The 57671-nt window shown below is 67.2% G+C and carries 44 protein-coding genes, 3 tRNA genes and 2 pseudogenes; 34 read left to right on the top strand and 15 right to left on the bottom strand.

Annotation, left to right across the window (positions count from 1 at the left end):
• Nucleotides 1–396: 396 nt before the first annotated feature.
• From A9X00_RS24465 to A9X00_RS24450, 4 genes are all read left to right on the top strand, one after another.
• Nucleotides 397–1620, top strand: coding sequence for a PE family protein (locus tag A9X00_RS24465; protein WP_067159372.1), 1224 nt, complete (start codon nucleotides 397–399; stop codon nucleotides 1618–1620).
• Nucleotides 1621–2107: 487 nt separating this feature from the next.
• Complete coding sequence (locus A9X00_RS24460) at nucleotides 2108–3250, top strand: PPE family protein (RefSeq protein ID WP_082975494.1); 1143 nt, start codon at nucleotides 2108–2110, stop codon at nucleotides 3248–3250.
• A gap of 60 nt (nucleotides 3251–3310) precedes the next feature.
• Entirely contained in the window at nucleotides 3311–3607 is a 297-nt protein-coding gene (locus A9X00_RS24455) for a WXG100 family type VII secretion target (RefSeq protein WP_156772272.1), read from the top strand.
• A gap of 34 nt (nucleotides 3608–3641) precedes the next feature.
• Nucleotides 3642–3926, top strand: a complete 285-nt coding sequence (locus A9X00_RS24450; RefSeq protein ID WP_067012750.1) for a WXG100 family type VII secretion target — start codon at nucleotides 3642–3644, stop codon at nucleotides 3924–3926.
• 1447 nt (nucleotides 3927–5373) lie between these two features.
• On the opposite strand, the gene A9X00_RS30215 is transcribed toward A9X00_RS24450, so the two are convergent.
• Both A9X00_RS30215 and A9X00_RS24440 read right to left on the bottom strand, forming a co-directional pair.
• Nucleotides 5374–5844: an RICIN domain-containing protein gene (locus A9X00_RS30215; RefSeq protein ID WP_082975487.1), complete on the bottom strand. Its 471-nt coding sequence runs from the start codon at nucleotides 5842–5844 to the stop codon at nucleotides 5374–5376.
• Nucleotides 5845–6074: 230 nt separating this feature from the next.
• Nucleotides 6075–6719 (bottom strand): FCD domain-containing protein, encoded by a 645-nt coding sequence (locus A9X00_RS24440; RefSeq protein ID WP_067159363.1) that lies wholly within the window; start codon nucleotides 6717–6719, stop codon nucleotides 6075–6077.
• Between the two features lie 926 nt (nucleotides 6720–7645).
• Here A9X00_RS24440 and A9X00_RS24430 point away from each other — a divergent pair.
• The 3 genes from A9X00_RS24430 to A9X00_RS24420 all read left to right on the top strand — a co-directional run bounded on the left by A9X00_RS24430 (nucleotide 7646) and on the right by A9X00_RS24420 (nucleotide 13936).
• Nucleotides 7646–9481, top strand: coding sequence for a hypothetical protein (locus tag A9X00_RS24430; RefSeq protein WP_067159356.1), 1836 nt, complete (start codon nucleotides 7646–7648; stop codon nucleotides 9479–9481).
• Nucleotides 9482–9526: 45 nt separating this feature from the next.
• A complete protein-coding gene (bla, locus tag A9X00_RS24425) occupies nucleotides 9527–10480 on the top strand; it encodes a class A beta-lactamase (RefSeq protein WP_197515257.1) in 954 nt (317 codons plus the stop codon).
• A 192-nt stretch (nucleotides 10481–10672) separates the two neighbouring features.
• Entirely contained in the window at nucleotides 10673–13936 is a 3264-nt protein-coding gene (locus A9X00_RS24420) for a LuxR C-terminal-related transcriptional regulator (RefSeq protein ID WP_067159413.1), read from the top strand.
• A 14-nt stretch (nucleotides 13937–13950) separates the two neighbouring features.
• Here A9X00_RS24420 and A9X00_RS24415 read toward each other — a convergent pair whose 3' ends face one another.
• Nucleotides 13951–14754: a DUF4383 domain-containing protein gene (locus tag A9X00_RS24415; RefSeq protein ID WP_082975483.1), complete on the bottom strand. Its 804-nt coding sequence runs from the start codon at nucleotides 14752–14754 to the stop codon at nucleotides 13951–13953.
• Between the two features lie 161 nt (nucleotides 14755–14915).
• On the opposite strand from A9X00_RS24415, the gene A9X00_RS24410 reads away from it, so the two are divergent.
• Complete coding sequence (locus A9X00_RS24410) at nucleotides 14916–15146, top strand: deoxyribodipyrimidine photolyase (protein WP_067159347.1); 231 nt, start codon at nucleotides 14916–14918, stop codon at nucleotides 15144–15146.
• On the opposite strand, the gene A9X00_RS31490 is transcribed toward A9X00_RS24410, so the two are convergent.
• Nucleotides 15147–15290 carry a hypothetical protein gene (locus A9X00_RS31490; RefSeq protein ID WP_197515256.1) on the bottom strand — a complete coding sequence of 48 codons (144 nt, stop codon included), beginning with the start codon at nucleotides 15288–15290 and terminating at the stop codon, nucleotides 15147–15149.
• A 282-nt stretch (nucleotides 15291–15572) separates the two neighbouring features.
• Here A9X00_RS31490 and A9X00_RS24405 point away from each other — a divergent pair, with 282 nt between their 5' ends.
• Nucleotides 15573–16355 (top strand): cutinase family protein, encoded by a 783-nt coding sequence (locus A9X00_RS24405; RefSeq protein ID WP_082975482.1) that lies wholly within the window; start codon nucleotides 15573–15575, stop codon nucleotides 16353–16355.
• 38 nt (nucleotides 16356–16393) lie between these two features.
• Here the strand turns inward: A9X00_RS24405 and A9X00_RS24400 are convergent, their stop codons facing one another.
• Entirely contained in the window at nucleotides 16394–16735 is a 342-nt protein-coding gene (locus tag A9X00_RS24400) for a hemophore-related protein (protein ID WP_067159344.1), read from the bottom strand.
• Nucleotides 16736–17161: 426 nt separating this feature from the next.
• Between A9X00_RS24400 and A9X00_RS32600 the strand changes: the two are divergent.
• Nucleotides 17162–18479, top strand: a pseudogene (locus tag A9X00_RS32600) (PE family protein); the annotation flags it as partial.
• A 158-nt stretch (nucleotides 18480–18637) separates the two neighbouring features.
• On the opposite strand, the gene A9X00_RS24385 reads toward A9X00_RS32600, so the two are convergent.
• Nucleotides 18638–18714, bottom strand: a tRNA-Arg gene (locus tag A9X00_RS24385).
• Nucleotides 18715–18898: 184 nt separating this feature from the next.
• On the opposite strand from A9X00_RS24385, the gene A9X00_RS24380 reads away from it, so the two are divergent.
• The 6 genes from A9X00_RS24380 to A9X00_RS24355 all read left to right on the top strand — a co-directional run bounded on the left by A9X00_RS24380 (nucleotide 18899) and on the right by A9X00_RS24355 (nucleotide 28780).
• Complete coding sequence (locus A9X00_RS24380) at nucleotides 18899–20146, top strand: alpha/beta hydrolase (protein WP_067159335.1); 1248 nt, start codon at nucleotides 18899–18901, stop codon at nucleotides 20144–20146.
• A 109-nt stretch (nucleotides 20147–20255) separates the two neighbouring features.
• Nucleotides 20256–21725, top strand: coding sequence for a wax ester/triacylglycerol synthase family O-acyltransferase (locus A9X00_RS24375; protein WP_067159333.1), 1470 nt, complete (start codon nucleotides 20256–20258; stop codon nucleotides 21723–21725).
• Nucleotides 21726–21781: 56 nt separating this feature from the next.
• Nucleotides 21782–23482 (top strand): HAD-IB family hydrolase/lysophospholipid acyltransferase family protein, encoded by a 1701-nt coding sequence (locus A9X00_RS24370; protein WP_156772273.1) that lies wholly within the window; start codon nucleotides 21782–21784, stop codon nucleotides 23480–23482.
• Nucleotides 23479–25833 carry a glycerol-3-phosphate 1-O-acyltransferase gene (locus tag A9X00_RS24365; protein ID WP_067159328.1) on the top strand — a complete coding sequence of 785 codons (2355 nt, stop codon included), beginning with the start codon at nucleotides 23479–23481 and terminating at the stop codon, nucleotides 25831–25833. Before A9X00_RS24370 ends, A9X00_RS24365 begins: the two co-directional genes overlap by 4 nt.
• 27 nt (nucleotides 25834–25860) lie before the next feature.
• Complete coding sequence (locus A9X00_RS24360) at nucleotides 25861–27894, top strand: cytochrome c oxidase assembly protein (protein WP_067159325.1); 2034 nt, start codon at nucleotides 25861–25863, stop codon at nucleotides 27892–27894.
• A 103-nt stretch (nucleotides 27895–27997) separates the two neighbouring features.
• Nucleotides 27998–28780, top strand: a complete 783-nt coding sequence (locus A9X00_RS24355) for a PhzF family phenazine biosynthesis protein (RefSeq protein ID WP_067159322.1) — start codon at nucleotides 27998–28000, stop codon at nucleotides 28778–28780.
• 117 nt (nucleotides 28781–28897) lie between these two features.
• Here A9X00_RS24355 and A9X00_RS24350 read toward each other — a convergent pair whose 3' ends face one another.
• Nucleotides 28898–30154: a type II toxin-antitoxin system HipA family toxin gene (locus tag A9X00_RS24350; protein WP_067159318.1), complete on the bottom strand. Its 1257-nt coding sequence runs from the start codon at nucleotides 30152–30154 to the stop codon at nucleotides 28898–28900.
• Complete coding sequence (locus tag A9X00_RS24345) at nucleotides 30144–30395, bottom strand: helix-turn-helix transcriptional regulator (RefSeq protein ID WP_067159314.1); 252 nt, start codon at nucleotides 30393–30395, stop codon at nucleotides 30144–30146. The genes A9X00_RS24350 and A9X00_RS24345 overlap by 11 nt, the downstream gene beginning before the upstream one ends.
• Nucleotides 30396–30726: 331 nt before the next feature.
• On the opposite strand from A9X00_RS24345, the gene A9X00_RS24340 reads away from it, so the two are divergent.
• The 5 genes from A9X00_RS24340 to A9X00_RS24320 all read left to right on the top strand — a co-directional run bounded on the left by A9X00_RS24340 (nucleotide 30727) and on the right by A9X00_RS24320 (nucleotide 38993).
• Nucleotides 30727–31209, top strand: a complete 483-nt coding sequence (locus A9X00_RS24340; RefSeq protein ID WP_067159312.1) for a single-stranded DNA-binding protein — start codon at nucleotides 30727–30729, stop codon at nucleotides 31207–31209.
• Nucleotides 31210–31289: 80 nt separating this feature from the next.
• Nucleotides 31290–32966, top strand: a complete 1677-nt coding sequence (gene ettA, locus A9X00_RS24335; RefSeq protein WP_067159311.1) for an energy-dependent translational throttle protein EttA — start codon at nucleotides 31290–31292, stop codon at nucleotides 32964–32966.
• A gap of 74 nt (nucleotides 32967–33040) precedes the next feature.
• On the top strand, nucleotides 33041–37909 hold the full coding sequence (locus A9X00_RS24330) for an NAD-glutamate dehydrogenase (RefSeq protein ID WP_067159308.1): 4869 nt from the start codon (nucleotides 33041–33043) through the stop codon (nucleotides 37907–37909).
• Nucleotides 37906–38322, top strand: a complete 417-nt coding sequence (locus tag A9X00_RS24325; RefSeq protein WP_067159305.1) for a thioesterase family protein — start codon at nucleotides 37906–37908, stop codon at nucleotides 38320–38322. The genes A9X00_RS24330 and A9X00_RS24325 overlap by 4 nt, the downstream gene beginning before the upstream one ends.
• A complete protein-coding gene (locus tag A9X00_RS24320; protein WP_067159407.1) occupies nucleotides 38319–38993 on the top strand; it encodes a hypothetical protein in 675 nt (224 codons plus the stop codon). Before A9X00_RS24325 ends, A9X00_RS24320 begins: the two co-directional genes overlap by 4 nt.
• A 17-nt stretch (nucleotides 38994–39010) precedes the next feature.
• Here the strand turns inward: A9X00_RS24320 and A9X00_RS24315 are convergent, their stop codons facing one another.
• From A9X00_RS24315 to A9X00_RS24305, 3 genes are all read right to left on the bottom strand, one after another.
• The gene (locus tag A9X00_RS24315; protein WP_067159302.1) at nucleotides 39011–39307 is read right to left on the bottom strand and encodes a hypothetical protein; all 297 of its coding nucleotides are present in this window, start codon (nucleotides 39305–39307) and stop codon (nucleotides 39011–39013) included.
• Between the two features lie 89 nt (nucleotides 39308–39396).
• Nucleotides 39397–40965, bottom strand: coding sequence for a glycoside hydrolase family 13 protein (locus A9X00_RS24310; protein ID WP_067159299.1), 1569 nt, complete (start codon nucleotides 40963–40965; stop codon nucleotides 39397–39399).
• A gap of 24 nt (nucleotides 40966–40989) precedes the next feature.
• Complete coding sequence (locus A9X00_RS24305; RefSeq protein WP_067159296.1) at nucleotides 40990–41379, bottom strand: globin; 390 nt, start codon at nucleotides 41377–41379, stop codon at nucleotides 40990–40992.
• Between the two features lie 142 nt (nucleotides 41380–41521).
• Between A9X00_RS24305 and A9X00_RS24300 the strand changes: the two genes are divergently transcribed.
• The 3 genes from A9X00_RS24300 (at nucleotide 41522) to A9X00_RS24290 (ending at nucleotide 42933) form a co-directional block, all read left to right on the top strand.
• The gene (locus A9X00_RS24300) at nucleotides 41522–42187 is read left to right on the top strand and encodes an HNH endonuclease (RefSeq protein ID WP_067159293.1); all 666 of its coding nucleotides are present in this window, start codon (nucleotides 41522–41524) and stop codon (nucleotides 42185–42187) included.
• A 76-nt stretch (nucleotides 42188–42263) separates the two neighbouring features.
• The gene (locus A9X00_RS24295; protein WP_067159290.1) at nucleotides 42264–42479 is read left to right on the top strand and encodes a hypothetical protein; all 216 of its coding nucleotides are present in this window, start codon (nucleotides 42264–42266) and stop codon (nucleotides 42477–42479) included.
• Nucleotides 42466–42933, top strand: coding sequence for a DUF5130 domain-containing protein (locus tag A9X00_RS24290; protein WP_067159287.1), 468 nt, complete (start codon nucleotides 42466–42468; stop codon nucleotides 42931–42933). The genes A9X00_RS24295 and A9X00_RS24290 overlap by 14 nt, the downstream gene beginning before the upstream one ends.
• Before the next feature lie 88 nt (nucleotides 42934–43021).
• Here the strand turns inward: A9X00_RS24290 and pepN are convergent, their stop codons facing one another.
• Nucleotides 43022–45598 (bottom strand): aminopeptidase N, encoded by a 2577-nt coding sequence (gene pepN / locus A9X00_RS24285; RefSeq protein ID WP_067159283.1) that lies wholly within the window; start codon nucleotides 45596–45598, stop codon nucleotides 43022–43024.
• A gap of 128 nt (nucleotides 45599–45726) precedes the next feature.
• Between pepN and A9X00_RS24280 the strand changes: the two genes are divergently transcribed.
• The 3 genes from A9X00_RS24280 to A9X00_RS24270 are packed head-to-tail and all read left to right on the top strand — an operon-like array spanning nucleotide 45727 to nucleotide 47685.
• Nucleotides 45727–46350: an Rv2466c family mycothiol-dependent reductase gene (locus A9X00_RS24280; RefSeq protein ID WP_067159280.1), complete on the top strand. Its 624-nt coding sequence runs from the start codon at nucleotides 45727–45729 to the stop codon at nucleotides 46348–46350.
• 46 nt (nucleotides 46351–46396) lie between these two features.
• Nucleotides 46397–46876, top strand: a complete 480-nt coding sequence (locus A9X00_RS24275; protein ID WP_067159404.1) for a ribose-5-phosphate isomerase — start codon at nucleotides 46397–46399, stop codon at nucleotides 46874–46876.
• A 2-nt stretch (nucleotides 46877–46878) separates the two neighbouring features.
• The gene (locus A9X00_RS24270; RefSeq protein WP_067159278.1) at nucleotides 46879–47685 is read left to right on the top strand and encodes an Fpg/Nei family DNA glycosylase; all 807 of its coding nucleotides are present in this window, start codon (nucleotides 46879–46881) and stop codon (nucleotides 47683–47685) included.
• Nucleotides 47686–48102: 417 nt separating this feature from the next.
• Here A9X00_RS24270 and A9X00_RS24265 read toward each other — a convergent pair whose 3' ends face one another.
• Both A9X00_RS24265 and A9X00_RS24260 read right to left on the bottom strand, forming a co-directional pair.
• A complete protein-coding gene (locus tag A9X00_RS24265; protein WP_067159275.1) occupies nucleotides 48103–49296 on the bottom strand; it encodes a serine hydrolase domain-containing protein in 1194 nt (397 codons plus the stop codon).
• A gap of 31 nt (nucleotides 49297–49327) precedes the next feature.
• A tRNA-Gly gene (locus tag A9X00_RS24260) sits at nucleotides 49328–49398 on the bottom strand.
• Nucleotides 49399–49555: 157 nt separating this feature from the next.
• Here A9X00_RS24260 and A9X00_RS24255 point away from each other — a divergent pair.
• The 4 genes from A9X00_RS24255 (at nucleotide 49556) to clpP2 (ending at nucleotide 52418) form a co-directional block, all read left to right on the top strand.
• Nucleotides 49556–49632 (top strand) — tRNA-Pro (locus A9X00_RS24255).
• Between the two features lie 38 nt (nucleotides 49633–49670).
• On the top strand, nucleotides 49671–51068 hold the full coding sequence (tig, locus tag A9X00_RS24250) for a trigger factor (RefSeq protein ID WP_067159272.1): 1398 nt from the start codon (nucleotides 49671–49673) through the stop codon (nucleotides 51066–51068).
• A gap of 127 nt (nucleotides 51069–51195) precedes the next feature.
• Complete coding sequence (clpP1, locus tag A9X00_RS24245) at nucleotides 51196–51786, top strand: ATP-dependent CLP protease proteolytic subunit ClpP1 (RefSeq protein ID WP_067159269.1); 591 nt, start codon at nucleotides 51196–51198, stop codon at nucleotides 51784–51786.
• Complete coding sequence (gene clpP2, locus A9X00_RS24240) at nucleotides 51783–52418, top strand: ATP-dependent CLP protease proteolytic subunit ClpP2 (protein ID WP_067007947.1); 636 nt, start codon at nucleotides 51783–51785, stop codon at nucleotides 52416–52418. Before clpP1 ends, clpP2 begins: the two co-directional genes overlap by 4 nt.
• 57 nt (nucleotides 52419–52475) lie before the next feature.
• On the opposite strand, the gene mmuM is transcribed toward clpP2, so the two are convergent.
• Nucleotides 52476–53372 carry a homocysteine S-methyltransferase gene (gene mmuM, locus A9X00_RS24235; protein WP_067159266.1) on the bottom strand — a complete coding sequence of 299 codons (897 nt, stop codon included), beginning with the start codon at nucleotides 53370–53372 and terminating at the stop codon, nucleotides 52476–52478.
• A 256-nt stretch (nucleotides 53373–53628) separates the two neighbouring features.
• Here mmuM and clpX point away from each other — a divergent pair, with 256 nt between their 5' ends.
• The 3 genes and pseudogenes from clpX to A9X00_RS24220 all read left to right on the top strand — a co-directional run.
• Complete coding sequence (clpX, locus tag A9X00_RS24230) at nucleotides 53629–54909, top strand: ATP-dependent Clp protease ATP-binding subunit ClpX (RefSeq protein WP_067159263.1); 1281 nt, start codon at nucleotides 53629–53631, stop codon at nucleotides 54907–54909.
• A gap of 44 nt (nucleotides 54910–54953) precedes the next feature.
• Complete coding sequence (locus tag A9X00_RS24225) at nucleotides 54954–56183, top strand: MFS transporter (protein WP_067159401.1); 1230 nt, start codon at nucleotides 54954–54956, stop codon at nucleotides 56181–56183.
• 231 nt (nucleotides 56184–56414) lie between these two features.
• Nucleotides 56415–57605 (top strand): annotated as a pseudogene (locus tag A9X00_RS24220) (2-oxoacid:acceptor oxidoreductase family protein); the annotation flags it as partial.
• Between the last annotated feature and the right edge of the window lie 66 nt (nucleotides 57606–57671).

Below are 57671 nucleotides of genomic sequence, written 5' to 3'. Positions count from 1 at the left end.
CGAGACAATCGCGCTAACTTCACAGCCCTGACCTCCTAGTATATATGATCGTTGTTATCATATATGATCGACTGGAGCTTCGGCAAACAGTTGCAGTTGTATACACTACCTTCAGTCATATATGCTCCAGGGAGACATATGCGACACGGCACTGGTTGATCCGTCGACGGGGACGATCGGCCATGCCAACATCAGGCGGACGGGGGTCGGTGTGCGGCAGCGGCGTTGCCGGCGGAATTGATTTTCCCAGTACGGGATCGGCGGCGTCGTCGACGGCGATGGCGGTAATGGCGCGCTAATCCCACCGCTTCAAATAGCTGCCTCGTAGTGGCAGCGCTGATGCCCCACTTGTTGGCGCAACTGCTGCGCAGTTGCCTTACATCGAAGGAAATAGGCATGTCGATTATCAATGTCGCCCCGGAGTGTGTGCTGACCGCAGCCGGGGACCTATCGCGTATTGGTTCGGCGATCGAAGGGGCCAGCGCGACGGCCGCGTCCACGATCACCGCAGTGGTCCCGCCCGCCGCCGACGAGGTGTCGGCCCAATTAGCGACCATGTTCACCGCGCACGCTCAGTCCTACCAGGCGGCCAGCGCCCAAGCGGTCGCCTATCACCAGGAATTCGCGGGCACTTTTGCCGCTGCGGGGGCCCGGTATGCCCTGACCGAAATCGTGAACTCGTCACCTCTGCAGAAGGTCGAGCATTCGCTGCTCGGTGGCGCCAAGGGATTCATCGGCCATGGTGTTCTCGGCCACACCGCCGGTTCGGCGCTCGCCGATGCGGGCCACGGCCCTCTTGGCGGCCTGCGATCGACAGTGCTCACCCCCGGCAACGCGCTGATCAGTCCGACAGCCGGCCTGGGCTCTATTAAAGGGAACCTGCCCCACCATGTGGGCTCCATGCTCGATCAGGCGCGGTTCCCGATCCTGCACCAGATCCTGCAAAACCAAGTCGGCTACTTCAAGCGGCTCGTCGGCGCGCTGGTCACCTTGAACCCGACCAAAATCTGGGACGCCGTCAAAACCATCGCGCAGGACCTGGGGCACAACGTCCACGCGGTTTGGAAGGAAATTTTCGACACCACGTACAGCCTCGTGGATGGCAATCTTCACCTTCCGCCGATATTCGCGCTCCTGGTGGATGCGTTTAACGCTCCGATTGAGACCCTGGCAAATGTCATGCTGCAGCTTAACGGCATCCTCTACTTGGCAGATTCGGGGCACGAGCTCTTAGCGTTGGGGGGATTGAGCATAATGCCCGAGCTGGCTCTATACGACTTTCTCTTCGGGACGTATGAGATAGACGTGCCGGAAACATTCCATGGGGTTCCGTTTTATATGCACTACACGGCAGGGGGAATTTTGACAGGGGCCGGAACCGTCTGGTTGGGCACCGACGGCATGCCCATGGAAATCCCGACGACCGGTACGCCGCTGGGTGGGCTATTGGGTGGGCTGCGATACGAAGCCCAGCAGATCGCCAACGTCATCGCACCCGCGGCACCGAGAGGTGTGCCGTCTCTCGTCGCTCCTCCCGAAGCACCGCTCGAGCCGCCCCGGCTCGAGCGGCCGCTCCACCCTAGCGCGCTGGACTCCCTCCCCCCAGTACGGCAGCCCTAGGGTCGGGCATCCGCGGGGGCCGCGGCATGACTTGGGAGTGCGGGAGCACGTCTGAATCTGCTGCGGTCCCTGCGGTTCCCCGGCATCATCTCCATCCGACCGGACTAACGGCGCCGGCGGCATCACCGGCGAAACAGCGCGCGCCATACGCATAGCTCCCGAAGATCAAGATCAGTCGCCCGCCCGATCACCGCGCGTCGCAGGAGACGATGCTGGCGACGGTCCAAATAGGTTGCGCCACATGTAGCCAACTGACTCCAGTAGACCCCCGCGTCCTGGGAGCCCAACTTTCAAACTGTCAGTTCACTGTGAATGCTTTGTCAGATCGTATCAAATCCATAAAATAATATACGATAGCTACTGTTGCACGGGGCGATGGAGCCCACCTTCTTAAGCTCCGCGGCGAGCGCCGCTGGAGTCGGGCGAGCAGGTGCATCGCCTGGTTTCCGTTGAAGTCGCTTGCGCGGCTGAGTTAGTGAGGGATGTGATGGTCGGTTTTGCATTGTTGCCGCCCGAGGTCAATTCGGGCCGGATGTTCGCTGGGACTGGGGCGGGGTCGCTGTTGCTGGCCGCGACTGCCTGGGACGAGTTGGGTGCGGAGTTGACGTCGGCCTCGGCATCGTTTGAGTCCGTGGTGTTTACGACGTTGGCGACTCGCTCGTGGTCGGGTCCCGCTGCCGCGATGATGGCGGCCAGTGCGGTGCCGTATGTGCACCATCTGAGGGCGACGGCCGCTCACGCGGAGCAGTCGGCGATCCACGCTCGCACGGCGGCCGGAGTGTACGAAGCTGCTCGGTCGGCCACCGTTCACCCGTTAGAGGTAGCCGGGAATCGGCAGCTCCTTGCCCTGTTGGTAGCGACCAACGTGTTGGGTCAAAACACCGCGGCCATCGCGGCTACGGAGGCGGCCTATGGCGAAATGTGGGCTCAGGATGTGACCGCGATGATGGGCTATCACGCAGGGGTCGCGTCGGTGGCCTCGGCGATGAAGCCGTTTGACGCGCCCCCACGGGATTGGCCGAAGGCCTTGCGGCCGTGGGGGCCTGGCCCACAGATACCGTCGCCCGTCACTAGCGGCGCTACCGGCGGCGGCGCGCATGGTCTGTCCTCGTCGTTGTTGTCCTCGGTCCCGATGATGTTGCTTTCGACAGGGGCCGAGATTGCGATGTCGGCTGCCGGCATGTTGATTTCGCCGTTAATGTCGCTGGCACAGATGGTCCCCGCCGCCGCCCCGGCAGCGGCGGCGGCTCCCGCGGCGCTCACCGCCGGCGCTCCTGCGGCGTCGCCCGCCGGTGGTGTGGCCGCGCCGACGGGCGGTGCGGTGTCCGCCGGTTTGGGTGAGGCGCGCATGGTCGGGTCCGTGTCGGTGCCGCCCACCTGGACGGCGACGGCAGCTCCCGCGGCCATGGCCGAATCGGCGGCCACGGCAGGCGTCGGTGCGCCCGTTGCGGCCACTTCGGGTGCCGCGGGGTTCGGCGGTTCGGGTATGCCGATGATGCCGATGCCCGGTGGAGCCGCCGCGGCCGCCGGTGCGGGCGACTTCGGTGGCGGCATGGCTGGGCGCGCTGGTGCGGGCCCGTCTGCCTTCGACCAGTCGCGGCCCACGGTTGTGCCGCGTGAGGGCATCTGATAGCCCGCGCGAAGTAGCAATCGTTCGCGTGAAATCTGTTTCTCAGGGAAGGAATTGTAAGTGACAGCTCGATTTATGACCGACCCGCACGCGATGCGGGACATGGCCGGCCGTTTTGAGGCACACGCTCAGACGGTCGAGGCCGAGGCGCGCAAGATGTGGGCGTCATCGACCAACATCGCCGGCGCCGGCTGGAGCGGAACGGCCCAGTCGACGTCGTACGACACGATGAGCGACATGAACCAGGCGTTCTCCAACATTGTGAACATGCTGCATTCAGTGCATGACGGGCTGATTCGGGATGCCAATAACTACGAATCCCAAGAGCAGGCGTCCCGGCAGATCTTGAGCAGCTAGCTGTTTCCCGACAAAGAACGGAGCATTGAGGACAATGTCGATTAGTTACCACTTCGAAGATGTGGCCACCCATGGGGCCACCATCCGCGCCCAAGCGGCATCGCTGGAGGCTGAGCATCAGGCCATCGTTGCTGATGTGCTTGCGGCCGGGGACTTCTGGGGCGGCGCCGGGTCGGTGGCGTGCCAGGAGTTCATCACTCAGTTGGGCCGCAATTACCAGGTGATCTACGAGCAGGCCAATAGCCACGGCCAGAATGTCCAGAGCGCCGGCGACAACATGGCCGCCGCCGACGCGGCAGTCGGGTCGGGCTGGATCTGAGTGCCCCACCGGCGGTCTTCCTGACACTGGGCAAGCCGGTTTTGGGCTCGCGTGACTCGCGCAAGTAGGTATGCGTAGCTGTCCCGTGCCGGCGACCCCACCTACGACAATCGAGCGCCCTGAAATTGCGCGGTTTGGCGGATGGACACCGTTGATCCTGCGCGTAGTGTCGATCTTCATCGGCGGGCCGGACGGCTCAGCGCGCCAACGGCTTCGTTCGCCAGGAGAGCAGTGAATAGGCGCCACCTATCGGGGAACGAAACACCAGATGGTGGCCCTCGCGGATCAGCGTCCGGCCGGTTGGCACCGCTTAACTAGCAATATCTTTGGAGGTTGACATGTACATCCGATTCAGGTCCTCGATGGCACCTACCTCGGCCCACAAGGTCGTGGCCGCGGACGAAAACGCAAACGGCGTCGTCGTCGAAACCACTGACTCACAACCCATCGGTGTGTCCAATCGGGTGATCTCCGCGGTCTTGGGCACCCGCGCGGGGACGGCGGACGCAGGAATTGCGTTGTCGTCCATCGGGGCGACCCGGACCGGCGATGTGGTAGCCACCAGGTTGCGCGACGCAGTGGCTCGTGTCGGCGACGAGATCGCTAGCGATGACCTGGCCGCAGTGATAGATCAAGAGGCAGATTCCCCAACCGACATGAACGACGCGTTGCCCGTGGTGTCTTCGGCCAAAAGGGCGCGTCGGAGCCGGGTGCTGCTACTGGAGAGCGGGATGGCGGTGCTTGTCATTGGCGCGGCGGCGGGCCTGGTCGCATCGGCGATCGGCATTCGCGCGCACCCGGGTCCGGACCAAAGCCATGGTGTGCCCGCCGAGAACTCGCCAGCCGCCGTCCTGGCGCCACCGCCGGCCAGGCAGCCCGAAAGCGTTTCGGCGCCTGCGCCTTTGGTGACTGCGCCTCGGGCCTCGGCGCCTTCGGCGCCGGCGGGGCCCGCATCGCTACCTGCGGCTCGCGCTGCCGCGAGTCCTCCGGCGTGGTCAGGAGTAGGGGTGCCCGTTGCCTGGCCCGGTGTTTTGGGCCGGCTACCGGATGTGCGGTACTGCTCGATCACAGATCGACCCGCATCGTCGCATCTCGACGAGCATGATGGCGGCGAATCCCCCGATCCCCCCGGACCGCCACCGGCCGGTCCACCGCCGGTGGCTCCACCACCGCCGAGCCCGCCACCGGCAATGGATCCACCCCCACCGGTGGTGTTCCCAATTTCGCCAATAGCCGTTGGTTGACAGACCTCCAGCCGTGAACGCACCACCGCCCGGGTCACACCGGCAAGGGGGCGGTTGGCCGGGGAGGGCCTGTTGGCGGTGGAGGCCACCGGTGGCAGCGGGAGCCGCAAGCGCGGCATCAGCTGGAAGGAAAGAGCGAGCTTAACCCCTTGCGCCGGTCCGTGGTCCGGCCAGCTGCAGTGCGCGGCGCCACGGCGAGCTCGTCAAGGAACGGCATCCCACGCCTGCCCGGGCGTACCGTCGCAATTGCGGGTGTTCACCCAGGTGCCGGGATCCGGGCCGCCAAGGACGGTGAGGCAGCCATATGCGGTCGTGATTTGGCCGTTGGGCTGGACGGTCCAAAACCGACTATCCCAATCCCAACACGACCGCAGGCTAACCTTCCCGTCGCCAAATTTCAGAGCCAGGCACTGCCCGGGGAAGGCCGCGCTCTCGATGTGCCCATCGGAGGTGGGATTCCAGCGTTGGAAGTCCGTACCGTTGCAGGGGTTTACCACCATCGGTGTGTACCAGCCCGCATCCGGGGCGTCCAGACAAGCATCGCCCAATCGGCTCCTCAACTGAACCGGGCCATCGGCACGTGCACCACTAGCGCTTAAAATCGCTACACCGAACGCGGCGCCGAGCAGGACGACGGCGTGGCGCGCAGCGCGCGCCGATCGCGATTCGTGCATTTCTCCTCCGTCTTCTCGTTCTGTCCGATCTCACCGATCAGTACAGCCGATATGAAGCAAGTGAAGTCGATATTTCGCAAAGTCTCGGTCGGCACCATCGATAGCGAAAGGCCACGACAGAGCTGGTTTTGAGTGCGACGCTCTCCAGGCAGGACTCGATCCAGCTACCGCGTAGTCCGCATACTCGAAGAAAGTTTGGTCTCTCGTAATGGCGATGGTCGAACCGTCGCCTAGTTCATTTCGCAGGGCGACTGCAGCGCATATTTCATACTCCTGTTCAAGTGCCCGACCGTGATTCGCGCGGCGAGGGAGGAATCACCTTCGCGGATGACGGACACCAGAATGCGGTAATCGCGACGGGCTTGCGCCGTCAGTGCCGGTTGGGCGTGGAGCACCGTAACGGTCGGCGGGGTTGATCGCTCGCGCAAGGATCTCACCAGGTCGCACAGCAGAGGCCGGCTCGTGCGAAGCGGATGTGTGAGGCGGCGGTAGAAATCTCGGTTCAATCCCGCCCACGTTGCCACGTCCGCCTCGGTGTCCATTTGGTCAAGCAGCTCGGCCGCCCTGGTGCACGCGACGGAGCGGTCCGCTTCGGGCAGTGCGGCCAGTTCGGCCATCGCACGTGGCTCAAGCATCGAACGCAAGGTGTAAACCTCCCGCAATTCGGAGGCGTCGGTATTGAGCAATCCCGTTGCGGCAGAGTCACGCAGCCCCTCCAGCGTCGAAATCACATTCGACCCGGTCCGTCGCGTAGTCCCCGGGAGGGCGTCGCGCGTATCCCACACGATCTCCGCGGAAAGGATCATGTTCCGCAGTTGGTCCCGCAAACCATCCGAACCGGCTTGCCTGATCTTTCCGGATCCACTGTGCGTCATCGATCGATTCCTTTCTGGTGCCCGCGACATTGATTTCGGTGTTGTGCGGGAGGTGGTTGGGGCATACGACTCGATGCACCGAGCCAGACGGGCAAATTGCTTACAGGCGGACCGATGGCCCCAGTGGCCCGGTCCCGCAGACATCGGACGATGGGTTCGCGCGCAACCCGGATACGAAGTAGGAATTGAGGAAAGGCCGATACGTGGGCGAAAGGAGGCCAGTGCCCGCTTGCGCGCTGGCGCCCGCGATGGCGCAGGACTTCGGCATGGCCGCTGCGCCGACAAAGTTCGGGACCACTATGCAGGCGCCCAGCACCGTCAACGCCGGTGCGGCGGCATAGAAAAGCTCTCGTATCAAGGCGTACTCCATCTCGCGCGAAGGTGGGTGGTCGAGCGGATTGTGCTGCAGATCTAGAATGCTCAGCCTGCGACAATTGGGCATCGGCCAAAACGCGCATGTTTTGTGAATCCGTTGTCGTAGACGGCGGTGACGGCGACTGCGGTCCAACTACATCCGCGGGAGCAAAGGCGATTGACGTGCATCGATAGCGTCGATCGGTTACTGACTAGCTCCCTGCAGGCCCATGACTGTTATCCAGCTCACCCCACAGCGACCTCCGCGCGGGACCTGTGGAGGCCGAGGCGGGCGAAGCGCCGCAGTAGCGATATATGCGTAGACGGATATCGCGGCGCATCGCCTACGACAGTCCATTACCCAAGAATTGCGCGTTTTGGCCGATGGGTCCGGTTTGCTCCGCCCGTAGCGTCGAGTTGCGTCGACGAAACCGAAAGACCCCGATGCCAATGGCTTCGTTGGGACAGGAAGTCTCGCCGACCTACGACCGCCTTGCGCAGACAGCTAGCGGGACGTTCGCTGACCGGCCGACTGGCGAGTGCTTGGTTAGCCGTATCTTTGGAGGGTTGACATGGACATCATGCTCGGAGTCTCGGTGGCACCGGCCTCAGTCCAGATGGTGTTGGTCGAAAGCGAAAACGCCGGCGCCGTGGTCGAAACCGAAGTGTTTGAATTCGCCGAAACCCCCGACCCGGAACCCACCGGAGTGATCGATCAGGTGATCTCCGCAATTCTGGGTACCCGCGAGGGTGCGGCTGACGCGGGCCTTGAGCTGTCGTCCATCGGGGTGACCTGGACCGACGACGTGGAAGCGGCCACGTTGCGCGACGCTGTGACCGGCTACGACCTCGAGAACGTCATGCTGGTCTCGCCGTTCCTGGCCGCCGCGGCATTCGCCCAATCCGCCGGCGGTGCAATGGGTTACGACCGCACTGCGGTACTCTTCGTTGAGCGCGAGACAGCGACTTTGGCTGTTGTCGAGACCTCCGGGAACTCGGTCGCCGAGGTTTGCAAGCAACGGTTCGATGCGGAGTCGAGCGGCGATGGCGTCGCGCAACTAACGGGAATGGTCCGTGGGATCGAGGATTTCGAATCGGTGCCGTCCGGCGTGCTTGTGATCGGCTCGGGCGTCGACGTCGACCGCGTGAAGCCCGCGCTCGAGGCGGCGACGTCACTGCCGGTGACCACGCCCGAAGAGCCGGAGACGGCGCTGGCGCGCGGCGCTGGGCTGGCGTCGGCGAACGCGCCGCTGTTCGCATCGCCGATTGCGGCGCTGGCCTACGCACAGGACCCGGGTACCGGTGCGATCGACACCTACGCCCTGGCCGAATACCTCACGCTGGCTACCACTTCCGTGAACGCCGCGTTCGGAACCGCCGACCTGGCATACAGCCGGGTGAGCGATGATGCGTTGGACCGGGTGGCGCCGCAGGACGGGAAGCGGCATCGCACCCGGCTTGTGCTGGTCGCCAGCGGGTTGGCTGCGTTCGTCATCGCCGGGGTGGTGTCGGTTGCGTGGGCGGTCGGCATCCACAGCTCGGTGCATGCGCACCCGAGTCCCGATCAAAGCCGCAGCGTCCCCGCCGAGGGTGCCCCAGCCTCGCCCCCGGGTGCGGCGCGGCCTCCGCAGCGGGGAAACGCCTCGGCCCCCGCGGCTTCCGGGCCTGCGGGTTCCGGGCCTGCGGCTTCCCGGCCCGTGGCTTCCGGGCCTGCGGCCTCGGCTGCTGGGCCTTCGGCGCCGCCAGGGGCCGCGTCGCCGCCGGCGCCTCCGGCCCCCGCGGATTCTCCACCGCCGCCGGGATATGGCGTGCCCATCCCGTACGGCCTCTGGTGGCCGGGTTTCGGTTTCAATGATTGGTGGTTTCCGGAGCCTTACTTCCCGAATCGGCCTTTGCCGCCGTATCACCCCGATCACGGCGATGGCCCATCCATCTCCGGCAATGGGAACACCGTTTCCGGCGGCGGTGGCCCTCGCCCCGGCGGAACCACCGGCGGACCGGTGGATGGTGGCGGGTCCGGCGGAGGCGCGCCCACGGGCGGTGGAACCGTTAGCGGTGGCTCTGGCGGCGGTGCGCCGGTGGCGGGTGGCGGCGGACCCGCGGCTGGCGGCGGATCCGCGGGAGCCGGGCCTGCGCCCGGCGGTGATTCTGGCGGCGGTGCGCCGGTGGCGGCTGGCGGCGGACCCGCGGCTGGCGGCGGACCCGCGGGAACCGGGCCTGCGCCCGATGGTGGCCCCGGCGGCGGTGCTCCCGTGCCTGCCGGCGGTCCGGGGGCCGGCGGCGGCCCGTTCGGCCGGGGCGGGCCCGGCGGTGGCTCGTTCGGCGGGGGTTCGCCGGGCCATGGTGGCTTCGGCGGTGGGGGTGGCTTCCACGGCGGGGGCGGCTTCGGCGGCGGTGGCCATAGGTAGTCCGTGGGCTACGGATCACCCTGTGCGGGAAGGGAATATCTAGCTGTGCGTGGCATCGTATTACGTACCCGCCGGTGCGCGATCGCACTGGTTGCTTGTACGTTGCTGACGACGACCTGCGGCGATTGCTCACCGCCAAACCTGGCAACCGTCTCTTCAACGGCCACGGAAAGCCCGCAACGTTCATACAAGCGGTTTGCGGACCTGGAACGGGAATTCGACGGAAAGATCGGTGTCTACGCGGTAGATACGAACAATGGCGAGCTCATCGCTCATCGCGCGGACGAGCGGTTTCCACTCCAGAGCACGATCAAGCTCCTAGGTGTTGCAGCTCTGCTGAAGCGCGGCGGCGCCGACAGCAACCTATTGCAAGAACAGGTGCACTACTCAGAGCGTGATCTGACCACCTGGAGCCCGGTCACGCGGAAAAACATCGCCGGCGGGATGACGCTCGAAGCTTTGGCCGAGGCGGCGATCAGCGACAGCGACAACACTGCGATGAACCTCATCACAAAGGCATTGGGCGGACCGGCGGAGGTGGAGCGGTTCGCGCATTCTGTCGGCAATCAGAAGTACAACGTGGAGCACTATGAAGGCCAATTGAATTCCGATCCCCACAGTCAGGTCGACACCTCGACACCGAAAGACATGGCGACGAGTGTGCAGGCATTGACGGTCGGTGATGCATTGGCGCCTCCGCAGCGGGCTCAACTGCTCGGATGGATGCGCGACAATACGGTGGGGTACAAGAGAATTCGTGCCGGCGCCCCGCTCGGCTGGCTGGTTGCCGATAAGACGGGATCTGGCGCCTACGGTATTGCGAACGACATCGGGATCGTAGCGTCGCCGTACTGCAAACCAATCGTGCTGGCGATCTACACCGTACAAAACCGGCGGGACGCGACGGCGCGAGAAGACATCGTCGCGACCGCCACCGGCGCCATCCTCGGCCAGTTCGCTGAGCACGATCGCTGCTTCAAGGAATTAGCGTCCAGTTGACCCCGCACCAGCGGGTTTTGTAACCCGAAAGCGGTTTTGAGAACACCGGTCCCTGCACCGGCTGCTAATCGCTCGTCGGGCACGCCAATTCGCTCGGAAAACATCGGCTGTGATCCGGCTGTGCAAGCTACGATGGCCCAGAGCGATCCGCTTGCCGCGAACCTGCTGTTGAATGGAAGCGACTTCAACGTAATGCAGCCCGTACCGGGGTCGTTGCCGACCGGGACAGTGACGTTGCTGCTGGCTGACATCGAGGGCTCCACGCGGTTGTGGCACGACCAGCCCGCAGCGATGACGGCGGCCGTGGAGCGGCTGGATCGCCTCCTGGCCCAGGTCGTTTCTGGGCACAACGGTGTCCGGCCAATCGAGCAGGGAGAAGGGGATAGCTTCGTCATTGCGTTCACGCGCGCCAGCGAGGCGCTCGCGTGCGCACTGGACCTGCAGCGTGCGCCGCTCGCACCGATTCGCCTGCGCATCGGCGTGCATACCGGCGAGGTGCAGTTACGCAACGAGGGCAACTATGTCGGGCCTGCGATCAACCGTGCGGCACGGCTCCGGGACCTGGCCCACGGCGGCCAGACGGTGCTATCTGGGACCGCGCACGATCTGGTCGCCGACCAGCTCCCGGCCGACGTGTGGCTGGCCGATTTGGGGACGCATCGCCTGCGCGACATGACGCGCCCCGAGCGGGTCGCCCAATTGTGTCACCCCGAACTCCGCGTCGACTTTCCGCCGCTCCGCTCACCGGGTGCCGCATCGCGCCGCCACCTTCCGGCGCAGCTGACCAGTTTTGTGGGGCGAAGCGAGCAACTCAGGGAGATCCGTCGGCTGGTGGGCGACAGCAAGCTGGTGACCCTGACCGGACCCGGGGGAGCGGGCAAAACCCGACTGGCGGTGCGCATCGCCGCGCTGCTTGCCACCGAGCTCGATGGCGGGGCGTGGTTTGTCGACCTCGCACCGGTCACCGATCCCGATGGCGTCGCGTCGGCCATCGCTCGAGCGCTTAGCCTGCCAGATCAGCCGGGGCGCTCGAACCTCGACACGGTCGTAGGTTTTCTTGGCGAACAGCAAACGCTCCTCGTATTGGACAATTGCGAACATCTGCTCGGCGGCGCCGCCGCGGTGACCGCTGAGCTGTTCGCCGCCTGCCCCGACGTGACCATCCTCGCCACCAGCCGCGAGCCGCTCGGGGTGCCGGGCGAGGTGATCTGGCGAGTGCCGCCGCTATCGCTCGCCGACGACGCCATCGAATTGTTCGTCGATCGCGCGCGCCAACTGCAACCCGAGCTGGATCTCAGCGACGAAGACCGGGCGTTGGTCACCGAGATTTGCCGCCGCCTTGACGGCATGCCGCTCGCGATCGAACTGGCGGCCGCGAGGTTGCGCTCCATGTCGCTGGCCGAGATCGCCGAAAGCCTGGGCGACCGCTTTCGCCTGCTGACCGGCAGCGGGGCGACATCGGTTGAACGCCAGCAAAATCTGTGGGCTTCAGTTGACTGGTCGTACGCGCTGCTCACGGAGAGCGAGCGGGTAGTGTTCCGCCGACTCGCCGTATTCAGGGGCGGCTTCGACCTCGGCGCGGCGGAGGCAATTGCCGGCGGTGCGGATGCGGACGGCCCGCCCGTGCTGGACCACCTCACCGCGCTCATCGACAAATCGCTGGTGATTGCTCAAACGTCGAACCGACGAACGCGATACCGGCTGCTCGAGACCATGCGTCAGTTCGCCGAAGAGAAGCTCGCCGAATCGGGCGAAATCGCCCGCGTCCGTGCCGCTCACCGCGACCACTACGCGACCGTCGCGGCACGGTGCGACGATCCTGCCGGCGGCGCCCACGAACGCCAAATCGTGGAAATCGAAGGAGATTTCAACAATCTGGGCGCGGCGTTCCGGTGGAGCCTCGAAAACGGCGACGCCGATGGCGCATTGACGATCGCCTCGTCGCTGCAGCCGCTATGGCTGGGTCGTGGGCGCCTCGAGGAAGGTCTCGCCTGGTTCCGGGCAGCGCTACAGGCGCAGCCGGCGGTAACAGCGGCAGTGCGGGCCCGTGCGCTCGCCGACATGGCGCTACTGAACGTCTGGCTGGGAGCCGTCGACGATGCTGAACCCGCCCGTCAGGCGCTCGAGATCGCCCGTGGCGTAGACGATTCATTCGTGCTGACCCGCGCGCTGACTGCCTGTGCCGCCGTCTATGCCTACGATCTCGAGGCCGCTCACCCGTACTTCGAGGAGGCGCTCGGTGTCGCCCGTGGAAACGGCGACAAGCGCCGGCTTATCCAGATCCTTGGCTGGCAGGCCTATGGCGCCTTTGTCGGCGGCGACCCCCTTGCGATGCGCAGCGCCGCCGAAGAGGGACTCGACCTCGCAGAATCCATCGGCAACCGTCTCGGTGTGCGTCAATTCCAATGGGTTCTGGCGATGACGCAAATGATCGGCGGCGAACTGGATTCCGCCATCGCACAGTTCCGCCGGTTGGTGGTTGAGGCCGACACGGCCCGCGACCTGACGTGGAGAACGATCAATCTCCTCAGTCTGGCGCGCGGGCTGGCCTACCAAGGCGATGCAAATGCGGCCCTTGGCACTGCGAAGTCCGCCATCGACGCGACCGGTCGACTCGGCAGCTGGTATCGCGGCCTCAGCTTCGCATCGCTGACCACCGCCGCCATAGTCGCGGGCGATATCGCGTTGGCCGACAGCGCGATAACCGCGGGACTACCCGCCATCGACGCCCAACCTAAACTCGCTGCACGGGTGGCTGACTACGCCGCTGAAGCGGCCCTGGCCACCGGCGATCTCGACGAAGCCGCCCGTCGCGCAGATTCGGCGGTCGCGTCGACGACAGGTTGGCACTTGGCCAGGGCGCTGACAACCCGGGCTCGAATCGCGATCGCCCAGAGCAGCTACCCTCCGGCCGAACGCGACGCGCGCGAAGCACTCAGGCAGAGCGCCAAATTCAGCGCCTACCTGGGACTCCCCGACACGCTCGAATGCCTGGCCGCCGTCGCGGCGCAATCCAACGCCCAGGAAAGAGCCGCCCGGCTCTTCGGCGCCGCCGACGCCATCCGCCAGGACAGCGGCGAGAACCGCTTCCCGAACTACGAAGCCGCCTACCGAGATGCCGTCACGGCGGTCCGAGATGCGCTGGGGGAAGCCAATTTCGACAGCACCTGGTCCGAGGGGGCTGCGTTATCGGTGGACGAAGCGATCGCCTATGCCCAGCGTGGTCGCGCCGAGCGGGCGCGAGCGAGCAGCGGGTGGGAGTCGCTGACGCCGGCCGAGCATGACATCGTACGGCTGGTCACCGAGGGGCTGGGGAACAAGGACATCGCCACGCGACTTTTCGTCTCGCCGCGAACCGTGCAATCGCATCTCACCCACATCTACAACAAGCTGGGGTTGCGTTCACGCGTACAACTGGCAAAAGAAGCGAACCACCGAGCGGCCGGAGCACGCTGACGTTGCGACCCATGTCAGGACTGCTGCGAATCGTTTCGGCGGCGCATCCAGATGACGATTCCGACGACAGCCGCCAGGACGGCCGCGGCCAGGAGAGCCCGGCGCGGTAGCGCCCTATCGCTCACTCGAGCGGCGGAATGCTTTACCGGCGTTGGCTTCTCGGCATCGAGGGTAAAAAGTTCATTGGTTTCGAGGTTGCTCGACTGCTCGAAGTCGGCGGTTTGAGGTGGGCCTGGTTGAGTGTCCGACTCCTGCGCGGGCGCCGCGGGCGCGGGGACCCTCGCGGTGACCTCGTCGGGGGGCGGGGGCCTGCGCTTATCGCGGTCGCGGCGCCGTCGTCGCGGCGCCCAGACCTCGTCGCCCAACTCGTCGGGAATCAGCCACATGAGCAGCGCGAGGTTGACCGCCGCCAGCACCCCGTGCAGCAGGACGTCGGCGGCGTGGAACCCCATCGGCGTCGGGACCCTGCGCGCCGTGGCGACGCTGCTGAAAAACAACAGCATCAAGTAGGCCACCGCGCTCAGTGCGGTGACGGCCACCGCCGTGCGGCGACGCGCGACCGCCGCAATGGCCATCACCCCGAACGCCAGCAGCAGGCCGCTGTGCGCCGGGGTCGTCATCAGGCCGAGCACCGGGGCGCCGGTGGGACCGGCGTGCGGATGCAGGGCCGCCGAGATCAGCCCGGCGATGCCGAACGCGCTCACCAGCGCGCCCTCGATCAGCAGGAACCAACGACCGCTGTGGAAGCGCCCCGGGTCCATGGGAACCCTGCGCCAACCCGACGTCAGGCCGGGAACGTGACCCGCGGTAACCGGCATCGCGCGACCTCCAGCCCGAACAAACTCCTTCGCACCGGCTACCCGCTACCGGCCGGACTACTCCAGCGCTCGGTGCTCCTGGCTTGGTTGCTCGCCCGGTTGGGTATCTATCCAGTCAGATCGGCGCACGCCCGGACTGTGTCGTTCATCGAGGAGGCACCATGTTGCACAGCATTGTCCTTGCCGCGGCACAGCAACCCGAGGCCGCGGGAATCATCCTCAAGGGGATCAAAGGCATCTTCGTCGCGATCGGCAGCATCATCGCCGCCATCGTGTGCGCCGTGATCGCGGGAATGAAAGGTCGCAGCGCCATCGGCTGGGGCCTGCTCGGGCTGTTCTTCTCGATCCTGACGCTGATCGTCGTCATCGTCATTCCGTCAAAGAAGTCGTGATTACCAGCCCCACTCGTCGTCGTCCAGGACATCGACCGTGAGGGAGTTGTCGGCGGGCCCCTGCGTCCCGTAGAGAAAGGTGATCAGCGTTCGGTCGTCGTCAAGGGGTTCGGTCGCTACGACGGTGGCGTGCCCGATCCTCATGCGGATCCTGTCTCCAGGCTTCAATTCGTCAACACGCCTAAGGGCCACGCTTAACCATTAACGCCAAGGAGACTGCTCATGCCAGCTGTTGATGATTCGCCGGGGCGCCACCTCGGCGCAAGCCCGACACGACCATGGGCCAGCCGAGGTCATACATGTCAGCGGAGCCGGCCCGTCGGGGCGGTAATTTGCTGACAACGGGGGTATTTCTTTCCCTGTTTGGTATGGCAGCATTTAACGAAGACCACGGGTCGGGGGATGCCGCGACACTGTGGGGTGCAAATGAAAATCAGGAAATCAATACAGGCTGAGTGGGCGCGTCGCCTGTTGATCCGCGTCAGCGCCCGCCAGATCGTTCGCTTCGTTGGGGCTGGCGTTGTCGCGACCTGCGGGGCACTGCTGGGGCCGCCCGTCCTGTCCGCGTCCGCCCAACCGTGCCCCGACATTGAGGTTGTGTTCGCCCGCGGTACCTACGAGCCACCGGGCGTTGGCGCGGTGGGACAGGCATTTGTCGACTCACTGCGCGGGCAAGCCGGCAACCGGTCGATCGGGGTCTACGGGGTCGACTACGCCGCGAGCGGCGATTTTCCTCCCGCCGGCGATTTGCAAGCGGCCTTACCTTTCCTCAGCACCGTCATGAACGGGATTTACAACGCGAGGGACCATGTTGTGTCCACTGCGGCGAACTGTCCGAACACCAGGATGGTGATCGGCGGCTACTCCCAAGGCGCGGTCATCGCGGGTTTCCTCACTTCGGCTTCCGTACCGAGGGAAGTACCGGCCGAGTACATGCCGTATGTTCCCAAGCCGATGGCGCCGCAGATTGCTGACCACGTCGCCGCGGTCGCACTGTTCGGAAAGCCTTCGGACCAGTTCCTGGGCAGCTACGGCGCGCCGCCTATCAGGATCGGCCCGCTATACGCGCCCAAGACCATCGAGTTGTGCGTTCCCGGTGACGACATCTGCTCTGGTGTCCCCAACCCGCAGCCGGGACTCGCACACCTCATGTACAGCACGAACGGGATGACCAACGACGCCGCGGCGTTCGCCGTGAGTCATCTCTAACGGCGCTGCTTGGGACTTGGAGTGCTCGTATCCTGCCGCTAGCCGGCTGGATAGTTTTTGCAGGTGTTGGCCATCGTCACGAGGTACCCGGCGTACTGGTTGACCGCGGGCGCCTGCTGCTGGATCAACTGCCGGCGCTGCGCAGCCCCTCCGTCGAGAAACGCATGGAGCCAGGTCTGCCTCTCCGGGGACGCGGCATACTCCGCGCCGCCATCGGGCGAAGCCGCGTTCAGCGCCGCCACCGCCTGCGAATAAGTGCAGGTCGTGTTGATAAGGGGAGTCAGATCCGGGTCTGCGGACGCGACCCCGGCCCCCGCGGTCCATGCCAACGCCGAAGCGCAAACCACGACAACCAGTCCTGCCGGCGAGTGTTTGGCCATTTCGTGCGCCTTCCTACCGATGCACCATTAACCCGCTGCCCGACCACGAGCCGTCTTTCTTCGCGACGCTAGCAGCCTGGTAATTGGGCTAAAAGGCTCCATGAAAGATCTGACGGTTGTGTTAGGCCATCGACTCCGAACTCCGGCGACCCGCGTGTTGCGTGGCCGCACGCCGAGCAGCGCGCTTGTTGACACCTTGCTGGACGAGTGAGCCGCGGCCATGGTCGCTGAGAGTGGCAGTTCAAAACCTGCCGAGCGCCGGGTGCCACCAGGCACAGAGGTTTACATGAGTTTGCTTAGAACCCGGGATGGACGCGAGATGTTTGGCGCGGATCGGGGTAGCGTGCGACGCTGCCGATTCCTTGCTGGGGGATCGGGGCCCCAGTTCGGGATGACGCGTCGGTCATTTCGCTCTGGGAGGTGCCAATGTCGTTTGTGATCGTGGGGCCGGAGGCTGTGGCCGCGGCGGCTTCGGATTTGACGAACCTTGGTTCGACGCTCGGCGCGGCCAACGCGGCGGCGGCTCAGACGACGGGGCTGCGGGCCGCGGGCGCCGATGAGGTGTCGGGTGCCGTCGCGGCGCTGTTCTCCGCCCAAGGCAAGGAATTCCAAGCGCTCAGCGCGCAGGCGGCGGCGTTTCATCAGCAGTTCGTGCAGGCCTTGGCCGCGGGTGCGGGCTCCTACGCCAGTGCTGAGGCCGCCGCCGCCACACCGTTGCAGGATCTGCTCAATCTGATCAACGCGCCATTCCTGACGCTGACCGGGCGCCCCCTAATTGGCAATGGCGCGAACGGTGCCCCGCTTAGTGGGGCCAACGGCGGGGCCGGTGGTTGGTTGCTCGGTGACGGTGGAGCCGGCGGATCGGGGGCCGCCGGTCAGAAGGGTGGCAGCGGTGGGGCCGCCGGGCTGTTTGGCACCGGCGGCGCCGGTGGCACCGGCGGGATCGGTACCGGTGTGGCTGGCGGGGCTGGCGGGGCCGGCGGGTTGCTGGCCGGCAACGGCGGCCCCGGCGGAACTGGCGGGTACAGCGGTGGGACCGGTGGGTCCGGCGGCCCGAGCGGGCTGTTCGGCACTGGCGGGCTCGGCGGCACCGGCGGCTTCGGCAACGGCATGAATGGCGGGACCGGCGGAGCCGGCGGAGCCGCCGGTCTGTTCGGCCGCGGCGGGGCCGGTGGGGCCGGCGGAAGCGCGACAGTGGCCGGCGGAACCGGTGGGGCCGGCGGCGCCGGCGGGCTGCTGTCGGCACTGGCGGGACCGGTGGCACTGGCGGCACCGGCGGGTTGTTCGGCGACGGCGGCGCCGGCGGCACCGGCGGACCAGCGCCACCGGCACGGGCGCCACCGGCGGCACCGGCGGGGCCGGCATCGGCCAGGGCGGCGACGGCGGCACCGGCGGCACCGGCGGCACCGGCGGCACTGGCGGTACCGGCGGGACTGGCGGCACCGGCGGCGCCCCCGGCGCGGCGGGCGGTGGAGGCGGCCAGGCTGGCTTGGGCGGCGACGGCGGCACCGGTGGCGATGGCGGCACCGGTGGCACCGGCGGCACCGGGGGCACCGGCGGTAGTCACGGCGGAGGCGGCGCCGACGGCAACGACGGCACCGGCGGTTCCGGCGGTTCCGGCGGCGGCGGCGGCGCCGGCGGCGCCGGCGGGGGAGGTGGCAGCAGCGGCGGCGCCGGGGGAAGCCCCGGGGTGAGCGGCGGTGCTGGTAGTACCGGCGCCTCCGGCAGTTCGGGCGGGAGCGGCACGTAACCGTCGGCAAACCATGGCGAAGTGTCGCTGGCCGGCAACGACGATGCGCGTCGACGCACCTCGATCTCGCACAACGCGGTCGGCACGAATTCAGCCGTGATCGCGCTGACTGAAAGCGGCTCAGGTCAGCGCGTCGAGAAGTTACACAAAAATGGTGCCCCCGGCACGACTCGAACGTGCGACCTAGGGATTAGAAGGCCCTTGCTCTATCCACCTGAGCTACGGAGGCAATGCGCAGGCCAGTCTATCGAACGCGACACGCCGAAAGACTCGCTGAACGCGACGCGCCCGAAAAGTCTTCCGCCGCCGCACTTATCGGTTATCGTGTGGTCCTCGACACACGCACAACACCGGTTGATAATCAGCCGTTAACCGCAACGAAGCGTGTGCATAGCCGTCGAGGGGTGCGTTGCATGAGCGTGACCTTGAACTTGACTTCGCGCTGCTCGCAGGCCGGTGCGCAGGCACTGCGGCTGGCTGCTGACGCGAGGGATACGTACCGCGCCGGTGCGCTGTTGCTGCGCGGCTCACCATTTGCGGTCGGCTGGGTCGCCGGCTGGCTCTCCACCGAATTTCCCCCGCACGTGGTGACCGGGCACGCGCTGTCTCGGGTATCGCGCCCCGCCATCGGGCGCGTCGGCACCTCGTGGGCCGCCCAGAAAGCCGACGAAGCCCTCACCGCCGCGCTCGTCGAGTGCTTCGGGCCGAACTTTCGTGACCTGGTGCGCCACCCGGCCTACGTCCAGTCCGAGGGTGCGCCGCGGGGCGGGCTGTTGCGCAGGCCCGGGCCGCACCGCCGGTACGCCGCGGAAACGTCCGACATCTCCTACGGCCCCGGCGGCAGCGAACACCTGCTGGACATCTGGCGGCGTCACGACCTCGCGCCCGGCCGGCGCGCGCCGGTGCTGATCCAGGTCCCCGGCGGGGCGTGGGCCGTCAACGGCAAACGCCATCAGGCCTACACGCTGATGAGCCACATGGTCGAGCTCGGCTGGATCTGCGTCTCGATCAACTACAGCAAGAGCCCACGCTGCACGTTCCCGACGCACCTCATCGACGTGAAGAGAGCGATCGCGTGGGTCCGCGAGAACATCGCCGACTACGGCGGCGATCCCGACTTCATCGCGATCACCGGCGGGTCGGCGGGCGGTCACCTCGCGTCGCTGGCCGCGCTCACCCCGAACGACCCGACGTTCCAGCCCGGATTCGAGGACGCAGACACCACCGTCCAGGCCGTCGCGCCCTATTACGGCGTCTACGACTTCACCGACTTCGAGAACATGCACGAGATGATGCTGCCGTTCCTCGAGCACTTCGTTCTCAAGTCCCGCTACAGCGAGAACCCCGAGCGCTTCAGGGCCGCGTCGCCGATCGCCTACGCGCACAGCGAGGCCCCGCCGTTCTTCGTGCTGCACGGCGAGAAAGACGAACTGGTTCCCACCGGCCAGGCCCGGGTCTTCTGCGCCGCGCTACGGGACGCCGGGGCCGCCACGGTCGGCTACGCCGAACTCGCCAACGCGCACCACGCGTTCGACATCACCCCGACGGTGCGGTCGCGCTTGGCCGCCGGGGCCGTCGCCGACTTCCTGGGCATCGTCTACGGCGGCCGCGCCGGCTCGCGGGCGGGTTCATTGCCGCTGTCCGCGACTTCGGCCAGCTGAGCCGGGGCCCCTTCGCCGACCGGATCGCGCCTTTCACCAGCGCGGCAAGCCGACTAGCGTGGGTTGGGCAATCTGGTTTGCGGGTCCCAGACAGGAGGCTTGGTCAGCGGTGACAACGTCGGTCGAGGCCGTTCAATTGTCCGACGAGCTCGGACCTGTCGACTATCTGATGCATCGGGGTGAGGCGAACCCGCGCACGCGGTCCGGAATCATGGCGCTCGAACTCCTCGACACCACGCCGGACTGGGACCGGTTCCGGACCCGATTCGAAAACGCCTCCCGGCGGGTGCGCCGGTTGCGGCAGAAGGTCGTCGTACCGACGTTGCCGACGGCGTCACCGCGTTGGGTGGTCGATCCCGACTTCAACCTCGACTTCCATGTGCGACGGGTGCGGGTGTCCGGGTCCGGCACGCTGCGCGAGGTGTTCGACCTGGCCGAGGTGATCCTGCAGTCGCCGATGGACATCTCGCGGCCGCTGTGGACCGCCACCTTGGTGGAGGGCCTGGCCGACGGCCGGGCCGCGACGCTGCTGCACGTCAGCCACGCGGTCACCGACGGTGTCGGCGGCGTCGAGATGTTCGCCGAAATCTATGACCTCGAGCGCGAGCCGCCGGCCAGGCCGACGCCGCCGCAACCCGTTCCGCAGGACCTGACGCCGAATGACCTGATGCGCCAAGGCATCAACCGCCTGCCCCTGGCCATCGTCAACGGCGTCGTGGGCGCCGTGTCCGGGGCGGTGTCGGCGGCCGGCAAGGCGGTGTTGGACCCGGTTTCCACGGTCGGCGGGGTGGTCGGCTACGCCGTGTCGGGCATGCGGGTGATGAACCGGGCTGCCGAGCCGTCGCCGCTGCTGCGCCGGCGCAGCCTCGCCACCCGCACCGAAGCGATCGACATCCCGCTTTCTGACCTGCACCGGGCCGCGAAAGCTGGTGGGGGATCGATCAACGACGCCTACCTTGCGGGCCTGTCGGGCGCGCTGCGCCGCTACCACGTGGCCCTCGGCGTGCCGATCAGCACGCTGCCGATGGCGGTGCCGGTGAACCTGCGGGCCGATGCGGATACGGCCGGTGGCAACCGGTGGACCGGGGTCAACCTGGCGGCGCCGTTGGGCACCGCCGATCCGGTCGCGCGGATGAAGAAGATCCGCGCCCAGATGACGCAGCGCCGCGACGAGCCCGCGATGAACATCATCGGCTCCATCGCCCCGGTGCTGAGCGTGCTGCCGACGGCCGTGCTCGAGGGGCTCACCGGCTCGGTGATCGGTTCCGACGTGCAGGCCAGCAACGTCCCGGTTTATCCCGGCGACACGTACATCGCCGGCGCAAAGGTCTTGCGGCAGTACGGTGTTGGCCCGCTGCCCGGGGTCGCGATGATGGTCGTCCTGATCTCCCGGGGTGGGTGGTGCACGATCACCGTGCGCTACGACCGGGCCTCGGTGCGAAACGAGCCGCTGTTCGCCCAGTGCCTGCTGGAGGGTTTCGACGAGATCCTGGCGCTGGCGGGTGATCCGGCGCCCCGCGCGGTGCCCGCCTCCTTCACCGAACCGGCCGTTGCCGCGCGATCGGTCGCGGGCTCGTGAGCGCCTCGCAAGAGCACGCCAAAAACGGTGGCGCGCAAAAGAAACCGGCGGGCGACATGCGGCTGCCGGGCTCGGTCGCCGAGATCATGGCCAGCCCGCCCGGGCCGAAGATCGGCGCCTTTTTCGACCTGGACGGAACGCTGGTCGCCGGCTTCACCGCCGTCATCCTGACCCAGGAGCGACTGCTGCGCCGCGACATGGGGGTTGGCGAGCTGCTCAGCATGGTTCAGGCCGGCCTGAGCCACACCCTGGGACGCATCGAGTTCGAAGACCTCATCGGCAAGGCCGCCGCGGCGTTGGCCGGTCGACTGCTGGACGACCTGGAGGAGATCGGCGAGCGGCTCTTCGCGCAACGGATCGAGTCGCGGATCTACCCCGAGATGCGCGAGCTGGTGCGCGCGCACGTGGCCCGCGGCCACACCGTGGTGCTGAGCTCGTCGGCGCTGACCATTCAGGTCAATCCGGTGGCGCGCTTCCTGGGGATCTCCAACATGCTCACCAACAAGTTCGAGACCACCGAAGACGGGATACTCACCGGCGGTGTGCAGAAGCCGATCCTGTGGGGACCGGGCAAAGCCGCTGCCGTGCAACGGTTTGCCGCCGAGCACGGCATCGATCTCAAGGACAGCTACTTCTACGCCGACGGCGACGAAGACGTCGCCCTGATGTATTTGGTCGGCAACCCACGGCCGACCAACCCCGAGGGGAAGATGGCCGCGGTGGCCAAGCGCCGCGGCTGGCCGATCCTGAGGTTCGAGAGCCGGGGTCGGCTCGGCCTGCAGCGTCAGTTGCGAACGCTGGCCGGCTTCAGTTCTATGTTCCCGGTCGCCGCCGGCGCCGTCGGCATCGGAATGCTGACCCGCAGCCGGCGGCGCGGCGTGAACTTCTTCACCTCCACCTTCTCCCAGTTGTCGCTGGCGATCGCCGGGGTGCACCTCAATGTCATCGGCCAGGAGAACCTGACCGCGCAGCGGCCCGCGGTCTTTATCTTCAACCACCGCAACCAGGTTGACCCCGTCATCGCGGGCGCGCTGGTGCGCGACAACTGGGTCGGCGTCGGCAAGAAGGAACTGCAGAAGGACCCGATCATGGGCACGCTCGGCAAGCTGGTCGACACCGTGTTCATCGACCGGGACGATCCGGTCGCCGCGGTGGAGACGATGCACACGGTCGAAGACCGGGCCCGCAACGGGCTGTCGATCGTGATCGCGCCGGAGGGCACCCGGGTCGACACCACCGAAGTGGGGCCGTTCAAGAAGGGGCCCTTCCGCATCGCGATGGCGGTGGGGATCCCGATCGTCCCGATCGTCATCCGCAACGCCGAGATCGTCGCCGCCCGAAACTCCACCGTCATCAACCCCGGCACGGTCGACGTCGCGGTATTCCCGCCAATCCCCGTGGACGAGTGGACCGTTGAGACGCTGCCCGAGCACATCGCCGCGGTGCGCCAGCTCTATCTGGACACGCTGGCCAACTGGCCAGTAGGCGAACTGCCCGAGGTCGATCTGTACGCCGAGAAGAAGGCGGCGAAGAAAGCCAAGGCGGCGGCGAAGAAGCCGGCCCCCAAGAAGGCTGCCGCGAAGAAGGCGCCCGCCAAGAAGGCCGCCGCGAAAAAGGCCGCGTCCAAGGCAAAGCCGGCGAAGGCGAACCCGAACGAGTCTGAGGTGGCGCTCAAAGACGGTGAGGCGCAACGGTTCAGCGTGCAGGTAACCGTCAGCGGAGAGCCGCCCGGTTCCGCGCCGAAAGGGCGGCAGTGACCAAACCGGCAGCGGATATCAGCGCAGTCCTCGCCGCGCAAGACTCGCTGATATTGGCGCGCATGGCCTCGCCGGTCGAGCGGGAACTGGTCATGGCGTGGGTGGGTCAGCAGCGCGCAGAAAACCCCGAGGCGACGTTCGAGGTGTTGGCGCTGCCGCGACGCAACGCGCCGCCGACGGCGCTGGCCGAGCTGGTCGAGCGCCTCGAGTCCGAATCGGGTGATGACCGTTCGGTCGTTCCCGTGCGCGTGTTCTGGCTTCCGCCCGCCAATCGCGGCCGGGTCGCCAAGATCGCCGGACTGCTTCCGGGACAGGATCCTTACCACCCCAACCCGCGTCAGCAACGGCACATCATCCGCAACGATCCGCAACGCGCGCGGGTGGTGGCCGGCGAGCCGGCCAAGGTCTCCGAACTGCGCCAGCAGTGGCGCGACACCACCGTCGGCGACGACTTCGCATCCTTCGTCACCCGCCGGGCCATCCTGGCGATGGAACGCGCGGAATATCGAATCCTGGGGCCGCAGTACAAATCGCCGCGGCTGGTGAAGCCGGAGATCTTGGCGTCCACGCGTTTTCGTGCCGGCCTGAAGAAGATCCCGGGCGCCACCGTCGAGGAAGCCGGCAAGATGCTCGACGAACTCGCCACCGGGTGGAGCCGGGTGTCGGTCGACCTGGTCGGCGTCCTGGGTCGGGCGCTCAGCCGCGGGTTCGATCCCGAGATCGACTACGACGAGTACCAGGTGGCGGCCATGCGCGCAGCGCTGGAGGCCCACCCGGCGGTGCTGCTGTTTTCGCACCGGTCCTACATCGACGGGGCCGTGGTGCCGGTGGCGATGCAGGAGAACCGGCTGCCGCCGGTGCACGTGTTCGCCGGCATCAACCTGTCGTTCGGGGTGATGGGGCCGCTGCTGCGCCGCTCCGGCACCATCTTCATCCGACGCAACATCGGCGACGACCCGCTCTACAAATACGTCCTGCGCGAGTACGTCGGCTACATTGTCGAGAAGCGGTTCAACCTGAGCTGGTCGATCGAGGGCACTCGCTCGCGCACCGGAAAGATGTTGCCGCCCAAGCTCGGTCTGCTGTCCTATGTCGCGGACGCGTACCTGGACGGCCGCAGCGAAGACATCCTGCTGCAGCCGGTGTCGATCGGCTTCGATCAGCTGCACGAAACCGCGGAGTACGCCGCCTACGCCCGGGGCGGCGAGAAGACGCCGGAGGGCATCGTCTGGCTCTATAACTTCATCAAGGCACAGGGCGAACGTAACTACGGCAAGATCTACGTCCGCTTTCCCGAAGCGGTCTCGATGCGGCAGTACCTCGGCCCTCCGCACGGCGCGTCCGCGCTCGACCCGGCCGCCAAACGGCTTGCGCTGCAGAAGATGTCGTTCGAGGTGGCCTGGCGGATCTTGCGGGCCACGCCGGTGACCGCGACGGGTTTGGTGTGCGCGTTGCTCCTGGCCACCCGCGGCGCGGCGTTGACGCTCGGCCAGCTGCACCACACCCTGCAGGACTCGCTGGACTATCTGGAGCGCAAGCAAACCCCGATGTCCACCAGCGCCTTGCGGTTGCGCCGCCGCGACGGGGTGCTGGCCGCGGTCGACACGTTGTCCCACGGGCACCCCATCACGCGCGTCGACGGCGGCCGGGAGCCGGTGTGGCGCATTGCGCCCGAGCAGCAACACGCCGCGGCGTTCTACCGGAACTCGTTGATCCACGCCTTTTTGGAGACGTCGATCGTCGAACTCGCGCTGGCGCACGCCAGGCGTTCTCAAGGTGACCGGGTTGCGGCGTTCTGGGCGCAGGCGATGCGATTGCGGGACCTGCTGAAGTTCGATTTCTATTTCGCCGACTCGGCGGCGTTCCGGGACCACATCTCCGAAGAGATGGCGTGGAACGACGACGACTGGGAAGCGCACGTCACCGCCGGCGGCGACGAGATCCACGCGATGCTGTTCGCCAAGCGTCCGTTAATGGCGGAAGCCATGTTGCGGGTGTTCTTCGAGGCGTACGAGATCGTCGCCGACGTGTTGCTCGACGCCCCGGCCGATGTCGGGCCCAAGGAGCTGACCGCGTCGGCACTCGGGGTGGGCCGGCAATACGTGGCACAGGCGAGGGTCCGCAGCAGCGAATCGGTATCGACGCTGCTGTTCGCCACCGCGTATCAGGTCGTCGTCGACCAGGATCTGATCGCACCCGCCGCCGACGTCGCCGAAAGGCGGACCGCCTTCCGTCAGGAGTTGCGGGACATCCTTGAGGATTCCGAGTATGTCGGCCGGATCGCGCGCGAGCAGTTCATCGCCCGCGAGGCCCGGGCGCGCCGGGAGCGGCTGGACGGCCAAGCCCGGTAGCCGGCAGGCGCCCAATACCCTGGTTGCATGACCGTTGACCGGCTGGTGGCCACTCGCGGCGCGCGGGTGTGGCCGCCGCTGATCGGGGTCGCGGTGCTGGCGGGCTGCACGGCCGCGGGCATCGGGGCGCTGTCGCTGGCCGGCGCGCTGACCGCAACCGGCTTGCCCGATCCGGGTCCGGCCACCACGCTGGGGCTGCCATTCGTCCGCGCGGCGGGGGAGATCGCCGCGGTGCTGGCCGTCGGATCGTTCCTGTTCGCGGCGTTTCTGGTGCCGCCGCAAAGCAGCGGCGTCCTGGACGCCGGCGGCTACCGCGCGCTTCGCCTCGGGACGGTCGCGTCGGGGGTTTGGGCGGTGTGCGCCGCCCTGCTCGTTCCGCTGACCATTTCCGACGTGTCCGGTCATCGCCTGGCCGACCTTGACCCGGGCACCATCTGGTCGTTGGCGGGGATGATCTACACCGCCTCCGCCTGGCGCTGGACCGCGGTCCTGGCGGCCGTGGTCACGCTGGCGAGTCTGTCGGTGCTGCGCTGGTCGTGGACGCCGGTGCTGCTGGCCGGGTCGTTGGTGACGCTGGTTCCGCTCGGGCTGACCGGGCATTCGTCGGCCGGCGGTTCGCACGACCTGGCCACCAACAGCCTGCTGATCCACCTGGTCGCCGCCAGCGTGTGGGCCGGCGGGCTGCTCGCCCTGCTCGCCCACGGGCTGCGCGGCGGTGACCACCTGGGTCTGGCTGCACGGCGGTTCTCCGCGGTCGCGCTGTGGTGCTGGGTGGCGATGGCGCTCAGTGGAGTGGTCAACGCCCTGGTGCGGGTGCTGCCGTCCGACCTGTTCACGACCGGGTACGGGCGGCTGGTCGTCGCCAAATTCGTCGCGCTGTGTGTGCTGGGCGGACTCGGTTGGCGCCAGCGGCGCTCGGCAGTGGTTGCGCTGCAAGGCGATTCGAGTGGCCCGCGAGCGCACCGAGCGCTGATCAGGCTCGCGCTCATCGAGGCCGCGGTGTTCGGCCTGACGTTCGGTATCGCCGTGGGGCTGGGCCGCACGGCGCCGCCAGCGCCCCCGGCCCGGCTGCCGACCATTCCCGAGGCCGAGATCGGCTACGACTTCGACGGCCCCCCCACCGCGGTGCGCATCCTGCTCGACTGGCGCTTCGACCTCATCTTCGGCACCGCCGCGATCGTCCTCGCCGCGCTGTACGTGGCGGCCGTGGTGCGGTTGCGCCGCCGCGGCGATCACTGGCCGCCGGGGCGGACCGTGTCCTGGGTGCTGGGCTGCATGGCGCTGCTGTTCGTGACCTCATCGGGCGTCGGTCGCTACATGCCGGCGATGTTCAGCATGCACATGGTCGCGCACATGGGGCTGTCGATGCTGGTCCCGATCCTGCTGGTGCTGGGCGCGCCAGTCACCCTGGCGCTTCGCGCGCTGCCCGCCGCCGGCCGCGACGCCCCGCCCGGCCCGCGCGAGTGGCTGCTGGCCGCGCTTCACAGCCACGTGTCGCGGTTCCTCACCAACCCCGTGGTCGCGACGGTGTTGTTCGTCGCCGGGTTTTACGGGCTGTATCTGTCGAACCTTTTCGACACGACGGTGAGCAGTCACGCCGGACACCTGGCGATGAACGTGCACTTTTTGCTCAGCGGCTACCTGTTCTATTGGGTCGTCATCGGGGTGGACCCGACGCCGCGGCCCATCCCGCCGCTGGCCAAGGTCGGCGTCGTGTTCGCCTCGCTTCCGCTGCACGCCTTCTTCGGGGTGGTGCTGATGGGCTGGCGCAAGGTGCTCGGCGCCGACTACTATCGCTCGCTCGGCCTGAGCTGGCACACCGACCTACTCGGCGATCAACGGTTGGGCGGTGGAATCGCCTGGGCCGCAGGCGAAGTGCCGCTGGTTATCGTGATGATCGCGTTGCTCGTGCAGTGGGCCCGCAGCGACAGGCGCACCGCGCGGCGGCGGGACCGGGCGGCCGACCTGGACGACGACGCCGAGCTGGCCGCCTACAACGCGATGCTGGCCGAGCTGGCACGGGGCGAAACGCCGGGGCGCAGTGGAAGTCCGCGAGCCTAACGACGCTGCGAGATCCCCTGCGAATTTTCGCAGTGAGGTTAGGCTCGCGGGCCGGGGCGTGACCTCGTATTCGGGGTGCGATGTCGTCGGTCAAGATTGGTCGATGCGCATTTACTCGGTGGACTGCTTTACTGACCGTCCTTTTGCCGGGGGCCCGGCTGCGGTCTGTGTACTCGACTCAGGTTGGCCTGAGGCTGAGTGGCTCCAACAACTGGCGGCCGAGTTAAACCTGCCCGCCACCGCATTTGTTCGTCATGCTCAGCCCCAGTCGGAGCTGCGGTGGTTCAGCCCGCAAACCGAACTGGCGTTGTGCGGAAGCGGAACCCTCGCTGCTGCGCACATCGTGTGGGAGACGGGCGAGCGGGCCGATACTCTGCGGTTCGCTTCTCGTGGAGGCATCCTCGGCGCGCGCCTGGAACGCGACCGACGAATAACGTTGGACTTCCCTGCCGACAATCCTCGTCCGGTGCCGGTATCGTTAGAACTCGTTGCAGCACTTGGTGTTACGCCCTGCGAATCGGCGCGCGGACGGCTCGATCTGCTCGCCGAATTAGATTCCCCGCAAAGCGTGCGCGGGTTGGCCCCAGACCTGGCGGCGGTGGCCGCCCTCGACGCCCGTGGTCTCATCGTCACCGCGCGCGGCGAGAACGAAAGCGACTTCGTGTCCCGCTTCTTTGCGCCCGCTGCCGGTATCGATGAGGACCCAGTGACTGCGTCCACGCATTGCACTCTCGGGGCCTACTGGTCGAAGAAACTGGCAAAGACTGCCTTGGCCGGCCTGCAAGTATCACCTCGCGGTGGGCGCATCGACCTGCAACTCCGCGACGACCGGGTTGACCTGACCGGTCGCGCGGTCACCATCACCCGTGGCCGGCTGGCGATCTGAGCCAATAAGGCAGCCGGTTCCGAGAACCAAGCCCGCACCGGGAAGTCGAGACGTGTACCGAAATGCGGCGGCTTTACGGGCCGGCGTCGTCCGAGGTGGAGTCGGAATCTCCGAATGTCAAAGCGTTGTCGGCCAGGAGCATCGGGTCCACATTTGGTCGAGGTTTGACTTGACCGACTCGGCTCCCGATGGAAGCGGGACGCGTTCCACCCAGCTGTAGACGGCCGCCATGCATGACCGCACAACCTCACGTGCTCGCCGCATCCCCATGCCCCAGGATGCGGCTTCGGCAGCCAGGTCATCGACATTGATGTTGTCAATCCTCGTCTTACCGTTGATCACATGGCCTGTGCTTCTGAATGCGGGATCCAGGTACATCACCGGCGCGGCATCGTAGATCGGGGCGAGGGAAACGCTTCCATCACGGCTGATCATCACTGAATAATTTTTGGAGTGAGCGTCGGCGTTACCGATCACCACGTTAAACGTCACAGCCTGCAGCAACGCCAACCGAAACTTGTCGGGGTCCAGTGCCCTAGGTGCGGCCACGCGTGCTACGCGGCGTAGCCTCGACCCCAAACGTGCTGCTTCGCTGGTGCTTTCGTACTTGGCCTGAGGATCGAGGCCCAGCGCTTGACAGAAATCCTCCTGATGCAGGCGGTAGCCGTCAGGGCTTCGGTCATAGCGGACAACGACAATGGCCTCGCGCTCGTCGAACCGCGCTAAACGGGACTCCGCAGCGTTTATGCCGGTCCCCCGCGCCACTCGTAGTGCCCAGTCTTCCGTCTGGATGAGATGCTTCACGGCGCCACCCAGCGGCTCGGGCTTGATGATGTGCGTCGAGGCCGCGCCCGCCTCGGGCCAGCCCCATCCGCCGCCGGGGAGAGCTACCAACAGCACTTTGTCCTGGATGCCGGCCAGCGATGCCTGCGGTGTGGCACCCTCAGGCAGGTGGTAGGTCGGCAGGTCCGCGATAAGACTGTCGACCTCCCGCTTGGTCAACCGGCGGACTTGACCGGCGCCGGGCTCTGCTTCCGCGGCGAGGACCTGCACGGCGCCGGCACATTCCGCGCCGACACGTTCTAACAGCGTCATCGTGTCGTTGATTGGTACGCCGGCTTCTGTGGCGATGTGACGGCGCAGGTTGCCCTCCGGCAGAAGACCTTCGATGAACGCCGACACCTGCAACGCGCCGTCCCTGTCTTGGATTGGGCGTGGTGAGATGGGCAGAGCGAGAGAGAGGACTCGACTCCCGTCGCCGAAGGTGTCGAGCGCCTCCTCGGTGAATTCCAATCGTAGGCGGAATCGGCGTGGCTCGGTCAGCCTCGCGATGTGCACGCCGTACAACCAAACGTCAAGCGCCTTACGCGTCATCGATCACCGCCACGCGGGCAAACTTCGGTACCAGCGCGAGTGCCATTCCGCACTCCGACAACGCGCGCAGCGCAATATCGACGCTGACAGATCCCCCCCGCTCAAGGCGGGAGACGGTCATACGAGTGACCCCGATACGGTCAGCGAGCTCACCCTGGTGAAAGCCTCGAGCCTGGCGCGCCCGCCGCAGGCGTTCGCCGAGTTCGACGGTGTCGTACACCAGCGCGACAGGATGATTCATTTTTTGATCATACGGCTCTTCTGCCTAGATGATCAATATTTCAATCACTAGGTGCTGAGGCGCTAGATGATCGATATTTCGAGCATCGCAGATTGCGGCCTCCATGATCGAAATATGTAGCGCGTCCCCCGGCGGCCTAGGGCTTGCCATGGAACACGCCTCGCACCAGCCGACGAACCGATCCACAGTCACGGTTTTCTCCACAGGGGCCGCAGCTGGACGTCGTCGCAACGCGGAATCCGTCTGTGGTGCCCGGCTGAATGGCGATCAGACAGGGCGGTGATGCGCTCACCGCGCCAACAGAGAAATGCAACCGAGAAGGGATCAGCCCATGTTTGAAACACCGCTTACGGTCGTCGGCCACATCGTCAACAACCCCGACCGCCGACAGGTCGGCACCCAGGAGGTCATCAAGTTCCGCGTCGCCAGCAATTCTCGTCGGCGGACGGCTGACGGCGGGTGGGAGCCCGGAAACTCGCTGTTCATCAACGTCAACTGCTGGGGCAAGCTGGTCACCGGCGTGGGCGCCGCGTTGGGCAAGGGCGCGCCGGTCATCGTGGTGGGCCACGTGTACACCAGCGAGTACGAGGACCGCGACGGCAATCGCCGGTCATCGCTGGAGATGCGGGCGACGTCGGTCGGACCGGACGTGTCGCGAGCGATCGTGCGCATCGAGAAGCCGGGCTACACCGGTCCGACGACCGCGGACGCCGCGCCGTCCACGGCAGCACCGGCCGACGTCGCTGGTGAGGACACCGATGCCGATGACAGCGCCGAGTCCGACGACACGGGGCCGCTGCCGCTGACGGCTTAGCTGCGGGATCGGCGCCGCCACGCGATGCCTAGGATGGTCCGCGAGATCTCTCTCAAAGACCAGAAAGGCAAAACCGCGGCATGGCTGAGTTCATCTACACGATGAAGAAGGTCCGCAAGGCGCACGGCGACAAGGTGATCCTGGACGACGTCACGTTGAGCTTCTTCCCGGGCGCCAAGATCGGTGTCGTCGGCCCCAACGGCGCCGGCAAGTCGAGCGTCTTGCGGATCATGGCCGGCCTGGACAAGCCCAACAACGGCGAGGCGTTCCTGGCCACCGGCGCCAGCGTCGGCATCCTGCAGCAGGAGCCGCCGCTGAACGAGGAGAAGACGGTCCGCGGCAACGTCGAAGAGGGCCTGGGCGACATCAAGGTCAAGCTCGACCGCTTCAACGAGGTCGCCGAACTGATGGCCACCGACTACTCCGACGAGCTGATGGAGGAGATGGGCCGGCTGCAGGAGGAGCTGGACCACGCCGACGCGTGGGACCTCGACTCCCAGCTGGAGCAGGCGATGGACGCGCTGCGCTGCCCGCCGCCCGACGAGCCGGTCACCAACCTGTCCGGCGGTGAGCGGCGCCGCGTGGCGCTGTGCAAGCTGCTGCTGTCTAAACCGGACCTGCTGCTGCTCGACGAGCCGACCAACCACCTGGACGCCGAAAGCGTGCAGTGGCTCGAGCAGCACCTGGCCGCGTACGCGGGGGCGATCCTGGCGGTCACGCACGACCGGTACTTCCTGGACAACGTCGCCGAGTGGATCCTCGAGCTCGACCGCGGCCGCGCCTACCCCTACGAGGGCAACTACTCGACCTATCTGGAGAAGAAGGCCGAGCGGATCGCCGTGCAGGGCCGCAAGGACGCCAAGCTGCAGAAGCGGCTGACCGAAGAGCTGGCCTGGGTCCGCTCCGGCGCCAAGGCGCGGCAGGCCAAGAGCAAGGCGCGCCTGCAGCGCTACGAAGAGATGGCCGCCGAGGCGGAGAAGACGCGCAAGCTCGACTTCGAGGAGATCCAGATCCCGGTGGGGCCGCGCCTGGGCAACGTCGTCGTCGAGGTCGAGCACCTCGACAAGGGCTACGACGGGCGCACCCTCATCAAGGACCTGTCGTTCACGCTGCCGCGCAACGGCATCGTCGGCGTCATCGGCCCCAACGGGGTCGGCAAGACCACGCTGTTCAAGACCATCGTCGGCCTCGAGCAGCCGGACAGCGGCACCGTCAAAGTGGGGGAGACCGTCAAGCTCAGCTACGTCGACCAGACCCGCGCCGGCATCGACCCCAAAAAGACGGTGTGGGAAGTGGTTTCCGACGGGCTGGACTACATCGAGGTCGGCCAGAACGAGATCCCGTCGCGGGCCTACGTGTCTGCGTTCGGTTTCAAGGGGCCCGACCAGCAGAAGCCCGCCGGCGTGCTGTCCGGCGGTGAGCGCAACCGGCTGAACCTGGCGCTCACGCTGAAGGAGGGCGGCAACCTCATCCTGCTGGACGAGCCGACCAACGACCTCGACGTTGAGACGCTGAGCTCGCTGGAGAACGCGCTGGAGAAATTCCCCGGCTGCGCGGTGGTGATCAGCCACGACCGCTGGTTCCTCGACCGCACATGCACGCACATCCTGGCCTGGGAGGGCGACGAGGACAACGAGGCCAAGTGGTTCTGGTTCGAGGGCAACTTCGGCGCCTACGAGGAAAACAAGGTGGAACGCCTCGGCGCGGAAGCCGCCAGGCCGCACAGAGTCACCCACCGCAAGCTGACGCGCGACTAATGTCAGGGCTGCCCCGCTGATAACGGGGCGATCGGGCGCAATGTGGCATCCGTCGCGAGTTGGGAGCAACCGGCATGACGATCGATCCCGGTGCTAGGCAAGATCTCAAGCCGTGGACCACGTTCACCACGAGTGACGACATCCCCGACTGGATCGCGAACGCCTACATCGAGAGCTACCGCGGTCCCCGCGGCGACGAACCGGGAGCGGCGGAACCCGGTCCCGTCGACCCCGCGCTCATGGTGACCCCGGCCATGCTGCGCGCGCACTATCGGCTCGCCGAGTGCCGCGCGGAACGCGCGAGCTGTGTCTGTGTGCACCCGGCCGACGATCCCGAGGGATTCGGGCCCGCCCTGCAGGTCGTCACCGACCACGGCAGCATGCTGTTGGACTCCGTCACGGTGCTGCTGCACCGGCTGGGCGTCGCCTACGCGGGCATCATGACCCCGGTGTTCGACGTCCACCGCAACTCGGCGGGCGACCTGCTCAGCGTCGAACCGAAGCCGCCCGGTACGTCCCAATACGACGGCGAGGCGTGGATCTACGTCCCGCTGTCGCCGTCCGTCGACAGCAAGGCCCTCGCCGAGGTCGAACGGCTGCTGCCCAAGGTCCTGGCGGACGTCGAACAGGTCGCGACCGACGCCGCGTCGATGATCACCACCCTGAGTGAGGTGGCCGAGGCCGTCCACACCAACGCCGACGACCGATACTCGGCGCCGGACCGGGAGGACGTCGCGGAGCTGCTGCGCTGGTTGGGCAACGGAAACTTCCTGCTGCTGGGCTATCAACGCGCCCGGGTGCACGACAACGTGGTTTCCGCCGACGGCGCGACCGGCCTGGGGGTCCTGCGCACCCGCACCGGTTCGCGCCCGCGATTGACCGACGAAGACCACTTGCTGGTCCTGGCCCAATCCGTGGTGGGCAGCTACCTGCGTTACGGCGCCTACCCCTACGCGATCGCGGTTCGCGAATACGCGGACGACGGCCAGGGCGGCAGGGCGGTCTTCGAGCACCGCTTCGTCGGGCTCTTCACGGTCGCCGCCATGAACGCGGACGTCCTGGACATCCCGACGGTCTCGAGCCGGGTCCGCGAGGCGCTGGCGATGGCCGACGGCGACCCGATCCACCCGGGCCAACTGCTGCTCGACGTCATCCAGACCGTCCCGCGCTCGGAGCTGTTCACGCTCAGCGCCGAACGGCTCCTGACGATGGCGAAAGCGGTGGTGGACCTGGGATCGCAGCGGCGCGCCTTGCTGTTCCTGCGCGCCGACCGCCTGCAGTATTTCGTCTCGTGCCTGGTGTATGTGCCGCGCGATCGCTACACCACCGCGGTGCGCCTGCAGATCGAGGACATCCTGGTCCACGAATTCGGCGGCACACGACTGGAATTCACCGCGCGTGTCAGCGAATCGCCCTGGGCGCTCATGCATTTCATGGTCCGGCTGCCCGAGAACGCGGCGGCCGTCGATGTCTCGGAAGCCAACCGCGTCCGGATCCAGGGGCTGCTCAGCGAAGCCGCGCGAACCTGGGGCGACCGGCTGGTCGCCGCCGCGGCCGACATCCCCGACGGGCCCGTGTCACACGCCGAAGCCGAGCATTACGCCGCCGCCTTCTCCGAGGTCTACAAACAGGCCGTCACGCCCGGCGACGCCATCGAGCACATCGCGATCATCAAAGAGCTGTCCGATGATTCGGTCAAGCTGGTGTTCTCCGAGCGCGGCGAGGACGCGGCCGCCCAGCTGACCTGGTTCGTGGGCGGCCACACCGCCTCGTTGAGCCAGCTGCTGCCGATGCTGCAGAGCATGGGCGTCGTCGTGCTCGAGGAGCGCCCCTTCACCGTCACCCGGCAGGACGGGTTGGCCGTGTGGATCTACCAGTTCAAGATCCAGCCGCACCCGACGATCCCGCTGGCGACGACGGCGGCCGAACGGGAGTCCACCGCGGAGCGATTCGCCGACGCGGTCACCGCCATCTGGCAGGGACGCGTCGAGATCGACCGGTTCAACGAGCTGGTGATGCGCGCGCGGCTGACCTGGCAGCAGGTCGTGCTGCTGCGCGCCTACGCGAAATACCTTCGGCAGGCCGGCTTTCCGTACAGCCAGTCCCACATCGAATCGGTGCTCAGCGAGCATCCCTCCACCGTGCGGTCCCTGGTCACCCTGTTCGAGGCGCTCTTCGATCCCAGGACTTCTTTTTCCGCGGGGTCGCCGACCAGTCGCGACGCCCAAGCGGCCGCCGCCGCGGTCGCCGCGGACATCGACGCCGTGGTGGGCCTGGACACCGACCGGATCCTGCGCGCGTTCGCGTCGCTGGTGCAGGCCACGCTGCGGACCAACTACTTCGTGACGCGCGAGGGTTCCGCCCGCGCCCGTAATGTGTTGGCGCTCAAGCTGGATGCGCAGCTGATCGACGAACTTCCGCTGCCGCGGCCAAAGTTCGAGATCTTCGTCTACTCGCCGCGCGTGGAGGGCGTGCACCTGCGGTTCGGCCCGGTGGCGCGCGGGGGCCTGCGCTGGTCCGACCGCCGCGACGACTTCCGCACCGAGATCCTGGGGTTGGTCAAGGCGCAGGCGGTGAAGAACGCCGTCATCGTGCCGGTCGGGGCCAAGGGCGGGTTCGTCCTCAAGCGTCCGCCGCTGCCCACCGGCGACGCCGCCGCCGACCGCGACGCCACCCGCGCCGAGGGCGTCGCCTGCTATCAGCTCTTCATCTCCGGCCTGCTCGACGTCACCGACAACGTCGACCACGCAACGAAAAAGGTCAGCCCGCCCCCCGAAGTGATCCGCCGCGACGGCGACGACGCCTACCTGGTGGTGGCCGCGGACAAGGGCACCGCCACGTTCTCTGACATCGCCAACGACGTCGCCAAGTCCTACGGGTTCTGGCTGGGCGACGCGTTCGCGTCCGGCGGGTCGGTGGGCTACGACCACAAGGCCATGGGCATCACCGCCAAGGGCGCCTGGGAGGCCGTCAAACGCCACTTCCGGGAGATGGGCGTCGACACGCAGACCGAGGACTTCACCGTCGTCGGCGTCGGCGACATGAGCGGCGACGTGTTCGGCAACGGGATGCTGCTGAGCCAGCACATCCGGCTGCTCGCCGCCTTCGACCATCGGCACATCTTCTTAGACCCGGACCCCGACGCGGCGGCGTCGTGGCGGGAACGGCGGCGGATGTTCGACCTGCCGCGCTCCAGCTGGGACGACTACGACAAGTCGTTGATCAGCGAGGGCGGCGGGGTCTACGACCGCGACCAGAAGGCCATCCCGATCAGCCCGCAGGTCCGCGAGGCGCTGGGCATCGACGGCTCGGATGCTGGGGCCGACGAGATGTCCCCGCCCAACCTGATCAAGGCGATCCTGCAGGCGCCCGTCGACCTGTTGTTCAACGGCGGCATCGGCACCTACATCAAGGCCGAAGCCGAGTCCGACGCCGACGTCGGCGATCGCGCCAACGATCCGGTGCGGGTCAACGCAAACCAGGTGCGCGCCAAGGTCATTGGTGAGGGCGGCAACCTCGGGGTGACCGCGCTGGGCCGGGTAGAGTTCGACCTGTCGGGCGGGCGGATCAACACCGACGCGATGGACAACTCCGCCGGCGTCGACTGTTCCGACCACGAGGTGAACATCAAGATCCTGATCGACTCGCTGGTCACCGCCGGCAAGGTCAAGCCCGAGGAGCGCAAGGATCTGCTGGAGTCGATGACCGACGAGGTCGCGCGACTGGTGCTCCTGGACAACGAGGACCAGAACGACTTGATCGGCACCAGCCGCGCCAATGCGGCCAGCCTGCTGCCGGTGCACGCAATGCAAATCAAGTACCTCGAGGAACGCGGCGTCAACCGGGAGCTGGAGGCGCTGCCGTCGGAGAAGGAGATCCACCGGCGCATCGACGTCGGCATCGGGCTCACCTCCCCCGAGCTGTGCACGCTGATGGCCCACGTCAAGCTGGCGCTCAAAGAGGAGATGCTGACCACCGAACTGCCCGAGCAGGACGTGTTCGCATCCAGGCTGCCGCAGTACTTCCCGACGCCGCTGCGCGAGCGGTTCACCCCGGAGATCCGCACCCACCAGCTGCGCCGGGAGATCGTCACCACCATGCTGATTAACGACCTGGTCGACGCCGCGGGCATCAGCTACGCGTTCCGGATCACCGAAGACGTCGGCGTCGGGCCGATCGACGCGGTGCGCACCTACGTCGCCACCGACGCCATCTTCGGTGTGAGTCACATCTGGCGGCGGATCCGCGCGGCGAACCTGCCCGTCGCGCTGTCGGACCGGCTGACGCTGGACACCCGACGGCTGATCGACCGCGCCGGACGCTGGCTGCTCAACTACCGCCCGCAGCCGCTGGCCGTCGGCGCCGAGATCAATCGATTCGCCGCCAAAGTGAAAGCGTTGACGCCGCGCATGTCGGAGTGGCTGCGCGGCGACGACAAGGCCATCGTGGAAAAGGAGGCCGCCGAATTCGCCTCGCAGGGCGCACCGAAAGACCTCGCCTACCGGGTGGCCGCCGGCCTGTACCGCTACAGCCTGCTCGACATCATCGACGTCGCGGACATCACCGAGATGGACACCGCCGAAGTCGCGGACACCTATTTCGCCCTGATGGACCGGCTGGGCACCGACAGCCTGCTGACGGCGGTCTCGGAGCTACCCCGCCACGACCGCTGGCAGTCGTTGGCGCGCTTGGCGATTCGCGACGACATCTACGCGTCGTTGCGGTCGCTGTGCTTCGACGTGCTGGCGGTCGGTGAGCCCGACGAAAGCGGCGAAGAGAAGATCGGCGAGTGGGAACACATCAGCGCGTCCCGGGTGGAGCGTGCCCGTCGCACGCTGAGCGAGATCCAGGAAAGCGGGGCAAAGGATCTCGCGACGCTGTCGGTGGCCGCGCGGCAGATCCGCCGGATGACCCGCACCAGTGGCAGGGGATCCTCGAGTTGAGCGTTGGCTTCGTCGCACCGGTGCCCGTGCGCTGGTCGGACATCGACATGTACCAGCACGTCAACCATGCCACCATGGTCACCATCCTCGAAGAGGCGCGGGTGCTGTTCCTCAAGGAACCCTTCGCCGCCGACATCACGACCATCGGGTTGCTGATCGCCGACGTGCGGGTCACCTACAAGAGCCAGCTGCGCCTGGCCGATTCGCCTCTGCAGGTGACGATTTGGACCAAACAGCACCGGACGGTCGACTTCACGCTCGGCTACGAGGTGCGCTCGGTCAACGCCGATCCGGCCTCCAAGCCCGCGGTCATCGCCGAGACGCAACTGGCCGCCGTGCACATCGAGGAGCAGCGGCTGTTCCGGCTCTCACCCCACCATCGGGAGTATCTGCAACGGTGGCTCAGGGAATAAGCGGGGTAGCCGAGCGAGGTGTGTGGTTGCGTGACGCCGCCCACCGCGGGGATCTCGCGACGTTCGTCGATCACGCGATGCGCCTCGATGACGCCGCGGTCATCCGGCTGCGGGCCCGATCCGCCGGGCTGCTGACCGCTTGGGTGGCAACCGGTTTCGACGTGCTGGCCAGTCGGGTGGTGGTCGGCCGGGTGCGACCCGACGACTTGTCGGTCGCGGCGGATGGGCTGGCGCGCGGCCTGTCGGCGATGGACGCCGAGGGCTACGTCGACCCCGGCTACGCGATGGACTCCGCGTGGCGGGGCGCCCTGCCCCCCGAATCCGGCTTTGTCCACCTCGACGACGTACCCGCGCGGGTGATGCTGGATCTGGCGCAGCGCGGCGCGCAGCTCGCCAGGGAGCATGGCAGTTCTCATGGTCCGCCGGTGTCGCTGCTCGACCAGGAGGTCATTCGCGTCAGCTCGGCCTCCCAAGGGTCCGATGTCAGCGTGGGCCTGCCGATGCGCTGCGTATTCGCTTTGACCGCAATGGGTTTCCTGCCGCAGTCACCCGATGCCATCGGCGCCGACGAGATGGTCCGCGTCCGGATCCTGCCGAATTGGCTGCGTGTCGACGCCAAGTTCGGCTCGGTGTACCGGCGCCGCGCGCACGCGGCGCTGGTGCTGGCCTGAACGGCCGATTGGTCGGCCTAGCCGTACGATCCGATGACGGTGACGGGCTTAGGCGTCGGCGGTTCACCATCAATGCCCTTAGCGACCGCTTCCTGAACACCGCGCGCTGCGGCGATGTCCGGTAGCGGATTCTCGACCCCGTCAGCCAGCTCGAGGATCGCACCAAACTCGGTGTCGGCGGGCCCTTGCCAGTAGGTCCATCGAATGCCGTTGGGCTGTCGCTCATTCACCGCCGCGAATGCGTGTTCAACCGCCTTGACGATGTCATCGACGCCCTGAGGCCCCACTTCATATCGCACGATCAACGTGGGCATATCGGACTCCTTCGTCAATCAATGATCATGTTGCCCTTACACGACCTCTGACGTTTCGTGCGTGCAAAAGGTGACCCCTGCGGGCTGCCTCAGACCAGCCAGGCCGCCGCGTCCGGTGGCAGCTTGCCGTCGACCAGCGGCGCGCTGGCCAGGATCACCTCGCCCGGCGGCAAAGCCATCGGCAGCGGGCCGGCGTTCAGCGCGCACACCAGGGCGCCGCCGTGGCGCTCGAAGATCAGCAATTCGTCGTCGGCGGCCAGCCATTCCAGCTCGCCACCCTCGAATTCGCCTCGCTCCCTGCGCAATTGGAGGGCGCGCCGGTAAAAGGACAGCGTCGAGTCGGGGTCGTCGCGCTGCTTCTCCACGGTGAGCGTCGCCCAGGCCGCCGGCATCGGAAGCCAGGTGTCGGCGGACGCGGAGAAGCCGAACGGGGGAGCGTCACCCGACCACGGGATCGGGACCCGGCACTTGTCGCGGCCGCGTTCGGTATGACCGGAGCGCTCCCACGTCGGGTCCTGGAGCACCTCCTCGGGCAGGTCCAGGACGTCGGGCAGGCCCAACTCCTCGCCGTTGTAGATGAACACCGTGCCCGGCAGGGCGAGCATCACCATCGCCATCGCCCGCGCCCTGCGCAGCCCGATTTCGCCGCCTCCGTAGCGGGTGACCTCGCGGTCCACGTCGTGGTTGGACAGCGTCCAGGTCGGAACGGCGTCGTAAATCGCGATGGCCTTCAGCGAGTTCTCGATCGCGTCGCGGATCTGGCCGGCGTCGAAGTCGATCTTGGTCAGTCGGAAGTTGAAGCCGAGATGCAGTTCGTCGGGCCGCAGATACTCGGCCCATAGGTGGTTGTCCATCACCCACACCTCGCCGATGGTGACCGCGTGGGGGTAGGCGTCGACGACCTTGCGGATCCCGCGGTGGATCTCATGCACGCTGGGGTTGTTGAAGCGCGGGTCGTCGTCGGTGTGGCTCAACACCTTGACGCCTTCCTTCGCGTCGGGCAGGCCGGGTGGCTTGGCCATCCCGTGCGCCACGTCGATGCGAAAGCCGTCGACCCCGCGGTCCAGCCAAAACCGCAGCGACTTCGCGAAGTCGTCGAAGACCTCGGGATTCTCCCAGTTCAGGTCGGGCTGCTCGGTGTCGAAGAGGTGCAGGTAGTACTGGCCGGGCTTGCCGTCGGGCTCCACCACCCGGGTCCATGCCGAGCCGCCGAACACCGACGTCCAGTTGTTCGGCGGCAGCGCCCCGTCGGGCCCCTTGCCGTCGCGGAACCAGTAGCGCGCCCGCGCGGCGCTGCCCGGCCCGGCGGCCAGCGCCTCCTGGAACCACGGATGCTGGGAACTGGTGTGGTTGGGCACCACGTCCATGGTGATCTTGATGTTTCGTTCGTGCGCAGCCGCGATCAGCCGGTCGATCGCGGGCATGCCGCCGAACAGCGGGTCGATGTCACGCGGATCGGCGACGTCGTAGCCGTGGTCGGCCATCGGCGAGACGGTGACGGGGCTGAGCCAGATCGCGTCGATGCCCAGCTGCGTCAGGTAATCCAGGCGCGCCGTCAACCCGTCCAGATCGCCGACGCCGTCGCCGTCGCTATCGGCGAACGACCGGGGATAGACCTGGTAGAAGACCGCGTTCGACCACCACGGCTCGGGGCTCATGCTGCTCCGTTCGGTTACTCGGGATCAGAACGATGAATTGACCAGAGAGTGCGCGGCCATTTCCAGGTATTCAAGCAATTCGCGGCGGTGCGCGTCGTCCAAAGTCTGCGAATCGATGGAGGCGACGGCGGTGTGCATGCACCGCAGCCAGGCGTCGCGCTCGATGGGGGTGATCCGGAACGGAGCGTGCCGCATCCGCAGCCGCGGATGCCCGCGCCGGTCGGAGTACGTGCGCGGGCCGCCCCAGTACTGCTCGAGGAACATCCGCAGCCGCTCCTCGGCGCCCGCCAGGTCGTCCGCGGGGTACAGCTGGGAAAGAATCTCGTCCTCCGGGACCTGCGCGTAAAAGCGCGACACGATCGCATTGAAGGTTTCGGCACCGCCGACGGCGTCGTAAAAGCTCACCTGATCCATCCCCTCCATTGTGGTGCATCGCCGGGTTGCCAAGGCCGGACGGGCCCCGGTCACGCCGTCTGTTCATCGGTTCGTCACGGCGCGCACCAGCAATAAGGGTGCGTTTGGCGGCGAATCATGGTGGACTATCCGCGGAGGATCTATGGCGCATGGCAAGAGACGCCGCAGCCACCGCAGTTCCGGTGCCGCGGCAGGGTTAACCGGGCCCCCAACCGGGACACCCCTCCATATCGCGTCACCCCTGCACAGCGTCGATACCCACCCGCCTACCCGCCACGAAACCGCGTCGATCTGGAGTCGGCGGCGGGTGCTCCTGCTCAATTCCACCTACGAGCCGCTGACGGCGCTACCGATGCGGCGGGCCATCGTCATGGTGATCTGTGGCAAGGCCGACGTGGTGCACGACGACCCGGCCGGGCCGGTCATCCACTCGGCGACCAGGTCGATCGTGGTGCCCTCGGTTATCCAGCTGCGTTCCTACGTGCGGGTTCCGTACCGGGCGCGGGTGCCGATGACCCGCGCGGCCCTGATGCACCGCGACCGTTTCTGCTGTGCGTACTGCGGGGCCAAGGCCGACACCGTCGACCATGTGGTGCCCCGCAGCCGCGGCGGCGACCACTCCTGGGAGAACTGCGTGGCCTGCTGTTCGACCTGCAACCATCGCAAGGGCGACAAGCTGCTCACCGAGTTGGGCTGGGCCCTGCGCCGGGCGCCCCTGCCGCCCACGGGGCAGCACTGGCGGCTGCTGTCGACGGTCAAGGAACTGGACCCGGCCTGGGCCCGGTACCTCGGCGAGGGCGCGGCCTGACCCATCCCGTGTCCAAGTGTGCGGGTGCCTCATCCGGTGGGATACGGTTTGCGTCGTGAGCGTTGCAGAGATTCACATGTACTTCATCGGCATCCCGCTGGTGCTGGTCGCGGTGCTGTCCGCGCTGATCTGGAGGCACAAGGGACCCCACCCCGCGACCTACAAGATGTCGGAGAAGTGGACGCACCCGCCGATCCTGTGGGCGGCCACCGACGAAGACGTCGGCGGCGCGCACGGCGGACATGGAACGTCGGAGTTCTCGGTCGGAGGTGGCGCCAGTGGCACATGGTGAGGTTGCGACGATCGCTCCCAGCGAGCTGCCCAAGGGCTCGGTGATCACCACCAGCGGACGGATTTCGGGCGTCACCGAGCCGGGCGACGTCTCGGTGCACTACCCGTTCCCGATCAGCGACCTGGTCGCCATCGACGACGCGCTGAAGTACGGCTCGCGGCAGTCCCGGGCGCGGTTCGCGATCTACCTCGGCGACCTGGGCAGCGACACCGCCGCGCGGGCCCGCGAGATCTTGGCCAAGGTGCCGACGCCCGACAACGCGGTACTGCTCGCCGTGTCGCCCGACCAGGCCGTCATCGAGGTGGTCTACGGCTCGGCGGTCCGCGGCCGCGGCGCCGAGTCGGCCGCGCCGCTCGGGGTGGCCGCCGCCTCGTCGGCGTTCGAGCAGGGCCACCTGGTCGACGGGTTGGTCAGCGCGATCCGCGTGCTCAGCTCCGGGATCGCGCCGGCCTAGGTTTGCGACGCCCCGCCCACCGCGAGGGTGCGCGAATGTACGCCGAATGCGGCGTGTCGCCGTACAAACACGCGCGCTCGCGGGGGCGTTATGCAGACGCGTCGAACGTGCGGGCTTTCAGCGACCGCTTGACCCCGGCCTGACCCTCGAGCACCAGGCGGCGCAGCGCCGGCGGCACCTCCGGATCGCTCAGGAACTCGTCGGCGGCCGCGACGCCGTCCTCGCTGATGTCCCAGTGCGGGTAGAGGCCGATCACGACGGTTTGGGCGACCTCGCTGGAGCGACGCGCCCAGACCCCGGGGATCGCCTCGAAGTAGCGCCTGGTGAACGGCCTGAGCAGCTCGTGCTGTCCCGGCGGCGCGATGCCGGCGATGATCGATCGGGCCGTGATGTTGGCCAGCGTGTCGTCCTCGATCACCGTCGTCCAGGCCTGCTCCTTGACCTCGAGTTGGGGCCGCGCCGCCGCCGCCTGGGCGCCGTGGCGCTTGCCGGCGGCGGTCGGGTCACGCCGCACCTCGGCGTCGATGAACGGGGTCGCCGGCCCGTCGGCGTCGATCTCGCCGGCGGCGGCCAGCGCGGTAACGATGCGCCAGCGCAGGTCGGTGTCGATCTCCAAACCGGCCAACCCCCGTTCGGCCGGGTCGTGGTCCAGCAGGTCGGCCAGTGTCACAACGTGCCGCGTCGACAGCACCGACGTGCACAGCGTGTTCACGAACGCGAGCTGGTGATCCGATCCGGCTGGCGCGGCGCGCGCCAATTCCAGCAGCCGGTCGGCGAATTGCGGCCAGCCGTGCTCATACGCCCAGGCGGGCTCGGCGTAGGACCGCAGCGCGGTCTGCGCCTGCATCAGCAGCCGTTGCGCCACCCCGACCTCGGTCTCGGCCTGCACGCCGCCGGAGACCAGCGCGACGAAATCGCGGGCCCGCAGCTCGGCCTCGCGGGTCATCTCCCACGCGGCCGACCACACCAGCGAGCGCGGCAGCGGCTCGGCGATGTCGGCGATCCGCTCCAGCGCCGTCTGCAACGACTGCCCGTCCAGCCGCAGCGAACAGTAGGTCAGGTCGTCGTCGTTGACCAGGATCAGCTTGCCGCGCGAAACGCCAACCAGCGCAGGCACTTCGGTATCCGGGCCCTCGACGTCGAGCTCCTCGCGGTGGACGCGCACCAGCTTGCCGGCGCGATCGTCGTCATAGATGCCGATCGCCAGCCGGTGCACCCGCGTCTCGCCCGCGCCGGGTGCGGCGCCGCTTTGCCGCACCACGAACCGGGTGAACTTGCCGTCTGCGTCGACGTCGGAGTCGGGTCGCAGCGTGTTCAGACCGGTGGTCTTCAGCCACTGCTGCCCCCAGTCGGACAGGTCGCGACCGGACGCCTTTTCCAGCGCGGCGATCAGGTCGGCGAACGTGGCGTTGCCGTACGCGTGCGTGCGGAAGTAGTCGCGCAGCCCGGCCAGGAAATGCTCCAACCCGACGTAGGCGACCAGTTGCTTGAGCACCGAGGCGCCCTTGGCGTAGGTGATTCCGTCGAAGTTCACCTCGACGGCGGCCAGGTCGGGGATGTCGGCGGCGATCGGGTGCGTCGACGGCAGCTGGTCCTGGCGGTACGCCCACGACTTCTCGACGGTGGCGAACGTCGTCCAGGCCTCGGTGAATTCGGTTGCCTCGCTTTGACATAACACCGATGCGAAGGTCGCGAACGACTCGTTGAGCCACAGGTCGTCCCACCACGTCATGGTGACCAGGTCGCCGAACCACATGTGCGCCATCTCGTGCAGCACCGTCTCGGCGCGCCGCTCGTAAGAGGCCCGGGTGACCTTGCTGCGGAAGACGTAGTCCTCGAGGAAGGTCACCGCCCCCGCGTTTTCCATGGCGCCGGCATTGAACTCGGGCACGAACAGCTGGTCGTACTTCCCGAACGCGTAGGGCAGGCCAAAGTTCTTGTGGTAGAAGCCGAATCCCTGCTTGGTCTGGGTGAACAACCGCTCGGCATCCATGAATTCGGCCAACGAGGCCCGGCAGTAGATGCCCAGCGGGATCTCGCCGTGTTCGTCGGTGTAGGCGTCCCTCCACTCGGCATACGGGCCGGCGATCAGCGCCACCAGGTAGGTGCTCATCCGCGGGGTGGTGGCGAAGGTGTGCACCCCGTTTTCCACCGACACGGTCGCGCCGTTGGAGATCACCTTCCAGTGCTCGGGGGCGGTCACCTGCAGGTCGAACGTCGCCTTGAGGTCGGGTTGGTCGAAGCAGGCGAACATGCGCTTGGCGTCGGCCGTCTCGAACTGCGAATAGAGATAGACCTCGTCGTCCACCGGGTCGACGAAGCGATGCAGCCCCTCGCCGGTGTTGGAGTAGCGGCAGTCGGCGTCGAGGACCAGGACATTTTGCTTCTCGAGCCCGCGCAGCGGGATGCCGGTCGATTCGTCGTATCCGGACACGTCGAGCTCGCGGCCGTTGAGGGTGGCGCTGCGGACGGCGTCGGCGGCGATGTCGATGACGGTGTCGGCGCCGGCAACGGCGTCGAACGCGACGGTGGTGGTGGACCGGAACGTCCGATCCCCGGGCGCGCCCGCGCCGTCGGTGATGTCGAGGCTGATCCGATAGCTGTCCACGGTGATCAGGGCCGCGCGTTCGACGGCCTGGTCACGGGTGAGGTTAGGAAGGGCCACGCGTCCAACTTAAACGTGTTGATGAACGGCCGGTAACCGGAGCGACGGGGCGGGAACACCCGCCACGCGACTACGGTTGTGCTGGACGGTGTTGTGACCGTATCTGCTCTCGAGGAGAGGACCGCGCTATGTCCGAGAAGGCCAACGAGAAAAACCGAGCCGATTTCTGGTTCGATCCGCTGTGTCCGTGGTGCTGGATCACGTCGCGCTGGATCCTCGAGGTGGAGAAGGTCCGCGACATCGAGGTGCACTTCCACGTCATGAGCCTGGCCATCCTCAACGAAAACCGCGAAGGCCTGCCCGACAAGTACCGCGAGATGATGAAGCACGCGTGGGGGCCGGTGCGGGTGGCGATCGCCGCCGAGCAGGCCCACGGCGCCAAAGTGCTGGACCCGCTGTACGCCGCGATGGGCACCCGGATCCACAACGAGGACAACAAGAACCTCGAGGAGGTCATCAAGCTGTCGCTGGCCGACGCCGGCCTGCCGGCGGAGCTCGCCGAGGCCGCGCAGAGCGAGGACTATGACGAGGCGCTGCGCAAGAGCCACCACGCCGGGATGGACGCGGTCGGCGACGACGTCGGAACGCCGACCATCCACGTCAACGGGGTGGCGTTCTTCGGGCCGGTGCTCTCGAAGATCCCGCGCGGCGAGGAAGCGGGCAAGCTGTGGGACGCCTCGGTGACCTTCGCCTCCTACCCGCACTTCTTCGAACTCAAGCGGACCCGCACCGAGAAGCCCGAATTCGACTAGGCCCTCGACTGGCCCCGGTGGGCGCGCGGCTGTAAAGATGTCGGGCATGCGCGTCTACCTGGGTTCTGACCACGCCGGATACGAGCTCAAGCAGCAGATCATCTCCCACCTCAAGGAATCCGGGCACGAGCCGATCGATTGCGGCGCGTTCAGCTATGACGCCGAGGACGACTACCCGGCGTTTTGCATCGCGGCTGCGACGCGCACGGTGGCCGACCCGGAGAGCCTGGGCATCGTGCTCGGCGGGTCGGGCAACGGCGAGCAGATCGCCGCCAACAAGGTGCCGGGAGCGCGCTGCGCATTGGCCTGGAGCGTCGAGACCGCGACGTTGGCGCGCCAACACAACAACGCGCAGTTGATCGGCATCGGCGGCCGCATGCACACCGTCGAGGAGGCGTTGACGATCGTGGACGCCTTCCTGAGCGCGCAGTGGTCGAAAGCCGAACGCCACCAACGGCGTATCGACATCCTCGCCGAATACGAGCGCACCCACCAGGCGCCGCCGGTGCCCGGCGCCCCGGCCTAGAGATGCCCGAAGGGCATACGCTGCACCGGCTGGCCCGGCTGCATAAACGCCGATATGGCGGCGCGCCGGTCGCGGTGTCCAGCCCGCAGGGCCGGTTCGCTGGCTCGGCGGCCGTCGTCGACGGCCGGGTGCTGCGGCGCACCAGCGCCTGGGGCAAGCACCTGTTTCACCACTATGAAGGCGGCCCCATCGTGCACGTGCACCTCGGGTTGTACGGCACCTTCACCGAGTGGGAGCGGCCGCACGGTGCGCCCCCGCCCGAACCGGTCGGGCAGGTGCGGATGCGGATGGTCGGCGCCGAGTACGGCACCGACCTGCGCGGCCCGACGGTGTGCGAGGTCATCGACGAAGGCCAGGTTAGCGACGTGGTGGCCAAGCTGGGCCCCGACCCGTTGCGCAGCGACGCCGACCCATCGTGGCCGTGGGCTCGAATCAGCAAGTCGCGCAAGCCGATTGGCGCGCTGTTGATGGACCAGACCGTGATCGCCGGCGTGGGCAACGTCTACCGCAACGAGTTGCTGTTCCGCCACCGCATCGATCCCTTCCGGCCCGGCCGCGCGATCGGCGAGGCCGAGTTCGATGCGGCGTGGACCGATCTGGTGGCGCTGATGAAGGTCGGCCTGCGCCGCGGCCAAATCGTCGTGGTACTGCCCGAACACGACCACGGTCCGCCGTCCTATCGGCAAGGGCGGCCCCGCACCTACGTGTACCGGCGCGCGGGGGAGGCGTGCCGCGTGTGCGGGGGAACGATCCGCACCCAAGTGCTCGAGGGCCGAAACGTGTTCTGGTGCCCCAACTGCCAGAAGTGAGCGGCTCGGGCCGCTGACAGGAAACCCTAAGCAAGAAACGCCGGCGTCTACTGTTTGCGTGCGGCTCGGGTCGGGTATTGGTAGCGACCGTGAACACCATTCCACGTTTAGTTGCAACCCTTTTCGCGATAGCCGTCGGCCTTGGCCTAGCGGGGCTGGGCGCCGCGACCGAGGCGCAAGCGCAGCCCGGGCCGTTCCCGCAATGGTGCCCGGGAGACTTCTGGGACCCGGGCTGGGGCGATAACTGGGACCGCGGGCACTGCCACGACAATTGGCGCGGGCCGGGCCCCAACCCGCATCCCGAGCCGTGGCGCGGCCCCGGCGGCCCGGGTGGGCCGGGCGGCCCCGGATGGGATCATCGCTGACCCGTTGACCGATTGACCGCGCCCCGTCGGCGTCCGTTCGGCGGGGCGCGGTTTACGTTCGGGCGCGCTCGACGACGCCCAGCGCGGCGTAGACCTCGTCGCTCAGCGCGACGCTCCGCGGGTCGGCGTTGGCCTTGGTGGCGTCGAAGCGATTCATCACGTACGCGTAGCCGATTCGGTGCTCGAGGTCGACAAACCCGAACGAGCCACCCAGGCCGCCGTGCCCGAAGATCCGGGGATTGGGGCCGTTGACGCACCGCTGGTTGAGCATGTAGCCCAGGCCCCAGCCGTGGTCGGCGACGCGCGGGCCCAGCACGAGGTCGGTCTCGAAGCCGCCCTGCGACACCCGGACCCGTTCCATGTGCTCACGGGTCAGCAGCCGCTCCTGCGCGAGCGCGTTGTAGAACGTTGCCAGGCCCAGCGCCGACACCTGGCCGTTGGTGCCGGGGAACTCGAGTCGGCGCCACAGCTCCAGGTCGTGCGAGCCGAGTTCGTCGTCGGGGGCGAAGCCCATCGATATCGACAGGGCCGCCTTCGGGTGTTCGGTCAGGCTGGTCGGGTAGCCGGGCGCCTGCGCCTCGGCCAGCAGATCCCGGGCGTGCGGCTTGTTGACCCGCTCGGCGCAGCGCTGTTGTTCGGCCGGAGACAGGCCGATGTGGACGTCGGCGCCCAGCGGCTCGGCGATCTCAGTGCGCAGGTACTCACCGACGGTGCGGCCGGTGACGCGGCGGAACACCTCGCCGAGGATGAAGCCGAAGGTGGTCATGTGGTAGCCCTGCGCGGTGCCGGGTTCCCACCACGGTTCCGCGGCGGCGAGCTGCTTGCAGACGAAGTCCCAGTCGGCGACCTCCTCCCAGCCCATCCGGTTGCGGGGGCCGATGACGCCGGAGCGGTGGCTCATCACCATGGCCAGCGTGATGCGGTCCTTGCCCGCCTGCCCGAACTCCGGCCAGTAGCGGGCCACCGGCGCGTGCAGGTCCAGCTCCCCGCGGTCCGCCAGCTGGTGGACGCAGGTGGCCGTCATCCCCTTGGTGCCCGACAGGATCGTCGTCAGGGTGTTCTGTTGCCAGGGCCGGGTGCGGGCGGCGTCGGCCCAGCCGCCCCAGAGGTTCACGACGAGCTCACCGTCGACCCACGCCGCGACGGCCGCGCCAACCTCGGCCTGCAGCACGAAGTTGCGCTCGAACGCGTCGCGCACGCCGGCGAAATCCGACGCGCAAGTGCCCTTCAGTTCGACGTCGCTCATGGCGCCTTTCTGTTGAGCAAGCAACAGCCCGAGCGGGCGACGGGAATCGAACCCGCGTAGCTAGTTTGGAAGACTAGGGCTCTACCATTGAGCTACGCCCGCAAGTTTTAGTCGAGCGAGACTGTATCTGGCGGCGAACATCAAATCTAATCGAAGCGGTTTTGTGATCGCCCCGTGAGGTCCCACACGTCTTGACGGTCCGCGGCGGAGCCGACGGCCACCATTGCCGTGAAGGGCCGTAGGATCTGCGAGGTCAGCGCGGGGTGTAGCGCAGCTTGGTAGCGCATCCGCTTTGGGAGCGGAAGGCCGCAGGTTCAAATCCTGTCACCCCGACCAATACTGCGCCGATCCACCGAATACCGAGGAGCAAACCCGTGAAGAGCAGCGTCGAGCAGTTGAGCCCCACCCGGGTGCGCATCAACGTTGAGGTGCCGTTCACCGAACTCGAGCCCGATTTCCAGCGCGCCTACAAGGAGCTGGCCAAGCAGGTCCGGCTGCCCGGATTCCGTCCCGGCAAGGCGCCCGCCAGGTTGCTCGAGGCCCGTTTCGGCCGCGAGGCGATGCTCGACCAGGTCGTCAACGACGCGCTGCCCGCCCGGTATGGACAGGCGGTCGCCGAGGCGGAAGTCGAGCCGATCGGCCAGCCCGAGATCGAGGTGACCAAGAAGGAGTACGGCGAAGAGTTGGCGTTTACCGCCGAGGTCGACGTGCGTCCGAAGATCGCCCTGCCCGACCTCGGCTCGCTGAAGGTCACGGTCGATCCGATCGAGGTGGGCGACGACGACGTCGACGCCGAGCTGGAGTCGTTGCGCGAGCGGTTCGGCACCCTGAAGGGGGTCGAGCGCCCGGTGGCGCTCGGCGACTTCGTCTCGATCGACCTGTCGGCAACCGTCGACGGCGAGGAGGTGCCCAACGCGGCCGCGGAGGGCCTGTCGCACGAGGTGGGCTCCGGCCGGCTCATCGCGGGCCTGGACGACGCGCTGGTCGGCCTGTCGGTCGACGAGTCCAAGGAGTTCACCGCGAAGTTGGCGAGCGGGGACCACGCCGGCAAGGACGCACAGGTCACCGTCACCGTCAGGTCGATCAAGGAACGCGAACTACCCGAACCCGACGACGAGTTCGCCCAATTGGCCAGCGAGTTCGACACGATCGACGAGCTGCGGTCCAACCTCCGCGAGCAGGTGGGCCGGGTCAAGCGGGCCCAGCAGGCGGAGCAGATCCGCGACGCCACGATCGACGCCCTGCTCGAACAGGTCGACGTGCCGCTGCCCGAGGCGATCGTCAAGGCCCAGGTCGACAGCGCCGTGCACAACGCGCTGCACAGCTTCGAGCACGACGAAGCCAAGTTCGCGGAGGCGCTGCGCGAGCAGGGCAAGTCGCGTCAGCAGTTCGAGGTCGACGCGCAAAACGCCGCCGAGTCCGACGTCAAGAAGCAGCTGTTGTTGGACGCGCTGGCCGACGAACTCGAAATCCAGGTCAGCCAGGAGGACCTCACCGAGCGGCTGGTGATGACGTCCCGGCAGTACGGCATCGAGCCGCAGCAGCTGTTCGCCTATCTGCAGGAGAACAACCAGCTGGCGGCCATGTACTCCGACGTCCGTCGTGGACTGGCCGTCGCGGCGGCGGTGGAGGCGGCGACGGTCACCGACACCGACGGCAACCCCATCGACACGAGCGAGTTCTTCGGCAACGGCGGCCAATCGGATGAGGCCGACGAGGCCAACGCTGCCGAGGCCGCCGAAACCGCTGAGGCCGACGACGAGGCGAAGTGACCCGCGATGACGCTGTGAGCGAACGCGCCCATTTCAGGGGGTGCGTGACCGGCACACGGCGGGCTTGGTTGGTTAGGGTCGGAACAGAGAAGAACTCGAGAAAGCAGGTAACCCAGTCGTGACTGACATGCGTTCGCCCTCGCAGGGGCTCAACCTCACGGACTCGGTCTATGAGCGCTTGCTCTCCGAGCGCATCATCTTCCTGGGTTCGGAGGTGAACGACGAGGTCGCCAACCGGCTGTGCGCGCAGATCCTGCTGCTCGCCGCGGAGGACGCTGACAAGGACATCTCGCTCTACATCAACTCCCCGGGCGGATCGATCAGCGCCGGGATGGCGATCTACGACACCATGGTGCTGGCGCCCTGCGACATCGCCACCTACGCGATGGGCATGGCCGCCTCGATGGGCGAGTTCCTGTTGGCGGCGGGCACCAAGGGCAAGCGCTACGCGCTGCCGCACGCCCGCATCCTGATGCACCAGCCGCTGGGCGGGGTCACCGGCAGCGCGGCCGACATCGCCATCCAGGCCGAGCAGTTCACGGTCATCAAGAAGGAGATGTTCCGGCTCAACGCCGAGTTCACCGGCCAGTCGATCGAACGCATCGAGGCCGACTCCGACCGCGACCGCTGGTTCACCGCCCAGGAAGCCCTCGAATACGGTTTCGTCGACCACATCATTACCCGCGCCGCTCACATCACCAACGGAGAAGCCCAGTGAATCCCGAAACGCAACCCCAGGCGCGGTACATCCTGCCGTCGTTCATCGAGCACTCCAGCTTCGGCGTCAAGGAATCCAACCCCTACAACAAGCTGTTCGAGGAGCGCATCATCTTCCTCGGCGTCCAGGTCGACGACGCGTCGGCGAACGACATCATGGCGCAGCTGCTCGTGCTCGAGTCGCTGGACCCCGACCGCGACATCACCATGTACATCAACTCGCCCGGCGGCGGGTTCACCTCGCTGATGGCGATCTACGACACCATGCAGTACGTGCGCGCCGACATCCAGACCGTGTGCCTGGGCCAGGCCGCGTCGGCGGCGGCGGTGCTGCTGGCCGCCGGGACGCCGGGCAAGCGGATGGCGCTGCCCAACGCCCGCGTGCTGATCCACCAGCCGTCGCTGTCCGGCGTGATCCAGGGCCAGTTCTCCGACCTGGAGATCCAGGCCGCCGAGATTGAGCGGATGCGCACGCTGATGGAGACCACGCTGGCCCGCCACACCGGCAAGGACGCGTCGGTCATCCGCAAGGACACCGACCGCGACAAGATCCTGACCGCCGAAGAGGCCAAGGACTACGGGATCATCGACACCGTCCTGGAGTACCGGAAGCTCTCCGCGCAGACGGCTTAGCCCCATTTCGCCGAGCCTGAAATTTTGCAGGCCGTCACCCGCACTTTTCCTGCGAAATTACAGGCTCGGCGCAAGAACCCTGGCGAGCTCCGCGATGTCGGCCGGCCCGACGCGGCAGCAGCCGCCGACGACGCGAGCGCCTGCCGCCACCCACTCGGCCGCGAGCCCCGCGGAGAAGCGCGGCGGCCCAACCCAGCCGCGCCCGTCCCAGCGCTCGCCGCTATTGGGATACACGATCACCGGCTTGCCGACATCGCGAGCCAGCCGGATCGCGGGCAGCACGTCGCCGGGCGCGCAGCAGTTGACGCCGATCGCCACGATCTCCGGCACCCCGGCGGCCACCGCGAACGCCTCGCCCAGCGGTTGTCCGGCGCGGGTCGTCGCCCCGTCGATGGTGTAGCTGAGCCACGCCGGCACGCCGGCGGAGCGGACCAGATCGACCAGCGCCTCGGCCTCGTCGACGTCGGGCACCGTCTCGCACGCCAGCACGTCGGCCCCGGCGGCGGCCAGGACCTCCAGGCGCGGCCGGTGCCACCGCCGCAGGGCGGCGACGGACAGGCCGTAGCGTCCGCGATATTCGGAGCCGTCGGCCAGCGCCGCGCCGTACGGGCCGACGGAGGCGGCGATCAGCCCGCCCGCGCCCGCTTCGTCGCGCGCCGCCCTCGCCAGCTCGACGCTGCGGCGCAACAGGCCGGCGGCTTCGTTGCGGTCGATTCCGTGGGCCGCGAAGCCCTCGAACGACGCCTGATAGCTGGCCGTGGTCGCGATCGCGGCGCCCGCGCGGAAGAACGCGGCGTGCACGGCGACGATCTCCTGAGGCGCGTCCGCCAGCAGCCTGGCCGACCACAGCGGGTTCGAAAGATCATGCCCGCGCGCCTCCAGCTCGGTGGCCAGGCCGCCGTCGCTGATCAGTACGGACTCGGTTGGCCCTCCAAATCCGAAAGCCAATCCCACCCGATAACTGTAGGGTTGTGGCAGCCCACTGGACTCGATCGGGTAACGAGCGCGACACGCCAAAAACACGGATTGCGCGTCTCGGCGAGTGAGGGGCGCCGTCTGCCTATATGTTTCATGCAGACATACGGACATGAATACCAACGACGCGATTCGGCGGTAATGGTCGCGGGGGGCCCAAGCAAGCGGGTAGCGTCGGGGAATACATGCGGCATAGCACGACGAACGGCGAACAAGGAAGTAGGCCCTCAGCACCATGGCGCGCATCGGAGACGGCGGTGACCTGCTTAAGTGCTCGTTCTGCGGGAAGAGCCAAAAGCAAGTCAAGAAACTCATTGCTGGCCCCGGTGTGTACATCTGCGATGAGTGCATAGACCTCTGCAACGAGATCATCGAAGAGGAACTCGCCGACGCCGACGACGTCAAGCTCGACGAACTGCCCAAGCCCGCCGAGATCCGGGAATTCCTGGAGGGATACGTCATCGGGCAGGACACCGCCAAGCGCACCCTGGCCGTCGCGGTCTACAACCACTACAAGCGGATTCAGGCCGGGGAGAAGGGCCGCGACTCGCGGTCCGAGCCCGTGGAGCTGACCAAGTCCAACATCTTGATGCTCGGCCCCACCGGCTGCGGCAAGACCTACCTCGCCCAGACGCTGGCCAAGATGCTCAACGTGCCGTTCGCCATCGCCGACGCCACCGCACTCACCGAGGCCGGTTATGTCGGCGAGGACGTCGAGAACATCTTGCTCAAGCTCATCCAGGCCGCCGACTACGACGTCAAGCGCGCCGAGACCGGCATCATCTACATCGACGAGGTCGACAAGATCGCCCGCAAGAGCGAGAACCCGTCGATCACCCGCGACGTGTCGGGCGAGGGCGTTCAGCAGGCCCTGCTGAAGATCCTGGAGGGCACCCAGGCGTCGGTTCCCCCGCAGGGCGGCCGCAAACACCCGCACCAGGAATTCATCCAGATCGACACCACCAACGTGCTGTTCATCGTCGCTGGTGCGTTCGCCGGGCTGGAGAAGATCATCTACGAGCGGGTCGGCAAGCGCGGCCTGGGCTTCGGCGCGGAGGTGCGCTCCAAGGCCGAGATCGACACCACCGACCACTTCGCCGACGTCATGCCCGAGGACCTGATCAAGTTCGGCTTGATCCCCGAGTTCATCGGGCGGCTCCCGGTGGTCGCCTCGGTCACCAACCTGGACATGGAGTCGTTGGTCAAGATCCTGTCCGAGCCGAAGAACGCGTTGGTCAAGCAGTACACGCGCCTGTTCGAGATGGACGGCGTGGAGCTGGAATTCACCGACGACGCGCTGGAGGCGATCGCCGACCAAGCGATCCACCGCGGCACCGGCGCCCGCGGCCTGCGGGCGATCATGGAAGAGGTCCTGCTGCCGGTGATGTACGACATCCCGAGCCGCGACGACGTCGCCAAGGTCGTGGTGACCAAGGAGACGGTGCAGGACAACGTGCTGCCGACGATCGTGCCGCGCAAGCCGTCGCGCAGCGAACGCCGCGACAAGAGCGCCTAACAGTTCCCTGATTCCGGCCGCCTGACGCTTTGGACAGCTCGGCCGTGGTTCCGCAGCGCGTGGCGCGCGGGCTGGACCTGCTCAACTTCCTGCTGGCCGATGTTCGCGACGGGCTGGGCCCGTACCTGTCGGTCTACCTGCTGGTGACCCATCACTGGGACCAGGGTTCCATCGGGTTCGTCATGGCGGTCGGCGGCATCGGGGCGATCGTCGCCCAGGCACCGGCCGGCGCGCTGGTCGACGGGACGACGGCCAAGCGCGCGGTGATCATCGCGGGCGCGCTGACCGTCACCGCCGGATCGCTGGCGATGCCGTTGTTCCCGGGTTTCTACTCCATCTCGGTGCTGCAGGCCCTCACCGGAGTCGCGGGTTCCGTCTTCGCGCCGGCGTTGGCCGCCATCACCCTGGGCGCGGTCGGCCCCCGTCTCTTCTCGCGCCGGGTCGGGCGCAACGAGTCGTTCAACCACGCGGGCAACGCCTCGGCCGCGGCCGTCACCGGCGGCCTGGCTTACTTCTTCGGGCCGGCGGTGGTGTTCTGGGTGCTCGCCGCGATGGCGGCCGGCAGTGTCGTTGCGGCCCTGCGGATTCCGCCCGACGCGATCGATCATGATGTGGCGCGGGGCATGGACCACGCCCCGGGTGAGCCGCACCCGCCGCCGTCGCGGCTGGCGGTGCTGCTGCACAACCGTAGGCTGATGATTTTCGCCGTCACGATCGTCGCCTTCCACTTCGCCAACGCGGCGATGCTTCCCCTGGTCGGCCAGTTGTTGGCGCTGCACAACAAAGATGTCGGGACCGCGCTGATGGCTGGGTGCATCGTGGCGGCGCAGGTCGTCATGGTCCCGGTGGCCTACCTGGCCGGGGCCAAGGCCGACTCCTGGGGGCGAAAACCGATTTTCCTGGTCGGATTCGCGGTCTTGGCCGCGCGCGGATTTCTGTACACCCTGTCGGACAACTCGTACTGGCTGGTCGGCGTGCAACTGCTTGACGGCGTGGGCGCCGGGGTGTTCGGTGCGCTGTTTCCGCTCGTCGTGCAGGACGTGACGCACGGAACCGGCCGGTTCAACATCAGCCTGGGCGCCGTGACGGCAGCGACGGGCGTCGGCGCTGCGGTCTCCAACCTGGTTGCCGGCTCGATCGTGGTGGCGGCGGGCTACGACGCCGCCTTCGCCTTCCTCGGCGCGCTGGCAGCCGCGGGCCTCGTCCTTTATCTCGTGGCGATGCCCGAGACGGCACCGCATGCACGGCGCACGCCGAGCAGGCGGCGGACGTGACCAATACCACACTTTCGCTGCCTACGCACCAGTAGCCCGCGCTGACTTCGGCGTTAGCGTAAATCCGCTGCATGCAATGCTTTCGAGACGCTCATGCTCCCCTTAAAGAAGTGCCATAATTGGTACTACTAGTGACACACAAGCTTGCGGGCCCGGGAGCCGCCCAAACGGCGCGTACCCTAATGCTCCAGCGCGAAGTGCCTATCCGGTTAACGAATGGAAGGCGGATAAGTGGATCCGAACGGCAGCGGGGCCGGGTCTGATTCTCCCAATGGCTCCTCTCGCAATGGGTCGGACCGCCAGCGTCTAGAACAAGTTGTCATTCGATTCGCCGGGGACTCCGGCGACGGCATGCAGCTGACCGGCGACCGGTTCACGTCCGAGGCAGCCCTTTTCGGGAACGACCTGGCGACCCAGCCCAACTATCCCGCCGAGATCCGCGCCCCCGCAGGCACATTGCCCGGGGTTTCGTCCTTCCAGATCCAGATCGCCGACTACGACATCCTGACCGCCGGCGACCGCCCCGATGTCCTCGTGGCGATGAACCCGGCGGCGCTCAAGGCCAACATCGGCGACCTGCCGCGCGGCGGAATGGTCATCGCCAATTCCGACGAGTTCACCAAGCGCAACCTGACCAAGGTCGGCTACGTGACGAACCCGCTGGAGACCGACGAGCTCGAGGAGTACGTCGTGCACTCCGTCGCGATGACGACGCTGACGCTCGGGGCCGTCGAGTCGATCGGCGCGTCGAAGAAGGACGGCCAGCGCGCCAAGAACATGTTCGCGCTCGGCCTGTTGTCGTGGATGTACGGGCGGCCGATAGAGACCAGCGAGCGGTTCATCCGCGAGAAGTTCGCCCGCAAGCCCGACGTCGCGGAGGCCAACGTGCTCGCGCTCAAGGCGGGCTGGAACTACGGCGAAACCACCGAGGCGTTCGGCACCACGTACGAGGTCTCGCGGGCGGTCCTGCCGTCGGGCGAATACCGCCAGATCTCGGGCAACACCGCGCTTTCCTACGGCATCGTCACGGCCGGCCAGCTGGCCGGCATCCAGGTCGTGCTCGGCAGTTACCCGATCACGCCGGCCTCGGACATCCTGCACGAGCTGTCCAAGCACAAGAACTTCAACGTGATCACATTCCAGGCCGAGGACGAGATCGGCGGCATCTGCGCCGCGATCGGCGCCTCCTACGGCGGCGCCCTCGGCGTCACCAGCACGTCCGGGCCGGGAATTTCGCTCAAGTCCGAAGCGCTGGGCCTGGCCGTGATGACCGAGCTGCCACTGCTGGTCATCGACGTCCAGCGGGGCGGCCCGTCGACCGGGCTGCCCACCAAGACCGAGCAGGCCGACCTGCTGCAGGCGCTGTACGGCCGCAACGGGGAGTCCCCGGTGGCGGTGGTGGCGCCGCGTTCGCCGTCGGACAACACGATCACCGGGGTGTGATACGAGACCGCGATGCGCACCGCCTCGATGGCGGTCTCGAAGCAG

Origin of the sequence: Mycobacterium sp. 1245805.9, assembly GCF_001672915.1 — a bacterium.
Lineage (GTDB): Bacteria > Actinomycetota > Actinomycetes > Mycobacteriales > Mycobacteriaceae > Mycobacterium.
This window is presented reverse-complemented; position numbering and strand designations above follow the sequence as displayed.

Excerpts from the sequence above, each read along its gene's own strand:
- A9X00_RS24460 (WP_082975494.1), top strand. The coding sequence starts at position 2,108 with ATGGTCGGTTTTGCATTGTTGCCGCCCGAGGTCAATTCGGGCCGGATG.
- A9X00_RS24415 (WP_082975483.1), bottom strand. The coding sequence starts at position 14,754 with ATGCCGGTTACCGCGGGTCACGTTCCCGGCCTGACGTCGGGTTGGCGC.
- A9X00_RS24280 (WP_067159280.1), top strand. The coding sequence starts at position 45,727 with ATGTCCGAGAAGGCCAACGAGAAAAACCGAGCCGATTTCTGGTTCGAT.
- A9X00_RS24345 (WP_067159314.1), bottom strand. The coding sequence starts at position 30,395 with ATGAATCATCCTGTCGCGCTGGTGTACGACACCGTCGAACTCGGCGAA.
- A9X00_RS24305 (WP_067159296.1), bottom strand. The coding sequence starts at position 41,379 with ATGGATCAGGTGAGCTTTTACGACGCCGTCGGCGGTGCCGAAACCTTC.
- A9X00_RS24310 (WP_067159299.1), bottom strand. The coding sequence starts at position 40,965 with ATGAGCCCCGAGCCGTGGTGGTCGAACGCGGTCTTCTACCAGGTCTAT.
- A9X00_RS24295 (WP_067159290.1), top strand. The coding sequence starts at position 42,264 with ATGTACTTCATCGGCATCCCGCTGGTGCTGGTCGCGGTGCTGTCCGCG.
- A9X00_RS30215 (WP_082975487.1), bottom strand. The coding sequence starts at position 5,844 with ATGCACGAATCGCGATCGGCGCGCGCTGCGCGCCACGCCGTCGTCCTG.
- A9X00_RS24380 (WP_067159335.1), top strand. The coding sequence starts at position 18,899 with ATGAGCGTGACCTTGAACTTGACTTCGCGCTGCTCGCAGGCCGGTGCG.
- A9X00_RS24420 (WP_067159413.1), top strand. The coding sequence starts at position 10,673 with ATGCAGCCCGTACCGGGGTCGTTGCCGACCGGGACAGTGACGTTGCTG.
- A9X00_RS24440 (WP_067159363.1), bottom strand. The coding sequence starts at position 6,719 with ATGACGCACAGTGGATCCGGAAAGATCAGGCAAGCCGGTTCGGATGGT.
- A9X00_RS24430 (WP_067159356.1), top strand. The coding sequence starts at position 7,646 with ATGGACATCATGCTCGGAGTCTCGGTGGCACCGGCCTCAGTCCAGATG.
- A9X00_RS24400 (WP_067159344.1), bottom strand. The coding sequence starts at position 16,735 with ATGGCCAAACACTCGCCGGCAGGACTGGTTGTCGTGGTTTGCGCTTCG.
- A9X00_RS24270 (WP_067159278.1), top strand. The coding sequence starts at position 46,879 with ATGCCCGAAGGGCATACGCTGCACCGGCTGGCCCGGCTGCATAAACGC.
- A9X00_RS24370 (WP_156772273.1), top strand. The coding sequence starts at position 21,782 with ATGCGGCTGCCGGGCTCGGTCGCCGAGATCATGGCCAGCCCGCCCGGG.
- A9X00_RS24330 (WP_067159308.1), top strand. The coding sequence starts at position 33,041 with ATGACGATCGATCCCGGTGCTAGGCAAGATCTCAAGCCGTGGACCACG.
- A9X00_RS24410 (WP_067159347.1), top strand. The coding sequence starts at position 14,916 with ATGTTGCACAGCATTGTCCTTGCCGCGGCACAGCAACCCGAGGCCGCG.
- A9X00_RS24350 (WP_067159318.1), bottom strand. The coding sequence starts at position 30,154 with ATGACGCGTAAGGCGCTTGACGTTTGGTTGTACGGCGTGCACATCGCG.
- clpX (WP_067159263.1), top strand. The coding sequence starts at position 53,629 with ATGGCGCGCATCGGAGACGGCGGTGACCTGCTTAAGTGCTCGTTCTGC.
- A9X00_RS24340 (WP_067159312.1), top strand. The coding sequence starts at position 30,727 with ATGTTTGAAACACCGCTTACGGTCGTCGGCCACATCGTCAACAACCCC.
- A9X00_RS24355 (WP_067159322.1), top strand. The coding sequence starts at position 27,998 with ATGCGCATTTACTCGGTGGACTGCTTTACTGACCGTCCTTTTGCCGGG.
- A9X00_RS24315 (WP_067159302.1), bottom strand. The coding sequence starts at position 39,307 with ATGCCCACGTTGATCGTGCGATATGAAGTGGGGCCTCAGGGCGTCGAT.
- A9X00_RS24275 (WP_067159404.1), top strand. The coding sequence starts at position 46,397 with ATGCGCGTCTACCTGGGTTCTGACCACGCCGGATACGAGCTCAAGCAG.
- A9X00_RS24465 (WP_067159372.1), top strand. The coding sequence starts at position 397 with ATGTCGATTATCAATGTCGCCCCGGAGTGTGTGCTGACCGCAGCCGGG.
- A9X00_RS31490 (WP_197515256.1), bottom strand. The coding sequence starts at position 15,290 with ATGAGGATCGGGCACGCCACCGTCGTAGCGACCGAACCCCTTGACGAC.
- A9X00_RS24450 (WP_067012750.1), top strand. The coding sequence starts at position 3,642 with ATGTCGATTAGTTACCACTTCGAAGATGTGGCCACCCATGGGGCCACC.
- A9X00_RS24360 (WP_067159325.1), top strand. The coding sequence starts at position 25,861 with ATGACCGTTGACCGGCTGGTGGCCACTCGCGGCGCGCGGGTGTGGCCG.
- ettA (WP_067159311.1), top strand. The coding sequence starts at position 31,290 with ATGGCTGAGTTCATCTACACGATGAAGAAGGTCCGCAAGGCGCACGGC.
- A9X00_RS24265 (WP_067159275.1), bottom strand. The coding sequence starts at position 49,296 with ATGAGCGACGTCGAACTGAAGGGCACTTGCGCGTCGGATTTCGCCGGC.
- A9X00_RS24405 (WP_082975482.1), top strand. The coding sequence starts at position 15,573 with ATGAAAATCAGGAAATCAATACAGGCTGAGTGGGCGCGTCGCCTGTTG.
- clpP1 (WP_067159269.1), top strand. The coding sequence starts at position 51,196 with ATGCGTTCGCCCTCGCAGGGGCTCAACCTCACGGACTCGGTCTATGAG.
- A9X00_RS24300 (WP_067159293.1), top strand. The coding sequence starts at position 41,522 with ATGGCGCATGGCAAGAGACGCCGCAGCCACCGCAGTTCCGGTGCCGCG.